Annotated in this window: 27 protein-coding genes; 22 read left to right on the top strand and 5 right to left on the bottom strand. The window is 33.2% G+C overall.

Annotated elements, in window-relative coordinates; all coding sequences use genetic code 11:
- From WBG07_RS19140 to WBG07_RS19040, 21 genes are all read left to right on the top strand, one after another.
- Positions 1 to 208 (top strand): acyl carrier protein (locus WBG07_RS19140; RefSeq protein ID WP_340203716.1); only part of this gene is annotated, 208 nt, incomplete at its 5' end.
- A 173-nt stretch (positions 209 to 381) separates the two neighbouring features.
- On the top strand, positions 382 to 702 hold the full coding sequence (locus WBG07_RS19135; RefSeq protein WP_340203714.1) for an acyl carrier protein: 321 nt from the start codon (positions 382 to 384) through the stop codon (positions 700 to 702).
- A gap of 46 nt (positions 703 to 748) precedes the next feature.
- Positions 749 to 2,854: a type I polyketide synthase gene (locus WBG07_RS19130; protein ID WP_340203712.1), complete on the top strand. Its 2,106-nt coding sequence runs from the start codon at positions 749 to 751 to the stop codon at positions 2,852 to 2,854.
- Between the two features lie 20 nt (positions 2,855 to 2,874).
- Positions 2,875 to 7,335: a MupA/Atu3671 family FMN-dependent luciferase-like monooxygenase gene (locus WBG07_RS19125; protein ID WP_340203710.1), complete on the top strand. Its 4,461-nt coding sequence runs from the start codon at positions 2,875 to 2,877 to the stop codon at positions 7,333 to 7,335.
- Between the two features lie 30 nt (positions 7,336 to 7,365).
- A complete protein-coding gene (locus tag WBG07_RS19120; RefSeq protein ID WP_340203708.1) occupies positions 7,366 to 8,676 on the top strand; it encodes an aminotransferase-like domain-containing protein in 1,311 nt (436 codons plus the stop codon).
- 55 nt (positions 8,677 to 8,731) lie between these two features.
- Positions 8,732 to 9,850, top strand: coding sequence for a VOC family protein (locus tag WBG07_RS19115; RefSeq protein WP_340203706.1), 1,119 nt, complete (start codon positions 8,732 to 8,734; stop codon positions 9,848 to 9,850).
- Positions 9,851 to 9,873: 23 nt separating this feature from the next.
- Positions 9,874 to 11,247 (top strand): FAD-binding oxidoreductase, encoded by a 1,374-nt coding sequence (locus tag WBG07_RS19110; RefSeq protein WP_340203704.1) that lies wholly within the window; start codon positions 9,874 to 9,876, stop codon positions 11,245 to 11,247.
- An 80-nt stretch (positions 11,248 to 11,327) separates the two neighbouring features.
- Positions 11,328 to 21,902 carry an amino acid adenylation domain-containing protein gene (locus WBG07_RS19105; RefSeq protein WP_340203703.1) on the top strand — a complete coding sequence of 3,525 codons (10,575 nt, stop codon included), beginning with the start codon at positions 11,328 to 11,330 and terminating at the stop codon, positions 21,900 to 21,902.
- Between the two features lie 10 nt (positions 21,903 to 21,912).
- The gene (locus WBG07_RS19100; RefSeq protein ID WP_340203701.1) at positions 21,913 to 25,239 is read left to right on the top strand and encodes a non-ribosomal peptide synthetase; all 3,327 of its coding nucleotides are present in this window, start codon (positions 21,913 to 21,915) and stop codon (positions 25,237 to 25,239) included.
- Between the two features lie 120 nt (positions 25,240 to 25,359).
- The gene (locus WBG07_RS19095; protein WP_340203699.1) at positions 25,360 to 26,415 is read left to right on the top strand and encodes a thioesterase domain-containing protein; all 1,056 of its coding nucleotides are present in this window, start codon (positions 25,360 to 25,362) and stop codon (positions 26,413 to 26,415) included.
- A 13-nt stretch (positions 26,416 to 26,428) separates the two neighbouring features.
- Positions 26,429 to 28,057, top strand: a complete 1,629-nt coding sequence (locus WBG07_RS19090; RefSeq protein ID WP_340203697.1) for an MBL fold metallo-hydrolase — start codon at positions 26,429 to 26,431, stop codon at positions 28,055 to 28,057.
- 232 nt (positions 28,058 to 28,289) lie between these two features.
- Positions 28,290 to 29,192 carry a prephenate dehydrogenase gene (locus tag WBG07_RS19085; RefSeq protein ID WP_340203695.1) on the top strand — a complete coding sequence of 301 codons (903 nt, stop codon included), beginning with the start codon at positions 28,290 to 28,292 and terminating at the stop codon, positions 29,190 to 29,192.
- Positions 29,189 to 30,400: a glycosyltransferase gene (locus WBG07_RS19080; RefSeq protein WP_340203693.1), complete on the top strand. Its 1,212-nt coding sequence runs from the start codon at positions 29,189 to 29,191 to the stop codon at positions 30,398 to 30,400. The genes WBG07_RS19085 and WBG07_RS19080 overlap by 4 nt, the downstream gene beginning before the upstream one ends.
- Before the next feature lie 66 nt (positions 30,401 to 30,466).
- Positions 30,467 to 33,535, top strand: a complete 3,069-nt coding sequence (locus tag WBG07_RS19075) for a cyclic peptide export ABC transporter (protein ID WP_340203691.1) — start codon at positions 30,467 to 30,469, stop codon at positions 33,533 to 33,535.
- A gap of 141 nt (positions 33,536 to 33,676) precedes the next feature.
- Positions 33,677 to 36,328 carry a non-ribosomal peptide synthetase family protein gene (locus WBG07_RS19070; RefSeq protein WP_340203689.1) on the top strand — a complete coding sequence of 884 codons (2,652 nt, stop codon included), beginning with the start codon at positions 33,677 to 33,679 and terminating at the stop codon, positions 36,326 to 36,328.
- Between the two features lie 39 nt (positions 36,329 to 36,367).
- On the top strand, positions 36,368 to 37,258 hold the full coding sequence (locus tag WBG07_RS19065) for a DUF6734 family protein (RefSeq protein ID WP_340203687.1): 891 nt from the start codon (positions 36,368 to 36,370) through the stop codon (positions 37,256 to 37,258).
- Entirely contained in the window at positions 37,248 to 39,182 is a 1,935-nt protein-coding gene (locus WBG07_RS19060; RefSeq protein ID WP_340203686.1) for a lanthionine synthetase LanC family protein, read from the top strand. The genes WBG07_RS19065 and WBG07_RS19060 overlap by 11 nt, the downstream gene beginning before the upstream one ends.
- A 92-nt stretch (positions 39,183 to 39,274) precedes the next feature.
- Positions 39,275 to 39,649: a BlaI/MecI/CopY family transcriptional regulator gene (locus tag WBG07_RS19055; protein ID WP_413788836.1), complete on the top strand. Its 375-nt coding sequence runs from the start codon at positions 39,275 to 39,277 to the stop codon at positions 39,647 to 39,649.
- A 102-nt stretch (positions 39,650 to 39,751) separates the two neighbouring features.
- The gene (locus WBG07_RS19050) at positions 39,752 to 41,047 is read left to right on the top strand and encodes a M56 family metallopeptidase (RefSeq protein WP_340203685.1); all 1,296 of its coding nucleotides are present in this window, start codon (positions 39,752 to 39,754) and stop codon (positions 41,045 to 41,047) included.
- Between the two features lie 208 nt (positions 41,048 to 41,255).
- The gene (locus tag WBG07_RS19045; RefSeq protein ID WP_340203683.1) at positions 41,256 to 43,640 is read left to right on the top strand and encodes a TonB-dependent receptor; all 2,385 of its coding nucleotides are present in this window, start codon (positions 41,256 to 41,258) and stop codon (positions 43,638 to 43,640) included.
- Between the two features lie 232 nt (positions 43,641 to 43,872).
- Positions 43,873 to 45,978 (top strand): penicillin acylase family protein, encoded by a 2,106-nt coding sequence (locus tag WBG07_RS19040; RefSeq protein WP_340203681.1) that lies wholly within the window; start codon positions 43,873 to 43,875, stop codon positions 45,976 to 45,978.
- Positions 45,979 to 46,030: 52 nt separating this feature from the next.
- On the opposite strand, the gene WBG07_RS19035 is transcribed toward WBG07_RS19040, so the two are convergent.
- The 4 genes from WBG07_RS19035 to WBG07_RS19020 form a co-directional block, all read right to left on the bottom strand.
- Positions 46,031 to 46,729, bottom strand: a complete 699-nt coding sequence (locus tag WBG07_RS19035; RefSeq protein ID WP_340203679.1) for a sensor histidine kinase — start codon at positions 46,727 to 46,729, stop codon at positions 46,031 to 46,033.
- Between the two features lie 758 nt (positions 46,730 to 47,487).
- Positions 47,488 to 48,312 carry a hypothetical protein gene (locus WBG07_RS19030; RefSeq protein WP_340203677.1) on the bottom strand — a complete coding sequence of 275 codons (825 nt, stop codon included), beginning with the start codon at positions 48,310 to 48,312 and terminating at the stop codon, positions 47,488 to 47,490.
- Positions 48,302 to 48,844, bottom strand: coding sequence for an RNA polymerase sigma factor (locus WBG07_RS19025; RefSeq protein ID WP_340203675.1), 543 nt, complete (start codon positions 48,842 to 48,844; stop codon positions 48,302 to 48,304). Before WBG07_RS19025 ends, WBG07_RS19030 begins: the two co-directional genes overlap by 11 nt.
- 36 nt (positions 48,845 to 48,880) lie before the next feature.
- Complete coding sequence (locus WBG07_RS19020; RefSeq protein ID WP_340203673.1) at positions 48,881 to 52,132, bottom strand: CHAT domain-containing protein; 3,252 nt, start codon at positions 52,130 to 52,132, stop codon at positions 48,881 to 48,883.
- 185 nt (positions 52,133 to 52,317) lie between these two features.
- On the opposite strand from WBG07_RS19020, the gene WBG07_RS19015 reads away from it, so the two are divergent.
- On the top strand, positions 52,318 to 52,500 hold the full coding sequence (locus tag WBG07_RS19015) for a transposase (RefSeq protein ID WP_413788837.1): 183 nt from the start codon (positions 52,318 to 52,320) through the stop codon (positions 52,498 to 52,500).
- 1,135 nt (positions 52,501 to 53,635) lie between these two features.
- Here WBG07_RS19015 and WBG07_RS19010 read toward each other — a convergent pair.
- A partial coding sequence (locus WBG07_RS19010) for a thioesterase domain-containing protein (protein WP_340203669.1) occupies positions 53,636 to 54,749 on the bottom strand: 1,114 nt, incomplete at its 5' end.

The following is a 54,749-nucleotide window of genomic DNA, read 5'->3' as shown; positions in this document are numbered from 1 at the left end:
AGCAGAAAAGATCAGTACCACCCATAACTTCTTTGAACTGGGGGGAGATTCTATTAAGGCCATTACATTACAGAACAGGGTTAAGGCAGTTTTTGATATTAAAATAAAGCTAGAAGAGTTTTTTAAAGCTCCTTCTATTCAGGGAATATCAAAAACAATCTCTGAATTGAGTGTTAAAAAGGTAGAAAAACCTAAAATAACAATATAAAATAGACTCTAAACTAAAGTGTTCATAAATACACTCATTATATAAATAATTGTATAGGTGATCTTATAAAACTTCATCTGTATCCCAATGGTTACAGAGATATTTTTTAAAAAGAGAGAATGTCAAGAACTTTTTAATTTGCTTTAAAGTAGCCCATAGCAGTCAATAAAAAAATGAAAGCAAAAGATATTAAAGAAATAGAAAATCAATTAACAGGGATTTGGAAGGAAGTTTTGAAAATTGATAAAATTAATCCAGAACAGAATTTTTTTGATTTAGGAGGAGATTCTATTGCGGCAATGACTTTGGCAAGACTGATAAAAAGAAACTTTCAAATCAAAGTTCCTACTGTTAAAATATTCTCTTATCCGAATATTAAAAAACAATCCGTATGGATTTACGAAAAACAAGAAATTTCTTTAAAAGGATTTGATGAAAAAATGGATCAGGTGAATAGTCAATTAGATAAAATTTTAAAAAAGGATAATAACTAAAAGCAGTTTTTATCATATCCTTTTAAGATTTATATAAATGCAACAAATGGGAAAAACAGGTTTAGAAATAGCAATCATAGGGATTTCATGTAGGTTACCTAGAATAGAAAACTGGAAGGAATTTTGGAATAGTTTGACTCATGAAACAGAATTATTGGAATTTATTAAAGAAGAGGAACTTTCTAAAAAAGGAATTAATCTTAAAAAAGAAAAAGCCAAAGGGTTTGTTAATATAAGTTCTAAAGTAAAAAACAAAGATCATTTTGATGCAGGCTTTTTTAACTATACCGAAAAAGAAGCAGCCCTTATGAATCCGGTTCACCGAATTTTTCATGAATGTGCATGGCAGGCGTTAGAAGATTCTGGATACACAATTAAGGCAGTAGATGGTGAAATTAGTTTATATGCAGGGAGCAGTAGTGACCTTAACTGGAAATTACACGCACTGGCTCAAAATACAAATAAAAAAGTGGATAATATTACACTGGATTTAATTAGTAGTAGAAACCATTTGGCATCTCTAGTTTCTTATAATCTTAATTTAAAAGGACCTGCTTTTACTATAGATACCGCTTGTTCTACCTCATTATCAGCCGTACATCTTGCATGTAGAGGCTTATTATTTGGAGAGGCCAAACTGGCTATTGCAGGGGGAGTATCCCTCTCTACAAACACTCAAATTGGATATTATTACAATGAAGGATCAATAGTATCAAAAGACGGATATTGTAGATCTTTTGATAATAATGCTACCGGAACCGTATTTAGTGAAGGAGCTGGAATGGTTGTTCTAAAACGTCTTGATGAAGCAATTAAAGACAAGGACCATATTTATGCAGTAATTAAGGGGAGTGCTGCCAATAATGACGGAAATAGGAAAACGGGATATACAGCACCTAGTGTAGAAGGACAAATGGAATGCATAAGGGCTGCACTAAAAATAGCAAGGGTAGCACCTAATACTATAAATTATATTGAAGCTCACGGCACAGGTACAAAATTAGGTGATCCTATAGAAATAGAGGCGTTGAATTTGGCTTTTGAAAAAGACACTACTTTTAAATGTGCAATAGGTTCGGTAAAATCAAATTTGGGACATACAGATACTGCATCAGGGGTTGTTGGCCTCATAAAAGCTGCACTTTCTTTGAAGCATAGGCAAATTCCAGCTAGTTTACATATGGATACACCTAATTCGGAAATTAATTTCAATGAAGGTCCTTTTTATATCAATACCAAACTTAAAAGCTGGGAAAAAAATAAGGAGACACCTAGAAGAGCCGGTATTAGTTCTTTCGGAATAGGAGGAACAAATGTTCACATCATTCTTGAAGAAAGCACTGATAGAGAAGTTATTGGTTTAGATTCTGAGCAAAAAAAACTAGTATTACTTTCTGCTAAAACTAAAAATTCGCTACATAGAAATATAAGAAACTTAAGGGAGTTCCTTGAGAAAAATGAACATATTAATATGGATGATCTTTCATATACCATGGCAATAGGAAGAGATCATTTTGGATTTCGTAAATATTTTTTTTTTACTAGCCGGGAAGAACTTTTAAAAAAGCTTAGTTCTGAGGATCAAGTAGCGGAGCCTGAAAATGAGGCTACACAAGAAGTAGATAAGTTAATTGAAGAGCTTGCAAGAGTATGGGTTAAAGGAGCAGATGTAGATTGGAATACTTACTATAAAACCAAAAAAGGAGTTAAAATACCATTACCGACCTATGCTTTTGAAAACAAAAGATACCCTACTGAAGTGGATGTTAGTAATATCAATATAAAGGAAATAATAAATTCAAATTCTATGGGAGTATACATAGAAAATGAAAGTAAGCCATCCATTTTTAAAAATACGGAAAACGAAGAAAATCAATATGAAAATAGTAGTTTTTCCAGCTCTGAAATTCAAGAAGAACTAAAAGAGATATTTGAAGACCTATTGGAAAAAGAGGCGTCATTAGCAACAGATTTCTTTGATTTAGGTGGCGATTCACTAAGTGGAACCCTGCTATTAACTAAAATCAACAAAAAGTTTAATACTAAAATAAAGCTAGAGGATATTCTAGAATTGCAATCTATTGCTAAGATTTCAGAATATATTCAAACACAAGTTACTTCTCAAACAAATGTAAAGAGTATCACTATATAAAAGAGTGTAAAGAAAAGGATATGAAAATAGCTCAGCTTCTTAATGATCTCAAATCTCATGACATAACCGTCAAGGTAGTAAATGAACGTTTGAAATTATTTTATGAAAGGGAAGAAATACCTTCATATTTAATTGATGAAGTAAGAAGCCATAAGGCACTATTGATTGACTTCTTAACACAAAAAAGTAAGCTGAATACTTATGAAATTCCTAAAATAGAAGAACATCCTCATGGATACGATTTAAGTTCACCACAAAGAAGATCATGGATTATTAGCAATTTAGGTGAGAAAAGCAATATTTCGTATACCATGAGTTCGGCAATAATCATAAAAGGAAGTCTTCAAGAACACACCTTACATAAAGCCTTCTTAAAACTAATACAACGCCATGAAATACTAAGAACAGTATTCAAACAAACAGAAAACGGAGAAATAAAGCAGTATGTTCAATCCTTAGATGAAGTAAAATTCAAAATGAATACGAATCAGGGAATCAGAAGTGAAGAAGAAGTTGATACTATTATTTATAAAGAACTCCAAAAACCTTTTGACCTTACTGAGGGGCCATTATTGAAATGTAACCTATTTAAAATGGCTCCAAAAAAATGGGTTTTATCTTTAATGATCCACCATATAATCTGTGACAGTAAATCCATGGAAATCCTTTTTCGTGATGTTATGTTTTTCTATAAAGATGAGATAGAAGGTAATCTTGAAAATACGTTGCCAAACTTAAAAATACAGTTTAAAGACTATGCTGCCTGGAGCAATTCAGAATATTTAAAAAATAAGCTTGAAACGGATAAAAAATACTGGTTGAATCAATTTAAAGGAGAATTACCTCAGCTGAATTTATCAATCGGAAAAACCAGATCCAAAGAACTAAAAGTTGAGATTGGAATTCTACAAATGGAACTGGAGTCAGAATTATTCAATAAGTTCAAATCCTTTTGTAAGCGTAAAAAGGTAACCCCATTTTCAGGCTTGGTTGCCCTATTGAAATTAGTGTTTTACCGATATTCAAATCAAAAAGATATTACCATAGGCTTTCCGTACTATAACAGAGCACACCCAGAATTGAATGATACATTAGGTTTTTTTGCAGACACTTTTGTGTTAAGAACAAAATTTAAAGGGACGGAATCTTTTGAAGAATTTTTAGCATTGATTAATAGAAATCTTCTGGATGCCTATCAGCATAATAGCTATAATTTTGAAGACCTAGTACAGGATCTTAATTTAAAAAGAGAATTAAATAGAAATATACTATTTGATGTTTTTGTCATCTTTCAAAACTTTAAAAAAGCAGATACAACTTTAGCAGTGGAAGACTTAGAAATAAGTCAATATAAAAAATTAGATGCGAGATTTGGAGCTTTTGATCTTTCTTTTAATTTTTCTGAAGTGGAACAAGGACTTCTTTGTGAAATAGAATACAAAAAAGATATTTATAACGCCAATGTGATAAAGCAATTGATCACACATCTAGAGTTGTTATTGCAGGAAGTCCTTATCGATCCGAAAACAGGGATTGGTGAAATAGACATGATCCCGAATAGAGAAAAAGAAAACATTTTACAATTCGGAAATGCTAAGCAAACAATTAAACTTGAAAAAAGGAATTTAGATTTTGGTCTATTTTATTTTGGTAACCAAGGGGGCGAGAAAAACAACTATGAAATAGTACTCAAAGGAGCAGAAATAGCCGATCAAAACGGTTTTAGTGCAGTATGGACACCAGAGCGTCATTTTAATGAGTTTGGTGCTCCATTTCCCAGTCCGAGTGTGTTAGGAGCAGCAGTTGCCATGAAAACCGATAGAATTCGTATTCGTTCTGGAAGTGTTGTGCCTCCATTGCATCATCCAGTTCGCATAGCCGAAGAATGGGCAATGGTAGATCATCTTTCTGGGGGTCGCGCCGAAGTTTCGTTTGCTTCCGGTTGGAATAGTAATGATTTCATATTCTTTCCAGAGGATTATAAAGACAGGCATACTGTGATGTATGAAAAAATTGAAACCATAAAAAAATTGTGGAATGGTAATAAAATAACCTATCCTAATCCTGAAAATATCGAAATTCCTATTGAAATTTTCCCAAAGCCTCTACAAAAAAATCTCCCTATTTGGATTACCGCCACCGGAGCTATAGATACTTTTGTTGAAGCGGGAAAAATAGGAGCAGGGGTTTTAACTGGTTTGTTGAATGATGATCTAAACGAACTCGAAGAAAAAATCATTGCATATCAAAGTGCATATGCAGCATATGGGCATAAGGGAAGCGGGCGAGTAGCTGTCATGTTACACACTTATATTGATAATAGTGTTCAAAAAGCGCATGATGTAGCAAAGAAACCACTAAAAGAGTATCTCAGGAAACAACTGGAAATGTTTCAAAACATTCCAAACAAACATGTAAACGATGAATCATCTAATGAAATTGAACAACTTCTTGAACTTTCAGTAAATAAATATTTAAATAACAAAAGTTTAATAGGCACCAAAAATTCCTGTGCAGAGTTTCTAAAGAAATTATTGAAAATAGGGGTAACAGAAATAGCATGTCTTATTGATTTTGGAATAGAAACAAAGACCGTTATAAAAGGGCTTGAAAAACTAACTGCTTTAAAAAATCATTTTGTCTTACAAAAGGAGCCCACAAATTCATTTCAAAAACCAGAAAGAACTGTTATAAATAATGAAGGGTCTGTAAGACACTCTAAAACCATTCTTGAATTTTTTCAGAGTAACGTAGTAGATAGCCCCAATACATTGGCCATGATTTGCCAAAAGGATGAGTATACTTATATGGAACTCGATCATAAAGCAACACAGTTTGCAAACTATTTGTCTAGCCTTGGCATAGGCGATGGCGATCTGGTACCCATCTGTACATCGCGTTCTGCCTATATGATTATAGCGATTTTAGCGGTGTTCAAAACCGGTGCAGCATATGTACCTATCAATACTAAATACCCAAAAAGCAGAGTTGATTTTATACTGAATGATACCAAAGCAACTGTTATTGTTACTGAGACCTCATTACAATCTAATTTCAATGAAAAAAAAGCCATCAGCCTTATTTATGTAGATAAATTAAATGAAAAAATAAATGTAGGATCCCAAAAACAGCCTGTATCCGTTGGCGAAAACCAACTGGCATATGTTATATATACCTCGGGTACAACTGGAACTCCAAAAGGAGTAATGGTCACACACAGGTCACTTACAAGCTTTATTATTGGAATCAGTAAAAAATTGCAAGCAGATAAAAAGATTCGTATCCTTAGTATTACGGATTTTACTTTTGATATTTCCATCATGGAGTATTTCCTTCCGCTCTCTTTTGGAGGAACGCTGATTTTAGCAGATGAAGAAGAAGTAAAAGATCTAGAATTACTTAAGAACCTCATAGCAATAGAAAAACCTACTCACCTGCAAGCTACGCCTACTTTATGGGAGATGCTACTAGAATCAGGATGGGAAAATAAAGAACAAACCGAAATATTGAGTGGAGGAGAAACCTTAAAAACAAGACTAAAAGATAAGTTAACAACAATCGCCCCTAATAAAACCATCTGGAATTTATATGGGCCAACAGAGGCAACTATTTGGGCGAGCCTGGCGAGAATAAACTCAGAAGATGCTGTAACCATCGGAACTCCTTTAAGCACAACACGGATGTATGTTCTATCTGATGATTTACAAATGAAACCTATTGGGATTCCTGGAGAACTGCATATTGGAGGTACTCAGCTTGCGGAAGGATATCTAAATCAATTTAAACTAACGGAAGAAAAATTTATAAAGAATCCATTTATAAAAGGCGAATACCTTTACAAAACCGGAGATTTAGTAAAATGGCGATCAGATGGAAAGCTTGAATTTCTAGGAAGAAGAGACCGTCAGGTAAAAGTAAGAGGGCACAGGATAGAAATAGAAGAAATAGAAAATCATCTTGAACGTTTACACAAGATTCAACAAGCACTGGTTGTGTATGCAGAAATAGAAGGATTACAACAACTTGTAGCATATGTAATTGCTGAAAAATTTAATGAAGAAGATGTTATTTTAAGTCTGAAAAATCAATTGCCAAATTATATGATACCATACATATACATGGTATTAGAATCTTTCCCTTTAACGCTAAGTGGTAAGTTAAATATAAAAGCATTACCTGCTCCAGGAGTAAAAATAAAATCAACATATTTAGCTCCTGCAAGTAAGCTTGAAAAACAATTAACTAGTATATGGGCATCTATACTGAATCTCGATGAAGAGAAAATAGGCATCAAACATAACTTCTTTGAAATTGGAGGGAACTCCATAAAAGCGATTACACTACAGAATAAAATTAAAGCAGTTTTTGATGTTAAAATAAAACTGGAAGATTTTTTCAAAACACCTTCCGTTAGAGAGATTTCACAAATAATCTTAAGACTACAGGTTAAAAGGCTTGAAAAACCTAAAGTGACAATCTAACAAAAACATACTACCTAATATAAAACTAAAATGATTAAACAAGATCATGCAACCGCGCGTGTAGAAGATGTTATGGGGTTTCTTAATGAAGTCCAGCTTAACTATCCTGATGCGATCTCTTTAGCTTCAGGTCGTCCTGATGAAAGATTCTTTGATTTACATAAGATTCAAGAATATATAGATGCTTTTGTAAATCACATGAGCAGAGAAAAAAATAGTACTCCAGAAAGAATATTAAAAGATCTCGGCCAGTACAATAGGACAAAAGGAGTTATTAACACATTAATAGCAAAGTATCTAGAAAATGACTATCAGATAAAAGCAGATGCAGATGATATACTAATTAATGTTGGTTCACAGGAAAGCTTTATCCTTACGTTACTTACACTGTGTAACAAAAAAAATGATGTTTTAATTGTTGAAGATCCGTCTTATGTAGGGATAAGTCATTTTAGCATTATTGCACAATACCAAGTGCAGCCATCTCCAGTTAAACCTACTGGGTTATGCCTTGAAAAATTAGAACAAAACATTTTAAGATGCAACTCAGAACAAAAACATGTAAAACTGGTATATGTTACTCCTGATTTTCAAAATCCAACAGGAACAAGAATGCCTTTAGAGAACAGGAAAAAATTATTGCAATTGGCTAAGCAATACAATTTTTACATTATTGAAGACAATGCCTATGGGGATTTTGTATTTGAAGGAGAAAAGCTTCCCACAATAAAGTCTTTAGATAAAAATGGGCACGTTATTTACCTGCATTCCTTTTCAAAAACAATATACCCGGCATTAAGAATAGGTGCAATGGTTTGCGGTAAAAAACTAGAAGGAGGCTTTAAGTTAAGTGATCTTATGGCGAAAACTAAAGGCTATACTACCGTAAATACACCTAGCATAACACAAATGATTGTAGGGGGAATGCTTATTGAAAATGAGTTTTCCTTTAAAAACTACAATGTAAAAAAAATTGAAAAACTAAAAACTAAAAGAAACGGTATTCTCAAAGCGCTTCACAAATACTTCGGTGTAAATGAAACATCTGGTTTAGCTCAAGTAACCTGGAACATTCCTGAAGGAGGCTATTTTCTAACATTGACATTGCCCATAATAATCACTAAAGAAGATGTCATTGATTGTGCAAAAAAATATGGGGTTATTACTACCCCCATGTCATTCTTCCACCTAAGTAATGAAGGAAAAAATCAAATACGAATAGCGTATAGCTATGTAGACGAAAATTTGATTGAGACTGCCATAGAACGCTTATCAAAATTCTTATATCAAAAAATAAATCAAACAAGTACCAATGCGACCTTACTAGGTAAAAGCATTTAAATAAACATCCATCAAAAAAATAAAACAATTCAAATATTAAACCAAAAGTAAAATTATGAATGCTGAAAAATTAATTGAATCGGACTTCTTAAAGATCAAATATGATTTTATTGAATATTATGTAGGAATGGCCAAAATGGTAGCCTATTGGCATGTAAAAGCGTTAGGCTTTAAAGTAACAGCATATTGTGGTCCAGAGACAGGATGTCCTGATAAATGCTCCTACTTTATTGTGAAAGATGATATTAAACTGGTAATTACATCTGCTTCACAACCCAGTAATTACAAAGTAGTATCCTTTGTTGATCTTCATGGCAATGGAATAAAGAAGATCGCAGTAAAAATAAAAAATGTAGAATCCTTTTTTGAAAAAGTAATTAATAAAGGTGCTATTCCTTTACAATTTCCACATCAAATTTCAGACGAGTACGGCACAGCAACTTTGGCATCTGTGAAAATATTTGATGATAACGAAATAGTATTTGTAGATTATGAAGACTACGAAGGAATTTTTCTTCCTGGATATGAAGCCTATGAAAGTAATTGGGATAGTAATGTTGAAGAGTCATGTCTTGTCAGTATTGATCATATCGCAAGTGCTTTGAGAGTAAATGAGATCAAAATTTGGGAGAATTATTTTAATAATATTTTTTATTCAAAAACAGTAGCATGTTTTGATGAAAGACTGTCTGAATCAGAAGAAGAAAACAAGATTGGAATGTATCTTAAAGTGTTGCAAACCAATGATAAACAGATAAATAATGTTTTAGTAGAACCTGATAAGCATAAAAACACCCAAGTACAACTATTTATAGAGCAAAACTATGGAACCGGAGTTCAACATATAGCTTTTTCGTCCTCTAATATTTTTAAATCGGTAGAAATTTTAAGAAAAAATGGTGTCAAGTTTACGGCTTATCCAGATTCTTACTACAGAAACCTTAAAAATAAATATCCACATTTGGAGGTTGATAAATTCCAGAAATATGGAGTTTTATGTGATGTTGTAGATAATGCTCTATTATTACAAGTATTTACCACTCCTATTGGAGATCGCGCAACCTTTTTCTATGAAATCGTACAACGTATTAATCAGTACGAAGGATTTGGCTTAGATAATATCCATGCCTTATTTGAAGCATTGGAAGAAGAAATAATGCTTAATAAAGTGTAGAATTGGTGCATTTTAAAAACAAGTTGAGCGACTTTATCACTATAGTTGGAGAAGAAAACGTAATCTTCGAAGAAGATAAACTATACCAGTATGCTACTGATCATAGTAGCAGGAAAAGTACGCTACCCTTATGTGTTGTAAAGCCTAATTCTACTAATGAGGTTTCACAGATAGTGAAGGTCTGTAACCGTAAAAACCTCGGGATTACCATCCGTGCAGGAGGAAGTGGTGTTAGTGGAGGGAGTGTTTCTAATTCGGAGTGTATTATACTATCTATAGAACGACTCAATAAAATACTTACAATTGATGCTATTAACCGGTACGTAATTACGCAGGCGGGTGTAGTTACGCAAATATTACAAGATAAGTTACTGGAAACCAATATGTGTTTTCCACAAAATATAAGCAGTGCTTCAATGAGTTGTATTGGAGGTAATGTGGCTATATCAAGCGGTAGCCCGAAATCTCTTAAATACGGTAGCACTAAAAATTACGTGTTAAATCTTGAGGTAGTGTTGCCTGATGGACGAATTATTTGGACAGGTAAAAATATAGAGAAAAATGCTACTGGATATAATCTTACTCAACTATTTGTGGGTAGTGAAGGTACCCTTGGAATTATAACAAAAGTGGTGCTAAAAATTGTTCCTGTTCAAAAAGAATTGTTAATGATGGTGCCCTTTGAAACATCAGAAAGACTATTCAACTTTGTAAAGACATTCTTCTCTCAAGGATTTACCGCTTCAAGTCTTGAATTTTTGGATCAAAACGGATACGGTCTCATTTTAGAATACTTAGGTGAAAAAAATAAATTTTCAAATCAATTTGGAGGCCTTTTGTGGATAGAGTTTGAATCACCAACGGATGAGGAAAACATGAACAAAGCAACACGGTTATACAATCTAATCCTAGAGTATAGTAATTATGAACCTTTAATAGCCCAATCTGTGAAGGAAATTGAATCCTTGTGGAAGTATCGCAAAAAGATTGGAGAAGCAGCCATAAACTATGCAGAATTTAAAGACCTCGATGTTGTTGTGCCAAGAGATAAAATTGATGAAATGTTCAAGGCTATAAATTTCATTTGCGAATCATTACAACTTGAATTTATTGTTATAGGGCATATAGGCAATGGAAATTTTCATATTAATATCTTTAATAGTAATGAAGATAGCATGTGGGAAGAAAATATCTGTAAATGTACTACCCAAATCTTTGAAAAGGCTATTGAAATGGGTGGCGAAATTAGTGGAGAACACGGAATTGGCACTTATAATCGCTCTTTTTTTAATCAATTTACTTCAAATACCAATATCAAAATAATGGCTGAGATTAAGAAAATTTTTGATCCTAAAAATATACTTAATAGCAATAACCTTTTTATTGAGCAACACTAAAAAAGTAAGACCAGCTTATTGCAATCAAGCCGCATTACATCACAATCTTTTACCAGAATAATAAACAAATAGTAATTGAAATGGAAGAATTATTAAATAAACTTAAAAGTTTAAATATTACTTTGTCAGAAAATGATAATCAGATTGATGTATTTGATCCCGACGAAAATCTTTCGCAACAAATAATTACTGAGATTAAGGACTATAAGTCTGAGATCTTACAATACCTTAAAAATTTAGAAAGTCCATCGAGGTCTCCATATATTCAACAAGCTCCAAAAAGGGAATATTATTCACTTTCACCTTCTCAAAAAAGAATGTTTTTTTTGTATGAAGTAGATAAAAGTTCAGTAGCGTACAATATGCCGCAGATCTACAAGGTAAAGGGAAACTTGGATATTGAAAAAATGGAGTTGGTTTTTAATCAGCTGCTTTCAAGACATGAAATATTACGTACAAACTTTGAGGTAATTAATGGAGTACCCGTACAAAAAATACATAAAAAAGTTACACTTAAGATAACTCATTATCATGTTGATGAAGAAGATGTAGAAGAGGTTGTACGTGCATTTATCAGTCCATTTGATCTGGCGAAAGATTGTTTGCTTAGAATAGGAGTCATTGAGCATAGTGCCTACAAAATCTTAATGATAGATATGCATCACATTATTGGTGATGGAATGTCTCATGCTATTCTGGTAAACGATTTTAAAGTGTTGTATGAAGGAGGTAAATTAGAGCCACTTCAATTACAATATAAAGACTATATAGAATGGCAAATAGGGGAAGAATACCAACTTGCTATTGAGGAAGATAAGCATTTTTGGCTTGATAAATTTAAAGATGAAATTACGCCTCTAGAGCTTCCTACTGATTTTAAAAGACCGGCCATAAAAAGTAACCAAGGCGCTATGCATTTTTTTGAGATAAATGCAACACAAACAGCGCAATTAAAAGCCATAGCAATGGCACAGGGAACCTCTCTATTTGTGATCATACAAACCCTATACAATATACTAATATATAAACTTACCAATCAAACAGATATTATTATAGGCGTGCCTACTAGAGGGAGAGATCATGTAGCATTGGAAAATATGCTTGGTATGTTTGTTAATACCATTTCACTTAGAAACAAACTAGTTGCAAATGAAACATTTGTGGATCTATTAGCTACCATTAGAGATAATGTACTAAATAGCTTTGACCATCAAGCTTTTCAATATGACAAACTTGTAGAAGAATTAGGAATTAAAAGGTCAACTAATAGAAATCCAATATTTGATATAGCGTTTAGTTTTGACAGTTTTGGAGACTCAGGTGTTACTATATCAGATCTAGAATTTGAGTTATACGAAAGAGAATTTAAAAATGCCAAATTTGATATTACCCTTATTGCTTCAGAGCAAAAAGAGGGTCTAAATTTGATGTTTGAATACAGCACTGATTTGTTTAAAAGCAAAACAGTAGAAAGATTTGCCGAATATTTTAAAAGTATTACAAAGCAGGTTGTTACCAATAAAAATTTGAAAATAAATGAAATAGACATTATTTCCAAATCAGAAAAGAACCTCATTCTTAATACGTTCAATTTAGCTGATCTAGAAACGCAAAACAATACTACGCTATTAGACGCTTTTTCATTACAGGTAACAAAAAATGCAGATAGGAGTGCTTTAGTCTATAATGGAACAACAATAACCTATGCAGCACTCGATAAAAGATCGAATCAATTTGCCCAATATCTACTAGATCAAGGAGTGAAAAAAGAAGAATTGATTCCTATCTGCGTGAATCGTTCTATTGAAATGATTGTAGGAATTATTGGAATCTTGAAATCAGGTGCTGCTTTTGTACCTATTGATCCCGAATATCCTACAGAACGCATATCTTATATGCTGGAAGATGTGGATGCTAAAATGATTGTGACGGAAAAGCCATTAAAAGATATTTTGGGCACTGGATATGAAAAAATTTACATCGATATTCCAGAAAACTATGAAAACTATAAGGAGGTACTTCCATTGCCCTCTATCCAACAAGATCATTTAGGGTATGTTATCTATACTTCTGGAACAACTGGTAAACCTAAGGGAGTAAAGTGTACACAAGAAGGGGTATTAAATATGGTGATGAATCAAATACAGGTTATTGGGCTTACTTCTCATGACAATGTATTGCAGTTTGCCTCTTTTGCTTTTGATGCGTTTATTTCGGAACTATTTACTACTTTAATTGCTGGGGCAAAACTTGCCATACCCACAAAACAGATTATTAATTCCATAGAAGAAGTTGCAAAATTCATTCGTGAAGAAAAAATTACGGTGGCAACACTTCCACCTTCTTATCAGGCAATCTTAAGGCAGAATATATTCAACATGAAGGTGATTATTTCTGCCGGGGAAGCACTAAACGCAGAACTCACAAAATCGCTTATTGAAAAAGGTCTTAGAGTAATCAATGCCTACGGTCCCACAGAAAATACGGTGTGTACCACTATGTCGGTACATCCTCTATTAGAAAACAACATCGTTACGATAGGAAAACCACTTCAGGGAGTTAAAGTATATATCTTAAATAATGATGGGCAACTGTGTCCTGTAGGGGTTACTGGTGAACTATGTGTTTCTGGCGTTCAACTGGCAAAGGGATACTTAAATCGTCCAGGTATCACTAAAGAAAAATTCATTAAAAAGTCTTTTCAGGTAGGAACAGTTATATCGCTTTACAAAACAGGGGATCTGGCAAGATGGCTGCCTGATGGAAATATAGAGTTTATTGGCAGAAAAGACAATCAGGTAAAATTAAGAGGATACAGGATTGAGTTGGAAGAAATTGAAAGTGCCATGAGCAAAATTCCTGAAATTCAAGGAAGTGCAGTTGTACTTAATGAAGAACAGCAAAGCTTAATCGCTTATTATACAACAAAACCAAAAGTAGAGCTCTGGCCATCAATTGCAGAATTTTTTATTTATGATGATGTGGTTTATAAGTCTATGTACACACACCTTTCCAGAAATGAAAAATACAAAGAAGCACTTAAAAAAGTTATCAAAGGAAAAACGGTATTAGAAATTGGTCCTGGTCCCGAAGCCATTCTTACAAGATTGTGTATAGAGTGTGGAGCAGCCAAAGTATATACCGTAGAGATACTGGAAGAAACCTATTTAAAAGCAAAAGCCAAAATTGAAAGTGAGGGGCTGGAAGATAAGATCACTTTAATTCACGGTGATGTGATGAAAGTTGATCTTCCCCAGATTTTTGATTATTGTGTTTCAGAAATTGTAGGATCTATAGGAGGTTCCGAAGGTGCTGCGGTACTTATCAATCATGTTAAAAAATTCATGAAGAATCCACAACATATGATTCCCGCACGAAGTCTTACTAAAATATCAGCGATTTCACTAGACGAATCTATGTTTGACTATGCGTTTTCTGAGGTGGCAAATCACTATGTAGAGCAAATATTCTCTAATTATGGAGAAAACTTTGAATTCCGCCTCTGTGTAAAAAATGTCCCCAAAGAAAATATCATTGCTGATTATGACGTATTTGAAGACCTTGATTACACATCAACCATGCAATATGAACAAGAGCATGATGCAAAAATAACATTCAATAAAGACAGTACTTTTAACGGATTCTATGTTTGGATGGATTTGTATATGGATAATGAAATTAATCTAGACATTATTGAAGATCCAGGAAGTTGGTTGCCTATATTCATGCCAGTGGCTTATCCAGGGATTCCTGTAAAAGAAGGAGACTACCTGGAAATGAAAATTCAAAGAAAGTTAGCCTCCAATAATATCAATCCCGATTTTTTTATCAAAGGACAATTGTATAGAGAAGGACTAGATTCTATTAGTGTGGAATTTAACTCGTATCACTATGAAAATATAAGATCTGGTAATCCGTTCTATGAGAAACTCTTCAAGAACGGCATACAAATACAGTCACCAGGACTCAATACAACGTTTATTAAAGAACAATTGAGCACCTTCCTTCCTGAATATATGGTGCCTTCCAATTATATTAGTATTGATAAAATTCCATTGACCTCCAATGGCAAAGTAAATAAAAAGGCATTGGCTGCCATTCAGACCAAGCACGAAATTAAAAAACCGGAAAAAGCAATTGAAAAAGGACTTATTGATCTTTGGGCTGAAACTTTAAAAATAGATAAAGAAACCATAAGTGTTGATAGTGATTTTTTTGTGTTAGGAGGCCATTCACTTATGGCAATCTCAATGGTGCACAAGCTGAATGAACGTTATGCTACAGAAATTCAACTAGAAGAAATTTTTGAAACCAGTGTACTCTCAGAATTAGCAGAACTTATTTTACAAAGACAAGATACAGGGAAGATTCAAATTCCAAAGGCTGAGGATAAAGGATATTTTGCCCTGTCATCTGCGCAAAAAAGACTGTATTTTGTATATGAGCTAGACAAGAGCTCAATTATGTATAATGTGCCTCAATTCTATACCATAAAAGGAAAACTAGATACTGTATTCTTAGCGCAGGTATTCCAGCAACTAGTAGAACGACATGAAGCACTGCGAACCAATTTTGAAGTGGTAGATAGCGTTGTCATGCAAAAGATTAAAAGCGCAAAAGGCTTCACTATTCAATTTGGGGAAGCAATAGAAAAAGATATTGACTCAGAAATTGAGAAATTCATTAAACCTTACACATTAAATTCTGATTACCCTTTTAGAGTTAAACTTGTGACGCTTGCAGCAGAGGAATACTTATTGCTGATTGATATGCATCATATAGTAAGCGATGGCTTGTCTTATGAAATACTTCTTAAAGATTTCTGGAACCTCTATAACAAAGAACAACTAGAACCTCTACAATTTCAATATAAAGACTACGCAGAATGGCAGCAGAGTGATGCGCAAAAAGAACTGGTGAAAGCACATAGAGCATTTTGGATGGAACAATATAAAAACCCTGTAATACCATTAGAATTGCCAACCAGCTACCCAAGACCTGCTAAAAAAAGTGGAAAAGGTGCAAGTTTAGAATTTACACTCAGTATTGAAGAGACAGCAAAACTAAAGAAAATCAGTCAGAGCGAAGGCGCAACCATGTTTATGTTGCTGTTGACAATATATAACACATTCTTAAATAAATTGAGCAATCAGGAAGATATTGTTGTGGGGGTATCTTCTTCTGGAAGACCAAACTCAGAGTTTGATAATGTGGTAGGAATATTCCTGAATAGTATTCCTTTACGTAACACAGTAAATAGTGACCTTACGTTTCTAGAATTCTTAAGAGAAGTTAAATCAAATACACTAGATTGCTTTAATCATCAACTATTTCAGTATGATGAATTAGTAGAAGCCCTGCAAATTGGCAGGAATATGAGCCGTAATCCGTTATTTGATGCCATTCTTGTATATCAGGAAGAAACCATAAAAGGAGCAATGCAAAACGCAGAACTTGATATTAATATGGTAAATAAGGAACATGAATACTCAAAATTTGACCTTGCATTATTTGCTAAAGGAGGAGAAGAAAATCTAAAGCTTCAATTTACGTATGCAACGGACCTTTTTAATGAAGACACTGTCTACAAATTTATTAGCTATTTTAAAAAGATCGTTATACAAATTCTAGAAAATATAGACACAAAACTTGCTAGTATAACCATACTTTCTGAGGATGAACAAAAAATAATTATTTCCAGATTTAATGCCAAGAAGGACCTTGAAGAAGCACATAGAATTACAGTGGTAGATATGTTTGAAGAAATGGTCTTGGAAGATCCTGAAAATGAAGCGGTATGCTATAATGATACCATACTTACCTACGAAGAATTAAATGATGAAGCCAACAAACTGGCACGCTACTTAATGGAATCGCATCACATTAGCAATGGAGATATTGTAGCCATTAAAATGCAACGATCAGAAAAACTGATTATCTCAATGCTAGGGGTTTTAAAAACGGGAGCAGCATACCTGCCTATAGATTATTATATGCCAGAAAAACGCACGGCATATATACTTTCTGATAGTCTCGCCAAATGCGTAATCTCTGATCAAGCGATTAATGTGGAAACACAAAATGTTTCTTGGGAGCAAAGTGAAAAATGGATCTCAAATGAGTGTAATAACATCAATAAAAAGATGGAAGCTCAAGACAATGTGTATATCATTTATACTTCTGGAACTACAGGAAAACCTAAAGGAGTGTGTATACCTAATCGTTCTCTGTACAACTATATAACATGGCTTAAGTCTTCTTACAATATTGATTTTAGGGACAGTACTGTATTATTCTCATCACATGCATATGACCTTTGTTATACCAGCCTATGGGGAAGTATTCTATCAGGAGGAACACTGCACCTAGTTAATGATTCAAAACACTTTGACCCTGCAGAAGTTGCAAGCTGCATTCTTGAAAATAGCATATCTTTTATAAAACTTACGCCATCACACTTAAAACTGTTGTACAAATCCAAAGAATTTGTAGAAAATATAAAAAGAAATTCGTTGAGGTTGATACTGCTTGGAGGAGAACCTATAGATCTTAATGATGTAGCATTTTACCAAGAAATAAAACGGTCTGTACAATTTGTGAATCATTATGGCCCAACGGAAACCACCATTGGGGCGATTGCTCATAACATTAAAAAGAAAGACATTTTTAGTACTGAAAATGTTATTGGAAAAGGAATAGATAATAATGAAATTTTTATACTCAACAAGAATTTGGCCTTAGTTCCCACAGGAATAAAAGGAGAAATATGTATCGCTGGTTTAGGAGTGTCTAATGGATACCTTAATAAGCCAGAACTAACATCAGAAAAATTTATTGAAAACCCTTACGCTACAGGCGACCATGATAAAAAACTATATAAAACTGGAGATCTTGGGAGATTCCGAGAAGATGGAAATATAGAATTTTTAGGACGTATTGATGATCAAGTAAAAATAAGAGGACATCGTATTGAATTAAAGGAAGTGGAGATGCATCTTAATGCGCTGGAATCCATACAGGAAAGTAAAGTTCTGATAGAAGAAAATCAGCTTGGGGAAAACCAATTGGTAGCTTATGTGATCATAACCAGCGCTAAGCTCAACGAGGAAGATATCATTGCTGAAATGTCTCTAAACTTGCCAGATTATATGGTGCCAAAGCGCTATATACAACTAGAAGCATTTCCGCTAACGTTGAATGGAAAGATTGATAAAAAAGCATTACCAAAATTTAATACGGCTGAGGTTAAAACTACATTAGAAGAAGGTGCTTATACCGAAGTACAGCAAAAGCTACGCAACCTATGGGCAGACATACTTAAGTTAGATCAACAAGCCATAGGATTGAACAATGATTTCTTCAATCTAGGAGGTCATTCTCTTTTAGCACTAGAAATGATCTATAAAATCAGTGAACTATTCTTGGTGGAAATATCTATAGATACCATTTTTGAAAAGAAAACCATTCTTGAACTGGCCGAGTACATCAATGAATTGGATAAAAAAATATTTATCAAGATATCTAAAGCAAACGAACGGGAGTATTACCCGCTTTCTCCAGCACAAAGGCGGTTGTATTTTATATATGAATTCGACAAAACCTCACTTGCCTATAATATGCCTGGAATCTATAGGATGAAGGCTTCTGTAGATGTAAAACGTATTGAAAAAATATTCCGTGAACTGATAAAACGGCATGAAAGCTTACGTACTAATTTTAGGATTATAAATAATGAAATTGTACAAAAAATAGGAGATTGGGAAATTTTTCAAATAGCGCATACTACAGCAGAAGAAGCACAGATACCAGACATTGTAAAAGATTTTGTTCGTCCATTTGATTTATCTAAGGATTATCTGCTTCGAGTAGGGTTGATAACGATCAAAGAAGGTGGCTATATTTTAATGACCGATAAACACCACATTGTTTCAGATGGTTTATCTCGGGAAGTTTTACTTAAAGACTTCTGGACCTTGTATCAGGGAGATACCTTAGAACCGTTGCAATTGCAGTATAAAGATTATGCGGTATGGCAAGAAAATATAGATCAAGTTGAATTACTGGAGCAACATAAAGCTTATTGGTTACAAAAATTTGAGATGGAAATAGCACATTTAAATCTCAATACCGATTTTGAGCGTCCTTCTGTCAAGACGTCAAATGGGGCAAGTATGCTTTTCGATATCAATACAGAAAAAAGCGAAAAACTAAAACAACTTGCAGAAGATAATGGCGTAACGCTCTTTATGTTGTTTTTATCGCTGTATAACGTACTTCTATCCAAACTTAGTACTTCAGAAGACATTGTGGTAGGGGTGCCAGTATCAGGCAGGCACCATGCAGACCTTGAAGGTATTGTGGGAATGTTTGTAAACACACTTCCCTTACGAAATCAATCTCATGGAACATTGTCATTTACAAAGTTTCTTACTAATGTAAAAGAAAACAGCCTTGAAGCCTTTAATAATTACTTATATCAATATGAAAATCTTGTTGAGGAATTAGACATAGAACGCGATACTAGCCGAAATCCAATATTTGATGTACTCTTCTCTTACGATAAAAAAGAGAAAAATGAAAATGTAGTTGAACATGATGACCTAATTATACCCTATAAGTTGGAAAAGAATGTTGTGAAGTTTGACCTACATATGGCTCTAAAAGAAATTGATGGTCAACTCCTTTATGATATTAGTTACAACACAGATCTTTTTAAAGAAGAAACGATTCGACAATTTTCACAATATTTTGAATTATTAACAGATCAGGTGCTTACTAATCCAAAAGTTAATATTAGCGAATTAACCATTTTATCATCATCAGAGTACGATCGTATTGTGCATGAGTTTAATGATACCGATAAAAATATTGATCTTACAAAAACACTCATAGATCTATTTACAGAACAGGTACAGAAAACACCGGGTAAAGTAGCATTAAAATATAATGAAACTGAGGTTACTTATATGGAATTGGAAGAACGCGCCAATGCTTTGGCAAATCACTTAGTAACCCAAGGAATAGACACAGGGGAAGTTATTGGAATCTATTTGGACAGATCTTTGGAAATGATTGTTGCAATCTTAGGTATTTTAAAGGCAGGCTGTTCTTATATTCCAATGAATACTAAACAACCTGTTTCACGAACCAGATATATGATGAGTGATGCTGATATTAAACTCATTATAACCTCAACAATCTATCAGAAACTTTTAAGTGCCGAATCAAATACAGTCTTAATTGATATGCTTTCATGGGAAGAACTCTCAAAAGAGGCTCCTGAATTAAACATTGATAGTACTGCACAAGCATATGTGATTTACACTTCTGGATCAACAGGTAATCCAAAAGGAGTAAGTATTAAGCACAAGGGTATAGTAAATTTGGTGAACAACCAACAGCAAGCTTTTGGTATTAGTGAAAGTGATCGCATCTTGCAATTCTCACCAATTTATTTTGATGCCTCTGCAGAACAGGTTTGGTTGTCTTTACTAAGCGGGTCTACTTTGGTGCTTATTGATGAAGCTACATTAATAGATCAACAGCGCCTAAATGCGTATCTCGCCGCTCAAAAGGTGACACATTTTCACGCAACGCCATCATTTCTTGAAACGCTCATGCTTGAAGAGAACACCAATTTGCGAAGAATTATCGCAGGAGGAGAACCCTGCAAATCACCACTGGCAACAAAATTTAAAGACTATGAATTTTATAACAAATACGGACCGACAGAAGCTACCGTAACAGCAACAATGTATAAGGCTGGCAAAGCTTTGTATAACAAAGCATCCATGCCAATTGGAAAACCAATAGCCAACACCAAAGCTTATGTTCTGGATACTTATATGAAAGTGGTTCCTATAGGAGTTGCTGGAGAATTATACCTCTCAGGCCCCGGACTCTCCAAAGGCTATTTAAATGAACCAGAGCTCAACAAAAACAACTTTATTGAAAATTTATTTTCAAATGAAGCAGACTCAAAACTATACAGGACAGGAGATATCGTATGCTGGTTACCTGACGGGAATCTAGAATTTCTTGGAAGAAAAGACCATCAGGTAAAGATAAGGGGTTATCGCATAGAATTGGGGGAAATAGAGGCAAAACTCCAAGTTTTAGATACCGTACAGCAGGCGCTAGTGGAAGTAAAAGAAACAGCAGCTGGAGATAAACAATTGGTAGGATATTTAATGGCAGATGAAACAGTAAACTCATCAGAAGTAATAAGGCATTTAAAAGAACAACTTCCAGCGTATATGATTCCGCAATCCTATGTTATGCTTGAAGTAATTCCTAAGACGCCAAGCGGTAAAGTAGATCGTAAAGCATTACCAGCACCAGAGTTTATCGCTTCTGCATATGTAGCTCCAGCCACAGATATAGAAAAAAAATTGGCACATATTTGGGCAACCATCTTGGAAATAGAAGAGCAAAAAATAGGAACCACACAAAACTTTTTTGAAATAGGCGGGCATTCCTTAAAAGCTATAAACCTTGTTAACAAAATCAGCGAGACTTTTTCTGTAGAAATTCCTTTAAAAGAAATTTTTCAAAAAAATACAATTTTAGCTATCGCAGAAATAATTGATGACTATTCCTGGTTAAAAGAAAATAAGGTGAATCAGGATAACGAAGAATTTGGGATAATTATATAAACTATTGAAAATGAATGATATTTTAAGCAAACTAAGAAAAAATAAAGTTAAAGTAGCTTTGGAGGGTGGAAACATAAAGGTAACACTCCCTGAAAACTTTCAAAATAAGGAGTTGTTAACTGAAATTAAAGAAAACAAGGAAGAGCTAATTAAGTATATCAAGCTCGTACAGGGTAAAACATTTTCTAATATCTCAAAAGCAGCAAAACGATCTCACTACCCCTTATCTTCGGCACAACGGAGAATGTATTTTCTCTATGAATTTGATAAAGAATCACTCAATTATAATATACCTTCAATACATAATATTAGTGGTAGCTTAAACACCTCTCTGTTAGAAGAGGTGTTTAAAAAAATTGTAGATCGTCACGAAATATTACGCACAAATTTTGTTTTAAACGATGGCGAGGTAGTGCAAAAAATAATTCCTTCTAATGCTTTTGAGATTTCTTATTTTTCTGGTTCCAAAGATCAGTCGGAAGCTGTAATCAAAGAGTTTATTCGTCCATTTGACCTATCTAGTGGTTACCCTTTTAGAGTAGGTCTAATTCATATAAAAGAAGGAGAAAATATTTTAATTCTAGATCAACACCATATTGTAAGTGATGGTTTGTCTCAGGAGATTTTGATAAATGATTTTTGGAGTTTATATAAGGGGTTTGATCTGCCACCATTAAGATTACAATATATAGATTATGCAGTTTGGCAACAAGATAGTCCCCAACAGGAATTGATGCTTGCAGACAAGGAGTTTTGGCTTTCAGAATATAAAGAGCCAGTATCCGCATTACAACTTCCGTCAGACTACAATCGCCCTTTGGTAAAAAGTGGTAAAGGAAGTTCTGTGAAATTTCATATTGCAACAAAAAAAATAAAAGAAATTGGAGAATTAACTCAAAAACTTCGCTTGACACCTTTTGTGTTTTTCACCTCAGTGTATACCCTTCTATTAAGTAAACTTAGTGGCCAGGAAGACATTATAGTTGGTACTCCTACCATGGGTAGACATCATGTGGATCTGGAGGGGATTGTTGGAATGTTTGTGAATACGGTTCCTTTAAGAAATAACGTAAAAGCAGCACTATCCTTTACCGAGTATATAGAGAATGTCAAAGAAAATATTCTTAACTGCTTTGATCATCAATTATATCAATATGATGATTTAGTTGATGAGTTGGCATTGGAAAGAGATACCAGCCGAAATCCTTTATTTGATATACTCATCTCATATAGAAAGCAAGAATCTTCTAATATGGTAGAAAGCCTTTCTGGAGAGAACAGCTTAGGGATAGAATCTTTAGGGTTTGACCGGGGGATGTCTAAATTTGATCTAAGTTTAAATTTGGTTGAGTCAAATGATAGTTTTAACTGTTCGCTAGAATACAGTACAGATCTTTTTAAGGAAGAAACCGCTAAGAAATTTGCAGGTTATTTAGAATTTTTAATAGATCAAATTCTCAAAAACCCAAATATTAAGATAAGTGAACTAACCTTACTTTCCCAAGAGAAATACGATGAGATAGTTTACGGGTTTAATGACAATGATAAAGCATATGATCTAAACCAAACTTTGATAAATCTGTTTCATAAACAAGTGATTAAAAGACCAGAAGCCATTGCATTAAAGTATCACGAAATAGAAGTAACGTATCAAGAATTAGATTCCAGATCAGATTTGCTAGCCAGTCATATTGTATCTAAAGGGTTACAAAATGAGGATGTTATTGGTATATGTATGGAGAGATCAATAAATATGATTATTGCAATGTTAGGAATTCTTAAGGCAGGGTGTAGTTATCTTCCTCTAGATCCATCGCAGCCAATATCCCGAATTGAATATCAACTTTCCAATAGTAATGCTAGCTTGGTGATAACATCAAATGGATATGAAAAATTATTCTCTAATTCCAAAATACTTTTGATAGATGCTATAGAGTGGGATGTAGAATCAGAAATAAATCTGGAAGCAGATTTTGATAGCAATTCAATGGCATACATAATATATACATCTGGATCTACCGGAAATCCTAAAGGGGTTGGGGTTAGCCATAGCTCGGTAATAAATTTGATCTATAATCAAAAGGAATATTTTGACATTACTGAAAATGATCATATTCTACAATTTTCACCGATATATTTTGACGCGTCGGTAGAACAAATATGGCTTTCTTTACTAAGTGGATGTCTTTTAGTGATGCTAGATGAAGCTACTATTTTAGATCATAATTTATTTAAAAGCTATGTAGAAGCTCAAAATATTACACAACTTCATGCAACACCATCATTTCTAGATGTTATAGACTTAGAGCATATTCCAAGCCTTAAAAAAGTTATTGCTGCAGGAGAAGCATGTTCTCTGTCTTTAGCGAAAAAGTATAAAAATTATAAATTCTATAATGCTTACGGACCAACAGAAGCTACAGTTATTAGCACACAAACCGAGGTGCTACCTTCTATGCTTGACACAGAAATAATATCCATAGGCAAGCCTCTTGCTAATGTTAAAGCATATATTCTAGATGCAAATATGAAAGTAGTTCCAGAAGGAGTAACAGGTGAATTGTATCTGGCGGGTGCCGGTCTCTCGCTAGGATATATAAATGCAAAAGAACTTACAGAAAAAAGTTTTATTACAAACCCGTTTTCTAGTGATCCAGATGCAAGACTATATAAAACTGGTGATATGGTTAGATGGATGGAGGATGGAAATATAGAATATTTAGGGAGAAAAGACCATCAGGTAAAAATTAGAGGGTATCGTATTGAGTTAGGAGAAATAGAAGCTGCATTGCTTAGCATTGGTTCTATTCAAAGAGCTATAGTAGATGTAAAAACAAAAACAACAGGAGATTTGTTCTTGGTGGGTTATATAATTTCAGAAGAAAATATAGAGCAATCAGAAATTACAAAAAGCTTAAGAGATCTACTACCAGACTATATGATTCCTTTATCGTATGTTTTTCTTGAAGATTTCCCAAAAACACCAAGTGGAAAGATAGATAGAAAGGCATTACCAGTTCCAGATTTTCAAAAATTAGAATACGTTGCACCATCCACAGACATAGAAAAGCAGTTGGTGGAAATATGGGCACTTCTTTTAGGCATAGAGGATACACAAATAGGAGTTACTCAAAATTTTTTCGAAATCGGAGGGCATTCGCTTAAAGCAATTAATTTATCTAATAAGATCAAAGAAGTGTTTTCTGTTGAGATCGCTTTAAAAGATATTTTTCATAAGAAAACTATCACCGCTCTAGCAGAAATGATTAATGATTATTTGTGGTTAAATGATAAGGAAGTAGATGAGAACAATGTAGAATCCGAAATAATAATATAACTCTTCATCTTCTTAACCATTCATTTTGAGTACAAACTTACTCGTTAACATAATGGTTGTGAAAACAATCACAAACTGTAATATACCTTGATACCAAGGATATTATTAAACTATTTAAAAATGAATGAACTTCTCAATAAATTAAGAAAAAACAAGATCAAAGTAACTCTAGAAGGAGATAACATAAAAGTAAAGCTTCCTAAAGACTTTCAGAATTCTGCGCTATTAGCAGAAATTAAGGAGCATAAGGAAGAACTTATAAAGTGTATCAAACTTATGAAGGAGAGAAGTGCTTCAAGTACTTTGGGAACAGAAAGGATGCTGCTCCTCAAAGAACCCTATAAACATAGAAATAATCTATTTTTCCTTCATGATGGCAGCGGTAACGTTAACTCCTATATTGCTTTGGCAGATATGATTAATTCCGCCAATTGCTATGGTATCATGTATAAAGCGAATCATTTTGCACCAGAAACTGTAAGTGTAGAAGAATTAGCTACCTATTATATTAAAGAGATGAAATCGGTTCAGAACACTCAACCTTACAATTTAATAGGGTGGAGTTTTGGAGGGATATTATGTTATGAGATGGCAAGACAGTTGCAAAAAAATGGAGAAAAAGTAAATTGTATTGTCATGATAGATACAGGTTACTTTCCTAATAAAAGCTCCCTGAATTTTAATCTAAAACAAGAAAAGGAAATACTAAAACTTATTTTCAAGGAAAACTCAAAATGGATAAGCGATTCCAATTCTACAATATCATTATGGGATACAGCAATTCAATCAGGTAAAATTGATGATATTTCTTTTGAAACAGTACTTAAGTTTACTCCGGAAGATATTAAACCTATGTTATCTGGAATTAGCGATAAAGAGGAGATACTGAAAACACATAATATTATAAGAACATTAATAAATTCTTTGTTTAATTATAAGTTGCGAGGGTATATAAACACCAACGTACTATATATAAAAGCAAAAGATAATGTCTATGCTACTTCAGATTTCTTAAATAACCATATCAATTCTTTAACCATCAAGGAATCAAAAGGAGATCACTTTTCCATTATGGATAAATCTAATGCAAAGTTTTTATCTCAAACTATTGAGGATTTCTTTCTAAGTATGGAAGAAAAAGATACGTATCATTTTAGCAAAATATTAAACAGATAAACAGCAAGAACACATGAAAATTAAAAATGATGATTTAGTTTATATCAAACAAAATTTGGCTGTAGAGCCTTTAATAGACAACTGGTATGCTTGGCCACATATAGTTTCTCCAGCAACCGCCGCAATGAATATCAAGGATAGGCACTTGAAAATCATGGAATCTTATGTTACGTACCCATCGTTACATGCAAAAGCGGTTAAAAACCCTAAAATGTTAGGAGGCCCTTTTATAGACTATGAAGGTGAAAGAGTAGATGAAATAGCAGCACTTATAGAAAATACTAAAACCAAATGCGCAAAATTAATAAGCCTAAGAGAAGATATTTTTTATTTGAATAAAATGCTGCAAGAGCATGCAGATGGACATGCATTAACGGATTTATATGCTAAAGTTCCTGAAAGTTTGCAGGGAATGGTAGAATTACTATACGATATTAACAATAGGCCTTCTTTTAGGTTTTTTGAAACCTTATTGTATGAAACAGAATTTTATGATGAAACCCTTCAAAGTATTAACCTGTTTTTAGTGCGGGATGACGACTCCAGATCTTTTGTGCTAAGTACTCCTAAATTACCCAATAAGGATATTTTGAGAATTCATATTCCTTTTAGAAGTGAAGAGATAGATGAATTATTTGCAATGGCTTCCAAACCAAGAAAATATGGAGACATTCTCAGTAAATTTTCATTGAATGAAGAGCAAGAAGCGTTATTTAATACTTTTTTCACAACAGCGCCTCCCAGAGTTTATAAAAAATATGAAGGGGATGGGGTTTTAACAAGATATTTTGGACATGCATGCATACTAACCGAAACCAATAAAACAACAATTCTAGCTGACCCCTTGATTAGTTACGGTTATGAAACAGACATTTCTAGATATTCTTATGAGGATCTTCCAGAAACCATAGATTATGTACTTATTACCCACAATCATCAAGATCATATACTTTTTGAAACGCTTTTAAGAATACGTGGGAGAGTTAAAAACATTATAGTTCCAAGAAGTGATGGAGGCTCTCTACAAGACCCTAACCTTAAACTAATGTTTAATAAATTAGGTTTTAAAAATATCATTGAACTAGGCGAAATGGAAACTATAGAATTTGATGACTGTACTATTACAGGTCTTCCATTTATAGGTGAACATTGTGATTTGGATATCAGAAGTAAACTCTGTCATATGGTTAAATTTAAAGATGGTTTCAAAATGCTTTTCGCAGCCGATTCTTGTAATGTGTCGCCTAAACTTTATGAGAGAATTCGTAATATTATAGGAGACATTAATGTTATTTTCTTGGGGATGGAATGTCATGGTGCTCCACTTTCTTGGCTTTATGGACCATTAATGCCCGAGACTTTGGATTATGGAAAAGATCAATCAAGAAGATTAGCGGGATGTAATTTTGAACAAGCAAAAGCAATGGTAGATGCTTTTAACCCCAAAGATGTGTTTGTTTACGCTATGGGCCTTGAGCCATGGCTCAAGCACATTAGTTCTATTAAGTATGACGAAGAATCACTTCCCATAATTGAATCTAATAGGCTTCTTGAGTATTGTAAATCAAAAGGCATTGAGCAAGAACGTTTATTTGGAGAAAAAATAATAGAATATCAGATAGAAAAGGTCGTGGCTGTTTAATGATCTTTAAAAAAAAATATTATTTAAATACCATAAATACGGTCTAGAACAAGAATTGTACACAGGAAAATCACTTATTTATTCCTGAAAATAGTAGGTATAAAACTATGATATTTTACTTACACAAAAGTTATCGTATGTACTATTTATTAATGCGTCTTAGGCAATTCTTATTTCAACTTAAAAAGTAGCATTTCTCAAAAGCTACATCTAATTCCAGTAAATCAAAATAATGAAAATAGCTATTGTAGGTCTAGGGCTTATAGGAGGATCTTTTGCTCTTTCTATAAAACGTGCTCATAAAGATGCCGAAATTTTTGGTATTGATAACACCCAAGAAAATCTTTTGATGGCTTTATCCCTGCGCTTAATAGATAAAGAGATAAGCTATCCAGAACTTTATAATGTCAATATTGTAATAGTAGCCGTTCCGGTGAATGTAAGTATTGAAATACTTCCCAAAATATTACAAGCCGTTAGTGATAATACATTGGTATTTGATGTAGGATCTTCTAAGGAATTGATTTGTCATACTTTAAGGTCTCACCCTAAAAGAAGAAATTTTTTGGCAACACATCCAATTGCTGGAACCGAATTTTCCGGTCCGGAAGCAGCGAAAAAAGATCTGTTTTATGGCAAAACAATGATTGTTTGTGAGGTAGAAAAAACAGTTTATAAATTACAACAGATGGGGCTTCTTCTATTTGAAAACTTAGGGATGAACTTACGCTTCATGTGCCCCAAAATTCATGATAAACACATAGCCTATGTCTCGCACTTATCACACATAAGCTCTTTTATGCTTGGAAAAACGGTGATGGAAAAAGAAAAAATTGAAAAAGATATTTTTGATATGGCTGGGAGCGGATTTGAAAGTACCGTCAGATTGGCAAAAAGCCCAGCAAACATGTGGACTCAAATTTTTGAACAGAACAGAAGTAATGTAGCGGAAGTATTAGAAGAATATATCTATAATTTACAAGCTTTTAAAAAGTTAATTGACAATGGTGATTTTGATAAAATTCACGAGCAAATTACAGAGACAAACCGAATAAGAGAAATTTTAGCTAACGATAAAATAAATCCCTTGATATTAAATGGAAAACTATCAAATACTAAAAAAACGATTGTTTGAATAATGACTCACAAAAGAATGTAATGGTAGATATTATTTTTTATGTGGATTGGGAGCCGGGACATATTATACCTACGTTTAAATTGGCAGATTCACTAATAAAAAGTGGTTATAGTGTATGCTATATAGGATTAAGTCGCAGCAGAGAAATCGTTGAAAAAACAGGGTTTACATATTATGAAATGTATGAGAATTTGGATATCGATTTTAATAGTAAGAATCAAGAATATTACAGCCGTCTCTTAAATGATAAAACGAATGATCGAATTCACCAGTTAAATCCTAAATTGATAATTACAAATCACTTCCTGATTTTAGACACACTAATCTTTTACTATAAGTATAAAAATATAAAACAAATAGTATTATATACCCATTTGCTATGGCTAAAGGATCCAATCACCTTAAAAGAATTGTGCTTCAGAAGTTTATGTGAATTAACAGCCGGACCTCTTTCTGCCATGATAGATTTTTTAAGTAGAAATGAGATATCGTATCAAGGATTAGACGATATTATTGCACCGATTGAAAATATTCCTGAATTTTTGTTGTGTGCCAAAGAATTTGAAATCAACGAGGTGGTTGAGAAAGATAAAAAAAGAAGATACTTAGGGCCGGGAATACTAGAAGAGAAAGCAAGTTCCTCTTTTTTTGAAGACCATAACATCCCAGAAAACAAAAAACTTATTTACGCCTCAATGGGGTCTCAGGCAAAAAGTTCGCCAGAAAAGGCAAAGCACTTTTTTAATCAAATGATAGCCTGTATGCAATCTCCTAGTTTAGGAAGTTTCTATTTAATAATGACTGTAGGATCTAATCGGGAAAAATGGGAATTAAACAATCCTTCAAACAATGTTTCTATACATAGCTGGGTGCCTCAAAAAATAATTCTTAAAAAAAGTGTTATAGCGATAATTCATGGAGGATTAAATACGATAAAGGAAGCCATATTTTATGGAACTCCGATGATAGTTTTCCCCATGGGAAGAGATCAAGGAGATAATGCCCATCGCGTAGTATATCATGAAATAGGGGTAGAAGATGTTATTGATACAATGAATATAGAGTCATTATCAAAAAACATCATAAAAGTAGTAGGTAGTGCCACAATTCAGAATAGTATAAAAAAAATGAGTACGCTATTTAAAGAGCAAAACCAAAGGAATGATGGAGTCAAATTTATTCGGGAACATCTAAATACAACTTGAATCAAAAATATAAATTAAGAAATAGATAATTAGCAGGTTATAAACTTTGCTTATAAATATAAATTAATGAGGTTAATAAAAATAATAGGTTGGGTACTTACATTGTTTTGTACATTTTTTGGGAGTCATGAATTAGCATCGCAAACATTAAAAGAAGCATCTTTTGAAGAAATTCGTGAAATGGTCACTAAGCTCATGGACGAAGGAGATATCCCCGGACTGACATTAAGTATTGTTCAAAGCGAAAAGGACACTATCTTAAATTTTGGATATGCTAATACGGAACTACTTCAAAAAGTAACATCTCAAACCTTATTTGAGTTAAGCTCAAATAGCAAGGCATTTACCGCACTTGCTATATCAGAATTAATACTACAAGGAAAAATAGATCCAGAGCTGTACGTTTCAGATTATATACCATGGTTTCAAACCACTTATAATGGCGCGAATACTAAAATTAAAGTGAAACACATAATTCATCATACAAGCGGAATTCCTTGGGAAACAATATCAGATATTCCTGAATCTAATGAAAAAAATGCATTGAAACTTACCGTTGAGACGCTAAAGAATATAGAATTATCTCATGAGCCAGGAAAAAAGTTTGAATATGCCACTATAAACTATGATGTCTTAGCATTGATCATTCAGGAGGTGACCTCAGTTCCTTTTGAAGTTTATATGCAACGTATATTTAATAAACTTCAGCTTGATGACACCACCATTGGAACTCCTAAAGATGGCCAGTTAAAAGCAACAGGACATAAGGTTAGCTTTTTTAATGCGAGACCTTACAAAGCACCAGTTTATAAAGGTAATAATGCAGCTGGGTACGTTATATCTAGTGCAGATAATATGGTTAAATGGCTCAAGCTCCAATTGGGGGTTACGAAAACCGATTTTCAGAAAGCTATAGAATTAACCCACTTAAGAGATAAAACAGTTCCTTTGCACAATATGTCTTCTTACGCCAAAGGCTGGGAAATATCATTGAGAGGAAATGGAGAAATATATCATTCTGGACTTAATCCTAACTTTACATCACATATAATACTTAGACCTAATGATAGTTTAGGAATTGCCGTCTTGGCCAATTCAAATAGTTCATATACTCCCTTAATTGCAGATAGAGTTACTAAACTCTTATTGGGTGAGAAAATAAATGAAAAATTTAAGCCAGGTGATCAAAACGATGGACTTTTTTCAATGCTATCAATTGCTTTCTCCATTTATACTCTTTTAGTGATAGCATATATTGTTTTTATAGTAGTTCAAATTCTAAAAAAGAAAAGAGTATATGAAAAACTTAGCTTAAGAATGACAGGTAAGTTTATTGGGCTACTGATCATGTTGAGCCCGTTTTTGTTAGCAATATATCTTTCGCCAGAAGCTATCGCAGATTTTAATTGGAACGCTATCTTAGTGTGGACTCCTGCTAGTTTTGAAGTATTAATCAAGCTAAGTCTATTAAGTATGGCAGTTAGTTACGTGGCATATTTAATAGGAACCCTCTTTCCAGAACAAAACTTTTATAAAAAAAGAATACCGCAAATTGTTTTATTTAGCATTCTTTCAGGAGTTGCGAATGTTTTGGTAATCATCATGGTTACCTCTGCATTAGATACTACTTTAGAGGTCTTTTACTTGGTCTTTTACTTTTTGTTAATAGCTGCTGTATACCTATTAGGTAGACGATTTGTACAATCAGAACTGGTGAAGATAAATCAAAAATTGATGTATGATATCAGAGTGAAGTTAATCCATAAAATAATGCAAACTTCATTTCAAAAACTGGAAGAAATTCCAAAAGAAAGAATATATACGGTTTTAAATGAAGATGTAACATTAATGGGAGGTGCCACAGGTACTTTTGTGAATTTAGTTACCAGTGTCATTACCATTTTGGGAGCTTTTGTCTATATGTTTTCTATATCAACTTGGTCTACATTAATAATTATAGTTACCATGGTATGTTTGGCCTATCTCTATCATTATGTAGGACAAAAAGCAAATGTGTATTTTGAAAGCGCAAGAGATGAAAGAAATACTTTTATGAACCTTGTTAATGGAATGGTTGATGGGATGAAAGAGATAAACCTTCATAAAATTAAAAAGCACCAATACGTTGAAGATATGTCTAATAGTGCATACGTATTTAAAGACAAAAATACAACCGCAGATATTAAGTTTGTAAATGCCTTTTTAGTAGGAGAATCATTATTGTTGTTGTTACTAGGATTAGTATCTATAGGGCTCTCAAGAATTTATCCAGATACTTCCTTTTTTACGCTCATGAGTTTCGTTATTGTTTTATTATATCTCATAGGGCCTATTAACAGTGTATTAAATGCGGTTCCTCATTTAATGAGACTTAAAGTATCCTGGCTTAGGATACAAAAATTTTTAAAAGATATTCCAGCAGATATAGCCAATAGCAAACTAGAAGAACACAGCATTCCAAACAGTGTTGTACAGAGTCTAAAAATGGAAGATATTAATTTTAATTATTCTGATACAAATCGAGGAAATAAGCGTTCATTTGGAGTAGGGCCTATAAACCTAGAAATTACTAAAGGAGAAGTTTTATTTATAACTGGAGGAAATGGAAGTGGGAAAACAACACTGGCAAAAATTCTTATAGGATTATATAAACCTGATACGGGTTTAATAAAAATCAATGATGAAATAATAACTGGATCTGAATTAGGAGAGTGTTTTTCAGTTACATTTAATCCGCTTTACTTGTTCAAGAAAATATACGGTATTTCATTAGAAGATAGAAAAGAAGAAATACAAAGACTCATAGAGACCTTACAACTACAGGATAAAGTTGAGATTAAAAATAATGAGTTCAGCACAATTAATTTATCGTCTGGGCAAAGAAAACGGCTAGGATTATTAAAATGTTATTTGGAAGATAGACCCATTTATTTATTTGACGAATGGGCTGCAGACCAAGATCCTGAATTTAGATTGTTTTTCTACAGAGAATTAATACCTCAAATGAAAGCAGCTGGTAAAATAATTATTGCCATAACTCATGATAACCATTACTTTGACGTTGCAGATAAAATTCTTGAATTGAGAGAAGGTAAAATGAATCTATTGCCTAAAAATAGCCAGGTACTTTCTTAGTATGTAGAATTACTTCAAGTATTTTTTCATACCGCTTAAGATAAATCATAGCTTATGTTATGGTTACTTCTACCCACTAATGCCTAATGAAATAGTTCATATCTCTTAGCATACCCTCACAAAAAATAGATTAAAAATAGTATGACTACCTCTAAAAATAAAGAGTTGTTCTCAGCTCAATTAGATAAAAATTCTATCGTAAAAAAATTTGAATGGATTGTATCTGAAAACTATAACAATACATCCATTCACTACAAAGAAAGAGAACTTACTTATAAAGAACTAAACGAAGAAGTAAATAAACTAGCTCATTATTTAATGGACGATTGCCATATTGGTCAAGGAGACATTGTTGCCATTATGATGCCTAGATGTGAGAATCTTATAATTTCTATGCTTGCGGTACTAAAAACAGGAGCTGCATATCTCCCCATCGATTATTATTCACCTAAAACGCGTATAGATTATATCTTGTCTAATAGTAATTCAGCTCTTTTAATTTCAAATGAAAAAATAGAAACCAATATAAACAATGTAAGTTGGGAAGAAAGCGAAAATTGGGTGCAATGCAGTACAGATAACATAAACATAGAAATAGCATCAGATAGTGATGCTTATATCATATATACGTCAGGAACAACAGGCTTCCCAAAAGGAGTATGTGTTTCCAATAATTCTCTAATCAATTATGTGAACTGGTTAAAAAACTCATATCGCATTGATTTTAGAGACAGCACTGTATTGTTTTCGTCACATGCCTTTGATCTTTGTTATACTAGCTTATGGGGCAGTATACTTTCAGGCGCTAAATTATATATAAGTGACAATTCAAAACACTTTGACCCAAACTATATAGCAAAATATATTCTGGACAATAACATCTCGTATTTAAAATTAACTCCTTCGCACCTAAAAATGCTGTATAAATCAGATCATTTTATTGATAATATCAATACCAATTCTTTAAGACTTTTAATACTTGGAGGAGAAGCTATTGATTTAAGTGATGTTGCTTTTTATCAAGAGAAAAGAAGATCTGTGAAATTTGTAAATCATTATGGTCCAACAGAAACAACAATTGGGGCTATTGCCTATAATATTAACAAGAAGAATATGTTGAATTCTGAGAATATTATTGGAAAAGGGATAGCTAATAACAAAGTTTTAGTTCTAGATGATAACCTTGCCTTAGTTCCATATGGAACTAAAGGAGAAATATGTATAGCAGGTTTAGGAGTATCCAATGGATATTTGAATAATGAGGAATTGACAAGCAAATTATTCTTACCCAACCCATATTCAACAGAAGAGCAAGACAAAATTCTTTATAGAACCGGAGATCTCGGTAAATACAGAGAGGATGGAAATATTGAATTTTTAGGAAGAATAGACAACCAAATCAAAATTAGGGGGCATCGTATAGAGCTGGGTGAAATAGAGTACCATTTAAATAGTTTGCAAATGATCTCAAATAGTACTGTTTTAGTAAGTGTAAATCAATTAGAAGAAAAACAGTTACTTGCCTATATTATTTCTTCTTCAGGAATATTAAACAAGGATACAATTGTATCAAAGCTATTAGAAGTATTGCCAGAATATATGATACCCACTCATTATATTCAGCTTGAATCCTTTCCGCTCACAGTGAATGGAAAAATTGATAAAAAAGCCTTACAAAATCCAGTTATAGAAGTTGAAGAAAATGAAAACGATTTTGTAGAATTAAATGAGGCACAAATAAAATTACGTGAACTATGGTCACAATTATTAAATCTGGATGTAAGTGCGATAAGATTAAAAAGTGATTTTTTTAAATTGGGAGGGCACTCACTATTAATTATTGAATTGATTGATAAAATCAAAGATTTATTTTTGGTAAACCTGTCAATAGATGATCTTTTTGAAAAGAAAACCATTTTGGATCTTTCATTGCATATTGAGGCGATAGAAAAAAAAGCCTTTCTAAATATTCCCGAAATAGCAGACCAAATAAAACTACTCAAATTATCTAAGGCCGATGAATCTATATTTTTTATACACGATGTCACCGGAAACTTGCAATGCTATTTTGAACTGGTAAAAAAAATGGATTTAAGTTGTTACGGTATTCAGTATAAAACTGAAAGCTTTGGTCCCCAAGTGATAGAGATCAAACAATTAGCTCAAGAATATATTGAAAAAATTAAAATGATACAGAGCTCTGGCTCTTATAACCTAGTAGGGTGGAGCTTTGGAGGTCTTTTAAGTTTGGAAATTGCCAAACAACTAAAAGAAGCTGGAGATACCGTAAATAGTTTAGTGTTGATAGATACAAGATTACAACATGAGGCTGAAAAAAATGTTGGGTTTGATTTGACATATGAAAAAGAAAGAATAGAAACCTTACTTGCTAAAAAACCCCAATGGTTGAGTGAAGAGAATGATATAAATCATTTATGGAATAGGTTTATAAACTGTCAAGAACTTAAAGAGATAGACATAGATATACTATTAACAAACATAGGGAGTGACTATCAACACATTTTTGAAGGAATGAAGGATAAGGATGATATTATTAAAATAGTCAATATTATGAGGTCATTACATGTTTCATCTATAAACTATAGTATAGAGGAATATAAGGGTTTTAAAACCTTATATATCAAAGCTTCAGAAAGTAATGAAAAGAACAGCTTACTAGATTCATACTTTGATACATTAACTTATACAGAAATGGAAGGAGATCATTATTCAATTATAAAAAATGATAATGCAGTGCAGCTGTCAAACCTTATAAGTGAATTTGTTTTCTAAAAAGTGACTTTAGAATTACCGAATCTTTAAAAATTATCTATGAAAATAGTACAAAGCTATTGGTCAAAACCTTCTCAAAAGAAAAAAGAATTAAATCAGTTTGATAGAAATTCAGGTGGATGGTTAGATGTTAAATATTATTATTACAGTTGGGTATTAAGCTGTCTTCAATTCAATAAATATTACGATAAAGTGGAGTTGGTTACAGATAAACAGGGTTATGATCTTCTAATTAACAAGTTGAATTTACCTTATACCAACGTAACCGTTGCTTTAGATGCTATTAATGACTATCACCCTGACTTGTGGGCTTTAGGAAAAATCTATGCCTATGGAATCCAAAACGAACCCTTCCTTCATGTTGATGGAGATATTTATATCTGGGATAAATTTGATGAAAGAATTGAGAGAGGATCATTGGTTTGTCAAAATATTGAACAGATCATAGAATATAATAAGTACTTCAATCAATTGTGTTCCAAGTTTAATTTTATACCTCTAGAACTTCATAAATCCCGTAACCACAACACGGTTATTAAAGTTGCCAATGCTGGAATTCTAGGAGGTACAGATATTGCTTTCCTCAAAGAATATGTAAATAAGGCTTTTCAATTTGTAGATAAAAATAGAGATAAACTCAACAAACTTGATGACCTTGGCTACTTCAACATGATATTTGAACAGTTTCTTTTCTTTGCTTTATCTGAAGAAAAGAAAAAAGAGGTAACATGTCTTCTTCCAAAAGAAACAGGAACATTTGACGGACTTGCTGATTTTTTTGGCGTGCCTACAAGAACTAAATATATTCATACCCTAGGATTTTATAAAAGAAGGGAAATGGTATGTGATTTGTTAGAACTTAAATTACAAGAAGACTACCCAGATTACTATTATTTAATTAAAAAACTTATATACACTTATGAGATATAAGGAAATTAAAGTCATCCAAAGAGAAGAGCTGTTCAATATTGCACAAAATTATGGGGAGGCATTGATTGAACATATTGCAAAAAATGCTAAAAATAAGTGGTGGGTAGAAGCTTCTGCTAATCAACCCTCTATGAAATGCGATAACCCTGAAAATATTGATTCTGGTAATAGTGGAGTACTTCTATTTTTAGTTGAATTATACCTATTCACAAAAAATAAAAAATACCTAGATTTTATTATAGAATATACAAACATATTAATTGAACGTTGCGAAAATACACCAACAGATAACTACGCATTGTATAATGGTAGATCTGGTTTAGTGTTTTTATTAATAAGCATATATTACCTTACTGAAGAGGAAGTGTATTTAGAAAAAGCTTGTAAAGTTTTAAAAAACACCAGTATTAAATTCTTAAGGTCAGAGCATACCAGTGATTTTTTTTATGATGGACGTTCTGGAGTTTTGTTAATTACCTATCAACTTTATTGTCTTACAAGAAAGCCCTTCTTATTAAAGTTATGCAAGGACTTACTCCACAAAGTAATTGATAATAGCATACTAACAGAGAATGGATTGTCATGGAAAAATAAAGAAGAGATTAATATAAAAAATTCCTGTTCTTTTGGATATGGAGCCAGCGGAATCAAGTATGTATTGGAACAAATTAATCAAACGAAGGCTTGTGAATCGTTAGATTTGATTATTTCTCAAATCGCAAATTATCAAGAAAGTTGTTGGATTAATAATTATAATAATTGGGGAGATTATAGAAAGGATCTATGGTCAAAGAATGATTTCTTGAATCTAAAGGAAAAATACAAAAAGGAAGAATTTAAATTGATTCCTAAAGACAATCTAACCTGGGCGTTTGGTTTTTCAGGTATTTATGGTAGTGGTTTATCAAATTTTGGTAATTCAAACTTAAAAATTCACACATTAATTACATCTTTAGAGAATTACTCTCTAAATCTATATAATGGTGTTGGTGGAATGGGCTTGTGTTTTTCTAATCCTACGCAACAAAGGCATATCCTTAGCTACTTAAAAAGTAAACTTTTAAATACAAATGTTAGTTTTGAAGGCGGGCTTTTCCATGGAAATATGGGTGCATATTATACGTTACTTAAAACTTCCAATCCATCAGAAGAGAAGAACCTTCATATACTATTTCCCAAGGTCAATTCCTCTAATAGTGCAGTAGAAATAAAAGCATTAGTATTGGACAAGAAAGAGATCTTAAATAAACTACTCTCTAGAAAATATAAACGAACCATCAAATTACTAGAAGAGTGTATGCCTAAAGAGCTTGCCAATTTTTATAAAAATATGGAACAAAACGCATGCTCTGTATTGGAAAGTTTTGATATCTTCTTAGATACGAAAGTGTTGTCAAACTCCAATAATTCTTATTTAGCACTTCTGGTAGACGTGATAAACTTTGAAAGAAAGCGATGTGATTATGCTACGCTTGATAAGCCTATGGTAGCAAATTACTTTAAGGAGCATCTTTATTATTTGGATTTACTAAAATCTTTGAGGAATTCTGATGAATGGTTACTAGACCAGAAATTAAAAATCTCTGATCAAACTAAAATTATTAAAACAAAATGGAATTGGTGTCTGGGGGATCAAAAAATAACAGATAATTTAGTACTTCCAGCAAAAGATTTTGAAACTTGTATTAAAATTGAAAGAGATACTAGGGTTACAGAAATAGAATTAAATAGTTTAAAGATCGTTTTGGATCAATTCAATGATTTTAAGGAAGTTAAGGATGCTTTAGAGAGTGTAAAACGAAACTCCAATTCATTGCTTAAAAAATATAATCCTACAGATAAAGAAAGATTCTTAGGCAGAATAGATTATCTTTTTATAGAAAATGTAAGAAAATTGATTTATCATAAAATTTTGGTTTTTTAGAATTAGACATATGAGACAATGTTATCTCTACATTTGTAGAATAAGAAAATATTTCTTATTTTTGAGTAAATTCATATAAAAATAGGTAAGTTTTGAGTAAGATACAGCTATCAAGAGCAGAAGAGGAGTTAATGGGGCATTTGTGGAAACTTAAAAAGGGTTTTATGAAAGACATATTGCAACTTTACAAAGAACCAAAGCCAGCCACAACCACTTTAGCCACTCTTTTAAAAAGAATGCAGCAAAAAGAATATGTTGATTATGAGGTGGAAGGGAGAGTTAGAAGATATTATCCTTTAGTAACTAAAAAGGAATATTTTTCTAAACATTTTAAAAACGTGATAAGAAATTTTTTTAATAATGACACAAATCAGTTTGCTTCTTTTTTCACTAATGAAGTGGCGTTTACAAAAGAAGAACTTGAGGAGTTGCAAACGAGTATAACTGACAGACTAAACAAAGAATAACTTTCAAAGATTAAATCGAAAATGATCATATATTTAATTAAATCCAATTTATGCCTACTCATACTTTTAATATTCTACAAGATTTTTCTTGAGAAAGAAAATATGCATGTTCTTAAAAGATTTTATCTCATAGGTTCTTTAGCATTCGCTTTTGTAATACCCCTAATTACAATTACCCAATTTGTGGAACCTACTTATATAGAAGGTTTCACTTCATTAGCTCAATCAGATCATAAAGTGAGTACTAATGATGTTGTAACTGCGGCACCTCAAGTAAATTACAATAGTATTTTATGGGTAATTTATAGCATCGGGTTACTTCTTTTAGCATTTCGGTTTTTTAAGAATCTACTACAGATGGTAAAAAAAATTAATGCAAATCAACTACATAGAAATAATGGTGTTAAATATGTACTCTTAAAAAATCATACCATTCCTCATACATTCATGAATTATGTTTTTCTAAACAAAGAGAACTATGAGGCGTTACATATTCCAGATGAAGTTCTTTTGCATGAAGAAACGCATGCACGTCAGCTGCATACTTTGGATATACTATTTGTTGAGGTATGCCAAATATTATTATGGTTTAATCCTTTAATTTACCTATGGAAGAACATGGTTAGATTAAATCATGAATTTTTAGCAGATTCTAATGTACTTCAAAAGGGGGTTTCATTACAAACCTATCAAACGATGCTTTTAGACTTTACCACAAATCAATCACACCTACAATTTAGCAATCTAATTAGTTATCACAAATTCATAAAAAAAAGATTTATAGTCATGAAAACAAAACATTCAAGAAAAGAAATAAGATTAAAAGCTTTAATGCTAGTACCTTTAGTTGCTTTTATGTTTTATAGTTTTAGCAATAAAGAAGTATTCCTAAATCAACAAGATCTTCAAGAAAAAGCTTCAAAAGAATTAGTAGAGAAATACAATCAACTAGCCTCTAAGTACAATGAACTGGACAATAAAGATATTTTTATTGTGAAGCATGAAGTTGAGCAAATAAAATACATTTATGGGTTAATGAATGAAGCGCAAAGAGCAAATGCAGTTCCTTTTCCTAAATTTCCAGATCATCCTTTAGTTCCAATAGCACCAAAACAGCCGGAAGTGCTAAAAAATGCACCATCTTCGCCATCATCACCAACGCCGCCATCATCGTTGACACCGCCGCCACCGCCTTCGGCTCCATCAGGATTAACACCACCACCACCTCCATCTGTAGACTTTAAGGCATTGTCAGAAAAAGGAGCAGTCTTTTATCTGGATGGAAAAGAAATAGAAGCAAAAAAAGCATTAAATTTTATAGAGAATAACGAATTTTCAAAAATTCAAATTATAGATCAGGACACCAACAGGCCTATTGTAAAATTAAGCACTAATTAAACTAAAATTCTAAGAAAGAAGCTTTTAATTTAAGTGCGAACCTTCTTTATTTTTATAGGACATTTCCTATCCTTAACTATTTTCTTTTTAAATTAATTATCCATCCATTTTCTAATTAAATAATTGTGTACTTGTTATGCAGAGTGCTTTCATAAAGAACTCACATTTACAGTGCAGTAAAAACTCATAAACTTTTTAAATAGTATAAATGAAAAATTATATTACGCTATTACTCATGCTACTTTCAATATTGAAAGTATTTGGACAGAAAAAAGAAGGAAAAATATCTGGTGTAGTCATGGACGGTAAAAATAATACAGAACTTCCGTTTGCATCCGTAACCTTAAAAAATGGTTCAAACGAAATTGTAGATGGAATTATTACTAATGAGCAAGGAAAGTTTAAAATGGAGGAAGTTACATTTGGCACCTATACGTTGGAAATAGAATATTTAGGTTTTGAAGTCTATTCTAATGTTTTAACAATAGATGATAAAAATAAGAATATTAACTTAGCAATTATCAACTTGAAAGAAACTGCGGTAACATTGAACGAAGTAACCGTTAAAGGGGAAACTACTACAGTATCATTAGCATTAGATAAAAAAGTATTTCGTGTAGGCAAAGATATTTTATCACAAAGTGGTTCTGTTACAGATATACTTGGAAATGTACCATCTATAAGTGTAGATCCAGCAGGTGCAGTTAGTTTAAGGGGAAATCCTAATGTTATATTGTTAATTAATGGCAGGCGCTCTGGGCTTACAGCACGCGATGCTCTTGACCAGCTTCCTGCAGACAGTGTTGAAAAAGTAGAAGTAATTTCAAACCCTTCTGCTAGATATGATGCGAATGGCTCTGCAGGTATTATAAATATTGTTCTCAAAAAGAATAAACAAAATGGATTAAATGGACAAGTACGCCTGGTTTCAGGAATACCGCAAGATTCTAGAGTGAGCGGAAGTTTGAATTACAAAACCGAAAAATTTAACCTATTCTCTACCTTAGGGCTAAGAACTTCGGAATATGTTGGATTATATACCTACGAGCAATCTAGTTTAAGAGAAGGGGCTCCTATTTTCTTAGTGCAACGTGAAGATGAAGATAGACGAGACGATGGATTTTCTGGATATTTTGGTGTTGATTATTACTTGAATGACAATAACACTTTTACGCTAGCATTTTTAAGAACAGATACTAAAGATACAGATGAGTCAGATTTAAATTATGATATTTTTAGTAATGGAAGTAGAGATAGTACGTTACTAACCAATGGCAACTCCAAACAAAATAGAGATTACAATCAGCTAGAATTTAATTATACAAAAAAGTTCAAAAAAGAAGAACAAAAATTAACGGTTGATGTACAATTTGATGGATGGAATAGTGAAAAGACTACTTCCATTGAAACATCTAGAGTATTTCCAGATATGCAAGATATATCTAATTTAAGAACTCGGGAAACGCGTAAAGTAAATGATTTTGTAATACAATCAGATTTTACATTGCCACTTAAAAATAAATCTCGAATTGAGATAGGGGCTAAATTTGAAGACAGGTTAGTTAAGACAGGTTTTCGTGCAGAAGAGCTTTCCAGTAATGAGTTTCAAGTGATAGATGGTATTGATAACAATGTTGATTATAATGAAAAGATAACAGCAATGTATACACAATTTAAAGGGAATATTAATAAAATTGAATATTTAGTAGGATTGCGATATGAGAAAACAGATATAGATATAGATGATGTTGCCAATGTTTTTAATCAAAAAAACTCATACGATAATCTCTTTCCTTCTTTGAATATTTCATATGGTATTTCTGAGAAAACTCAAGTTCAAGTTAGTTATAGCAAAAGAATCAACAGGCCTTTTTTATTCTACCTCAATCCATTTTCAGAATTATTAGATTTCAATTCTCGGTTTTCGGGAAATCCTAATCTAAATCCAGCATTTACAGATGCCTTAGAATTGGGATTGTTATATAGAAGTAAAAAATTAACCCTAAACCCTTCTATATACTATTCAGATACCTCAGATATCATATTCTTTTTCACAGAACAAGATGAAAACGATGTTTTTTTAACCACGCTAGACAATTTAGATAACGAAAAACGATATGGATTAGAAATAATATCTTCCTATAAATTTGCCAAATGGTTAAGTATGAACAGTGAGTTTAACATTTATGGTTTTGAACAAAATGGAATTATTAATTCTATAGACTTTGGATTTTCAGACAGTACCTGGGAAACATCTCTGGAATTAAGAGCAAAACCTACCAGTAGCCTCACTATTCAAACACGTTTTAATTATGAGGCTCCTAATAACAATGCTCAAACAAGAACCAAATCTATATCTTTCTATAATATTGCAGTCAGCAAAAGTATTTTTAATGGAAATGGTAACGTTGTTTTTAGCGGAAGTAATATCTTCAATACAAGAAAAATAAGAGAGCAAGTATCTGGAGATAATTTCTCTATTAATCAGGTTTCCAACAGAAATGCTGCAAGGTGGACTTTTAGCTTCTCCTATAAGTTCAATAAAAAGCCAGGAGAACGTGAAAAAAGAGCGAATAGAAGTAATAGATTTTAGTCTTTAGAAATCTTAAAGCACCATACTCATAAAAAATAGCCACCAACTGGAAGATTTGCAAGAACCCAACTTAGGAGTTGCAAGCTAGTCACATTCCTATGCAAGACCTTTCCTTTGTAAAAAGTATCCTTTCAAGTACTTAAAATTAATCCATAAAGAGGCTATAAGTGTACTGGGGATGAGAACCATCTTATGAGCCAATTTTAAACACAGTCAATAAATAGAAAATAGTATGATGAAGGGGTTTAAAACTAAAATTACCATCTTAGTATGGACAATGATCGTAATACTGACATCTTGTAGCGTTAAAAAGCAATTTACCGATTTTGGAAGCATTAAGAACGATGAAATACTTTGGGATACATGGGGTATTCCTCATATTTATGCAACTTCAGAAGAGATGCTTTATTATATGGCAGGAAGAGCTCAGATGAAAAATCATGCAAATCTTATTCTAAAACTATACGGTGAGTCTAGAGGGAAATCTGCTCTATATTGGGGTAGAAATAAAGAACGCGATATAAATCTTAAGAGATTCCAATTCCCAGGGCATGCAGAAAGAATTGCAACTGAGATGCCGGAGAACGAGAAGAAAATGATAAACGCATTCACACAAGGGATTAATGATTATGCAGCTGAAAATCCAACTCAAATAAAGGTTTCATTAAAACAAGTATTACCAATAAAATCATCGGATATTGTAAGCCATTTTTTAAGACTATTCTATTATGAATTTCTTATTAACCGCGAACTATCAGGTGTTAAAGACTGGAAACCAGGATCTAATGCCTGGGCTTTACGTACAGAGAGAACAGCAGATAATGGCACTTATCTTTTGGTAAACCCTCATTTACCATGGATAGATTTCTGGATGCTTTTTGAATGTCAGTATATTTCAGAAAGAAATAGCTTATACGGCGTAACTTTAGTAGGACTTCCAACCATTGGAATTGGTTTTAATAAAGAACTAGGATGGACACATACCGTGAATACAGTAGATAATGTAGATTTTTTTGAAATTCAGAAATACGAAAAAAGTTATCAAATTGGAAAAGATATAGTACCCTTCAAAATAGATTCTTTTGAAATAGAAGTTCAAAGCGCGGAAAAGGGGTATAAGCAGAAATTTGCCCGTAAAAAATCTAAAATAGGTTATGTTCTGGAAGAAAACGCACAAAAAGCGCTAATAATTAAATTTCCCAATCTTTCTAAGATTAAAAGTGTTTTCGGGCAGTGGAAGGCAATGGGAGAAGCCAAAAATAGTAAAGAGTTTGAGGAAGCGCTCCGCTTAAATAATCTTCCTTTATTTAATAGTATTTATGCAGACCGCAAGAATAATATAAGCTATCATTTTGGTGGGAAAGTACCAAAGAAAAAAGGAAGCTGGAAGCAATGGCAATCTAAAATAATACTCACTACAAAAGAAAATAATTGGAATACCTTATATGGTTACAATGAACTTCCTCACCTCAGAAATCCTAAAAGTAACTGGTTACAAAATGCAAACGACCCTCCTTTTACGTCTACCATTCCGCAGGAAATTAGTTTTTTAGATTTTGATGCAGCAATGGCTCCGGTAGATATGTCGCTAAGAGCACAACGTTCTGCACTATTAATTGGAAACAAAGAAAGCATCACTTTTGAAGACTTTATTACATTAAAGTTTGATACAAAGTCACAATTAGCACTCCGTTGGCGAGATGAACTAATAGCGCTTAAAACGAAGACCAAGAACCCCACAACCTTAGCGGCGCTTACTGTGCTGGAAAATTGGGATGGTTCTTTTGAAAGTTCTAGTAAAGGCGCCATACTTTTCACCAATTTTGTTAATGAGATAGGAGTTTCAAATATAGAGTCTCTTTTCGAGATTCCCTGGTCACCAGAAAAACCCTTACAAACTCCAGAGGGTTTAAAGAATACGGTGCAAGTTCTTGACGCCTTATTAAAAGCAGCTGAAAAGCAATTGAGCAGTCTTGGAAAGCTTGACGCAAGGTTTGGAGATATATATCGTATGAAAATTGGAAAGTATGAATATCCCGCTAATGGTAGTTTTGGGCACTTAGGGATTTTTAGAACCATGTCTTATATGCCTCGTAAAAATGGAAAAAATTATGCTTTTCATGGAGATACTTTTGTAAGTGCCATTTCCTTTGGAGATTCTGTAAAAGCAAAAGCCATATTAGCTTATGGAAATGCAACCGAAACGATCAGCCCTCATGTTGGCGATCAATTAGAATACTTTTCCCAAAAGAAACTTCGAGACGTTTGGTTTTCAAGACAAAACCAAGAAGACCACCTAGAAACCATTGAATCTTTCAACCAAGTTTCTTTTAAATAACCTGATGTCTAATCCGTCCAAAATCATTTTGTGGTCATCAACAATAATAAGATTATCCATTTTTTGAAAAAATTAAAGATTTCGGGATTTCTATATTTATTACGGTACCTCTTTCATGCTTTGAATCAATAACCATTACCCCGTTTAATTTCTTTAAACGACATTTGATATTATCCAGCCCTATTCCGTCTTTCAGGTTTTCAGCATTAAATCCAACCCCGTTATCTTCAAAAAGAAGATTTAGTTTATCTTGAACAAGATTTAGGTGTAGTTCTGCGAATTTTGCTTTTGCATGCTTAAGGGTGTTGGTAACTAGTTCCTGAATGATTCTAAATAACTCCATTTGAACTACTTCATCTAACTGGTCTATTTTCTCTCTGGGATGTATAGAAAAAGAAATATTCAAGTTACTTGCTTCTTCTATGTTTTGCAAGTATTCCTCGAGCACAACACTAAATTTGTTTTTACTAAATTTTTTAGGAATTAGGTCATGAGAGAGGTTGCGTACCTGCTCATAGGTCTCATCTAATTGTTTCTTTATAAAGTTCAGCTGGTTATTCTTAGGGTTGACAATATTATTTAATTGAAGTCGAATAGCAGCAAGATTTCCTCCTATGTTGTCGTGCAGTTCTTGTGCGATACGTTTTCTTTCTTTGTCCTGACCATCAATAGCTGCCCTGATTAGTTCTATTTCCTGATCTTTTAAAAACCTATCTAGCTTGCCTTTGTTTATTTCTTTTTGTGTTTTCAATTCATTTTGCGTTTGTAGTTTTTGATAGTAAATAAATAGTAAGCCTAATACCGAAATCAAAAAAATGAAGGAGGAATACATGAAAATAGTATTCTTACTATGTTACCACTCCTTTTTGGTTTCCTGCATTAATTGTAGAATTTCATTATTCTTTCGCTCTTTTGCATTCTTAGCTTCTAGTAACTTATTTTCCTTTGGTTTTTTTTCTATTTCATTTTGTTTATTTTCAATTTCCTGTTTTAGTTTTAAATTTTTAATCGCGTATCTCCAGTATCCAATTCAAATTCTCTATCTGAAGAAGCTTTATTTCCTTTTCTTTTTCAAGTGTTTTAACTTTTTGTTTTTGATATCTAGAAAGTGTTCTTTTCTACTTACAATCTTTTTACGGCATAACCTTTAAATCTAACGATCTTATTTTTTACTTCATTAGTGATAGTTTTTAAACCAAAAATTAACGAACTATCGTTTGAATGAAGCCTTATTTCGCACTTCTATTACTACAATGTATTGTGAAGGGAAAACGTAAACAAAATGATTCCTTTTTTCTTTGTTTTTTTGAAATTGGATAAAATATCTTTAAAACTAAAGATTTACATTTAAGAAGTACCAACGAAAAAAATCAATAGCATAACTACCTTATTATCTGGTATGGTTTTATTTAGTTAGTAAGAGAGTACAGGCTTGCAAGGCATTTTACTGAGAAATATCTTTAAATTTTCAAGCAAGTATTTAATTTTGATTGTCGAGTCAAAATGTAACTAGTCTAATTGCTTAAGGAGTATAGCTGCTTTTTTCTGAAAGTCGGAAGAAGTGTTATTGGCAATCGCTTTAAGTTGTGGCCTAACTGAATCGATTTGATTTTGATACAGCATAATCATTAACTGATTCCATTGATTCCATTGTAAGTAGGAATCGGTTGTATTTGGATTGGATCTGATACCAGCGGAAGAATAATAACCCAAAGCGCGTTCTGGGGCATCATTAAAAAAATGAAGATCGGCTAGAATAAATTTATACCGCTCTAATTTTATACTATCTAGATGTTGTTGGGAAACGTCTACATCAAGAATTAATGAATCATTATTGTTAATATAATGGGCTTTGATTGCTCTTTCCAGAAGTTGAATAGCATTTTTATAATTGCCTTCTTTATAGAATGCTAGGGAACTATTTAAAGTGGTATCTTCTTTTAGAATAGCATTTCTAGAGTATGGTTCTAATCTATATGTTATATAATTAGCCTTAGCCAGTTGTTTATAATCCGGTCTATTAAATAGATTTAATAAAAGTGGACTTAGGGCTATTAGAATAGTAATACTAGCAGCGATCGTTATAAATGTAAATGAACGGCGCCACAGTGATTTTACATTCCCATTTTGCGATTTTGAGTTTTCTTCAGAAATCATACGTTCTGAAGCACGAAAACTTACCACCATGCTGAGATAGTCTTCAACCTGTTGGGCAAAATCCGGATCTTCATTTTGCCTAAGCTTGAATTGTTTTAATTCTTCATTTGTAAGTTCATGATTCAAAAATTTTTGAATCAAAAGCTCGGCATTTGTTATCGTATTATTATCCTCCATTATTTTGATATTTAAGCAATTTTCTCCATTTTTTCATGCAACGGGATAGAGTCACTCGTGCACTTTCAACAGATGAATACAAATTAAAGTCGCTGGTAATTTCCTTAAACGACAGCCCTTCTTGGTGTTTTAACCGAATGAGTTCCTGACATTTTTCACCCAATTGATAAAATGTAATCATAGCGAGATTGGCCTTTTTGTTGTCTATAGTTACATTATCCATAGCATAGCGCTGTTTTAAATCACTGAGCATACGTGCTTTTTCTTGTTCAAAATAGTTATGATATCTACTTTTTTCTCTTTCTTTTGTTCTGTAATTATTGGCCCCTAAATTCTTACATACCTTAAACAAATAGGGTTTTCTTAGGTCAACTATTTTACCTGTGCGCAACTGTTCTATACAAATTAAACAAGCATCGTGATACAATGTTAGTGCATCATGTTGTTTCCATCGTAATGATCTCTCAATATATAATAATGCATCCTGCTCCCAGTCCTTAATAAAACTATAATCAGGTTTCATGGTATTCATGTACAACAATTTGATTTCGTTAACAATTATAAAATACTATGCCCTTTGTGACTTTACTTTTCTGCGATAACGATATACAAAAAATACACCAACACTCACCAAAGAACCAATCACCAACCACCAGTAGTCATTTTTAGTTTTGTGTATTGGATTACCATCACCCCAAAGTGTAAAGGTTCCCCAATAAAATGGATGTGCTATAGGATTATTATCTAAAAGTTGAAGTTTAGCTTGCTGCAGAGCCAAATCCTTATCCATACCATCAGTGATATGTTTGTAAAAATAGCCCATAAGTTCAGAGGTCTTGGCATCATTCGCATTCCATTGGCTTATTAACACATTAGGGCTGCCAACATGCCTAAAGGCCCTACCTAGATTCATAACGCCTTCACCTTGCTGAAACCTGCCTACACCTGTCTGGCAGGCACTCAGCACCACCAGATCGGCATGGAGTTCCATGTTATAAATTTCATGCATTTGTAGGAAATTGTAAGACCCGCCTTTATCCTGTCCCTTGTTCTTTGTAAAAGCGATACCCGAATATTCTGGTAAACTATCATTAACGAAACCATGGGCCGCGATGTGTAAAATACGGTAATTGGGAGCCAAACGTTTAAACTGTTCTACTGTAGCCGCTTCTCCCGTAAATATGTGACCCCCTAAGTGGTTATTGATATCTTGTACTTCGTCTATATTGTACGTTAATGGACTTAGTGATCCGCTTTCCGTGTAAATGGACCTTAGGGTTCTCTCGGTTACCATGTTTTCAAGACTGTCCTGTGTTTGTTTCACATAAAGATTTGAACCCTGATAGGTAGGTGCAAAACCGCCAAAAGCGATGAGCTCCTTGTCAATGGTTCTGGTCTTGGCCGTTTCAAAACTTAAAGACGACGAAAACCCGTAACGTATGGCATAGTCCTTTATAAGATAGGGAAGGAACTTGAACGATCTGTTTTTAGTAGTTGGGGGCTGGGTCACCAAGACTTCGAAAGGGATTCGGCTTAAGGGCCCGTCTGGGATAATGATCAATTTTTTGGTAGCCTTGGTAGAAGAGGTCAATAGCGGGGCGACCAAGGTTTTGTAAAGCGTGTAGGCCTTGTACGTGTATGACTCCAATTCTGATATACTGCTTAAGCGTTCGACATTATCGATACCATCCCAGCCTTGGAAATGGGACATAAAGGCTTTTGGTATCTTTAAAAGGGTGCTGTCTATGGGTATTTCGTGAACTTCCACATCGTCTTTGGTGATACTGAAACCATAAAGTACTTCCTCTCCCCAGAGGTATTGTAACAACAATTCATCTTCGGCCAATTGTTTTTGAACCGCACCGAGCGGGATGATCTTTGGGCTATATTTCATCTGGTAGTAGTTTGGATAGGTAGTTTCCATAAGGGTGGTTACACTGTCCAAACGTCTATTGATCTTAAAGAGTTGGTCTTGGTTATATGAAACCGATGCAGAATCTTTTTGTCGCTGTAGTTGTTTGGTATAAAACGATTTGTTGATTTTCAGCTCTTTTTCCAAGCTTATCAGGTGGTCTGGGACATTGGCAAATTGAAGGGCCCGCCTTTGCGCCTGAGACCCTAGTAATATGGATGCCCTGTTCTGCTCGCTAAAGTAAAAGGCCTTGTCTAAGTAATGGCGCTCGTGATGTTTTTGATGGAGCTTGATCGCGGTAGACACGGCACCTTGATAGGCAAGGGTGGAGTTTTTGGCAAGATCTAATTTATCTTTCTCATAAGGCGTATTACGCCGCATGGATTGGATAAGTGTGTCGGCTACCTGGTAGGTATTCAAGGAGCGTGCCAAGGGCCGGGCTACTACAGTACCGTCCTTGGCTATTAATCGAAGGGTTTTGCCCTTTTCGGATAATGCTTGAAGCAAAATATTAGCATCTAAATGGTTTTTGAGTCCAGGCTGGCTGGTGAAGGAATCCATACTGACGGAGGCATCATTGCTATGCAGGGCGTTTTGGTAATAGTGCAGCGCTTGAGAGTAATTGCCCAAAATACAACAGATATTTCCCATACTGATATACGTATCCGCGATTTCCGGATGTTGGTTGCCGAAGAGTGCTATTCCAATTCTTAACGTTTTTTGATGCTGCTCCAAGGCTTGGTTGTACTTCCCCAAAGCTTTATAGACGATTCCCATATTGTCATAACAACTGGCAACGGTATAATGCTGCCCACCAAAGTTTGCCATAGCGATTTTTAAAGCAATTTGATACTGCTCCAAGGCCTGGTCGTACTTGCCCAAATCAGTATAGGCAATTCCCATATTGTAGTGAGTCTGAAAAACTGAAGGATGCTCCCCGTCAAAGTATGCTATTCTAATTTTTAACGCTTTTTGATGTTGCTCCAGGGCTTTATGGTATTTGCCGACGTAACTATAGTAAACTCCAATATTATTGTACATTTCGGCTATATAAGAATGCTGCTCACCAAAGTGGGCTATTTTGATGTTTAGGGCTTTTTGAAACTGCTCCAAGCCTTGATCAAACTTACCCAATTCAATATAGGCTTTTCCAATATTGTTGTAAGAAGCAGCAACATCCGGATGCTGCTCCCCAAAGTGTGCCATTCGTATTTTTAAAGCTTTTTGATCCTGCGCCAAGGCTTGATCATACTTGCCTGACCTACGATAATGATCTCCAATACCGTTGTAAGAATACGCAACATCCGGATGCTGCTCCCCAAAGTGTGTTATTTGGATTTTTAAAGCTTTTTGATGCTGTGCCAAGACCTGGTCATACTTCCCTAATTCCCTATAGACATTTCCAATACCATTGTAGGAATCGGCAACATGCGGATGCTGCTCGCCAAAGTGCGTTATTCCAATTTTCAACGCTTTTTGATGTTGCGCCAAGGCTTGATCAAACTTTCCTAATTCTCTATTGGAATTACCAATAATGTTAAGGGATACACCTACCTCGGGACTTTGTCCCAGGTGATACTGCTTGGCAATCGCTATGGTTTTTTCCATTTTTCCAATGGCTTTCCCGTACTGTCCTGTTCTTCTTAATAGATCACCCCAAATATTTTCTGCTTTTAGGTAGTGCTGCCATAATTCGTATTTTTTGTAAAGCGTGGAGGCTTTTTTGCAATAGTTAATTGCACTATCGTATTGTGCCTGCTTTGATAAAGAATCTGCTTTAATATAATATGTATTAGCCTGGATGGTATCTTGAGTTATATTCTGAGCCTGAGCGTAAGAACAAATACAAAGGAGTATACCATAAAAAGAATAGTACGAAAAAAATGGAATTGGTTTGAGGAGTTTCATTCTTTGCTTTTTTCAAAAGTAATAAAATTATGTAATTCCTTGTGGTCATTTAGAAGCAAATATGCCACGGATTTCGGTTAAATTGTGTTGTAATCTTATCGAAAAATCAGACAGTTTAAAAATAGAGACAAATGCTTACTACTAAACGGTAGTACTATGAAAATGTCGAGTTTACCGAAAGTCAGATCGTTAACATCATCAAGTCTCAGGAATACGGTCGTAACACTGGCGATCTTTGCCGTGAGTATGGCATCAGCCAGGCTATTTTTTATAACTGGAAAAAGAAGTATAGCAGCATGGATATGCCAACTCAAAAAGCTCAAAGAACTGGAAGAAGAAAATGCACGTTTAAAACGTATGTATGCTGATTTAAGTCTAGATGACTCTTACTAAAGGAAGTACTTGAAAAAAAGTTTTAAAGCCTTCTCAATGAAAGTTAGTGGTTATTTTTTAACAATGGATAAGCATTTGAGTATTGGGAAGACGCGTAGGTTAGTAAACTTGCCACGTAGTATGTTATATTATAGGTCAAAAAAGGACATTAGCGTCTTAGAAATAGGACTGTGGGAACCCTCAGAAGTATTACCCTATCATGGATTGGATATCTACTTTAACTGTAAGTACCCCTAAATTAGCTACATATTAATTTATACAAAATTCATTATTGTTTATGCTTTCAAATATGAAAAAGCTAGCTTTTCAATATTTGGTTGAAAATTTTACCAGTGTCAAGTCCCTTAATGCCTTATGGGGTTTTTTACAATTGGGCTTGATCCATTTTCTTGTTGTTTGCATAGTTGATTTTTCAAAAATTAAACATTAGTTTAAATTGAGAGTGAAATCAATCTGTCACAAAATTTGTAGTCGAATTGCAACCGTTTTAAATCATATGAACCCCTAAAAATCACAAAACCACGCAAATCATATGCTTTGCGTGGTTTTGATGCTATTTGATACAGTTTTTAGTGACCTCGACAGGGTCAAAACTTAAATTATATCTGTTTGATTTTCAATAAAATAATAAGTTCAAAATTTCAATATTCACCGAATAGCTCACTTCAAAATCAACTCATAAATAGTGAGCTTATTTAATATTAAAGGTACTTATTTTTTGTTAAAATATGTGCTTATGAGTGTATAAATATTAATAGATTGGCTTCTGAATAATTATAAGTTTAAAGAAAAATCACAACAATATTATTCAAAAAAGAAGACGAAGCTGCCTTTTTAGACAGCCTCATTTCAATCTTTAAAATTCCATTTTTTTGAAATACCTAGATGTTATTGTGACTCCGTTGCTGTTCTAATAATCACTTGTCAAAAGACCTTACCTTGGATATATTTATATCCATAAGTTTAAAAGCATGATATGTGGAACTTTCGCTATAACACTGCTGTAAATTTGTTTTGGATGCTCCGACTACTTCAAGTTATTAAGACTAGAAGAAAACATTAGCAATTTTTACACAATATTTCTAAATGAACCATAGGCTTATTATAACTTTAGTTATTTTTAAGATATTCAGAAATTACACCAGTATGTGGTGAATTTAGTATTGAGACATGGTTTGAATATATTTCACATACCGATACCTCTTTTTGTGTATAGTCCATCCATCCATAATCAAATCTTACTTTTTCATTATCAAAAGTTTTTAACAGATTATCTTTTAAATCTCCATCTGGATCATTGGAATATAAGGCTTTAAACAAGACAATTTTTGTGTTTATTTTTTCTTTCATTTGATACTGATTTTTTAATTTTAAATTGTTATAAAGAACTTCGAGGCGTCCTCTTATTTCTGATTCTTTTATATTTAATTCATTAACTTTCATTAAATCGCATATTATCTCTATAATATGTTCTTTAGATTTCCCATGAAGTATTGAATCCTTAATTTTAGTTTTTTCCTTAAATAAGTCACTCATTCCCTGTTCTAATAAAGTAACAAATTCTGAATTTAGATTTATCATTTCATCTATTTTATAATTTACTGGTATTGGATAACAGTCAAATAATATAAGTTCTTCAATCTTAAAACCTTCTCTTTCTAGTTGTAATGCCATTTCATAAGCTATGATTCCTCCAAAAGAATATCCTCCAAGTCTGTAAGGACCATTAGAGTCGATTTTTTGCATTTCTACGATAAATGTTGAAGCCATTTCTTCGATGGATTCTGAAACGGATAATTTGCTATATAATCCAGGACACCGAAAACAATATAAAGGTTGATTTTTTCCTAAGGATTGATTTAATTGATGATAATAATCAATTGCTCCACTTGCCGATGGTGTCAAATAAATAGGCTTTTGTCTTCCATTTTTGTTTAAAGAAACCAAAATATTTTGTTCAATAGGATTTGTTGAATTTAAATGCTCAGATAAAATGGATATACTTGGATATTGAAATATGGCGTCAATGTTTATATTCGTATATAACCTTTTATTAATTGAAGAAACTAAAACCATAACCATTAGGCTATGTCCTCCTAGCTCAAAGAAATTATCATATACACCTACCTTATCGATACCTAGTAACTCTTTCCATATGTTTACGAGCGTTTGTTCGGTTAGATTTCTGGGCGCTACATAAGACTGACTGGACAATAGGGAGGCA

The organism is Ascidiimonas meishanensis (assembly GCF_037782385.1).
Taxonomy (GTDB): domain Bacteria; phylum Bacteroidota; class Bacteroidia; order Flavobacteriales; family Flavobacteriaceae; genus Ascidiimonas; species Ascidiimonas meishanensis.
The sequence above is the reverse complement of the archived record's forward strand: the minus strand, read 5'-3'. Positions and strand labels throughout refer to the sequence as shown.

Coding starts and splice junctions, on each gene's coding strand:
- WBG07_RS19025 (WP_340203675.1), bottom strand. CDS start 48,844: ATGAATACCATGAAACCTGATTATAGTTTTATTAAGGACTGGGAGCAG.
- WBG07_RS19070 (WP_340203689.1), top strand. CDS start 33,677: ATGACTACCTCTAAAAATAAAGAGTTGTTCTCAGCTCAATTAGATAAA.
- WBG07_RS19050 (WP_340203685.1), top strand. CDS start 39,752: ATGCATGTTCTTAAAAGATTTTATCTCATAGGTTCTTTAGCATTCGCT.
- WBG07_RS19085 (WP_340203695.1), top strand. CDS start 28,290: ATGAAAATAGCTATTGTAGGTCTAGGGCTTATAGGAGGATCTTTTGCT.
- WBG07_RS19075 (WP_340203691.1), top strand. CDS start 30,467: ATGAGGTTAATAAAAATAATAGGTTGGGTACTTACATTGTTTTGTACA.
- WBG07_RS19135 (WP_340203714.1), top strand. CDS start 382: ATGAAAGCAAAAGATATTAAAGAAATAGAAAATCAATTAACAGGGATT.
- WBG07_RS19120 (WP_340203708.1), top strand. CDS start 7,366: ATGATTAAACAAGATCATGCAACCGCGCGTGTAGAAGATGTTATGGGG.
- WBG07_RS19125 (WP_340203710.1), top strand. CDS start 2,875: ATGAAAATAGCTCAGCTTCTTAATGATCTCAAATCTCATGACATAACC.
- WBG07_RS19020 (WP_340203673.1), bottom strand. CDS start 52,132: ATGAAACTCCTCAAACCAATTCCATTTTTTTCGTACTATTCTTTTTAT.
- WBG07_RS19040 (WP_340203681.1), top strand. CDS start 43,873: ATGATGAAGGGGTTTAAAACTAAAATTACCATCTTAGTATGGACAATG.
- WBG07_RS19090 (WP_340203697.1), top strand. CDS start 26,429: ATGAAAATTAAAAATGATGATTTAGTTTATATCAAACAAAATTTGGCT.
- WBG07_RS19060 (WP_340203686.1), top strand. CDS start 37,248: ATGAGATATAAGGAAATTAAAGTCATCCAAAGAGAAGAGCTGTTCAAT.
- WBG07_RS19030 (WP_340203677.1), bottom strand. CDS start 48,312: ATGGAGGATAATAATACGATAACAAATGCCGAGCTTTTGATTCAAAAA.
- WBG07_RS19105 (WP_340203703.1), top strand. CDS start 11,328: ATGGAAGAATTATTAAATAAACTTAAAAGTTTAAATATTACTTTGTCA.
- WBG07_RS19100 (WP_340203701.1), top strand. CDS start 21,913: ATGAATGATATTTTAAGCAAACTAAGAAAAAATAAAGTTAAAGTAGCT.
- WBG07_RS19045 (WP_340203683.1), top strand. CDS start 41,256: ATGAAAAATTATATTACGCTATTACTCATGCTACTTTCAATATTGAAA.
- WBG07_RS19065 (WP_340203687.1), top strand. CDS start 36,368: ATGAAAATAGTACAAAGCTATTGGTCAAAACCTTCTCAAAAGAAAAAA.
- WBG07_RS19095 (WP_340203699.1), top strand. CDS start 25,360: ATGAATGAACTTCTCAATAAATTAAGAAAAAACAAGATCAAAGTAACT.
- WBG07_RS19130 (WP_340203712.1), top strand. CDS start 749: ATGGGAAAAACAGGTTTAGAAATAGCAATCATAGGGATTTCATGTAGG.
- WBG07_RS19115 (WP_340203706.1), top strand. CDS start 8,732: ATGAATGCTGAAAAATTAATTGAATCGGACTTCTTAAAGATCAAATAT.